This window comes from Streptomyces sp. NPDC030820, from assembly GCF_055572075.1.
On record NZ_JBVIEB010000008.1, the window covers coordinates 1 to 57671 of the forward strand.

Consider the following 57671-nt stretch of genomic DNA (forward strand, 5'->3'; position numbering starts at 1 on the left):
TGATTTTTGGCACGCTGTTGAGTTCTCAAGGAACGGCCGCTTCCTTTGTACTCACCCTCTCGGGCTTTCCTCCGGGCGCTTCCCTTCGGTGTTTCAAACTCTACCAGGGTTTTTCCGTCTCTCTGACCACCCCTCTGCGGACATGCAGAAGCGGATCCAGAGATAGGATCTGACGAGTTTGGGTTCTGCTGAGCGAAAGTACCTTCGCGGCGCTCCGCCCCAAGCAGGAGTACGACTGTACACGGAGCCTCGAAGGCCGTGCAAATCCACGGGCTGGTGGTCTAGACCACTAACTGGTAGCTTCTTATACGGAACCGCCAGTTCATCTGACATACGCTGCTGCAAGCGCCGTCCGGAACAGGCGGTGACGGCCCGTACGCAGCTCCACTCCTTGGGAGGCTTCCCATGACCACCGTGACGTCCCCGCTCGCTGGACGGGCCATCGGACTGGCCGAAGTGCCGGATCCGGTCTTCTCCGGGGCCATGGTCGGCCCGGGCACCGCGATCGACCCCGTGCGTGAGCCGTCCGAGGCCGTGGCGCCCGTGGACGGCGTCATCGTCTCCCTGCACCCGCACGCCTTCGTCGTGGTGGACGAGAGGGGGCACGGCGTGCTCACCCACCTCGGGATCGACACGGTGCAGCTCAACGGCGAGGGTTTCGAGGTGCTCGTCAACAAGGGCGACACCGTGACGCGCGGCCAGGCCATCGTGCGCTGGAACCCCTCCGCGGTCGAGGCCGCCGGCAAGTCCCCGGTGTGCCCCGTCGTCGCCCTCGAAGCCACGGCCGAGTCTCTCTCCGACGTCCGTGACAGCGGAGACGTGAAGGCCGGCGACAGTCTCTTCGCCTGGAACTGACGGCAGTGCCGTCCTCGGACGGCGATCAGGAAAACCACCGCGGCGGCGGGACCCGCCGCACTATCGGAGACGGGTGAGATGGAGACAACGCTGCGAGGCGTCGGCGTGAGCCATGGCGTGGCGATCGGCGAGGTTCGGCACATGGGTACGGCGGTGCTGGAGCCGCCGGCCAAGCAGATCCCGGCGGAAGAGGCCGAGCGTGAGCAGGGGCGCGCTCGCCAGGCCGTGGACGCCGTGGCCGCCGATCTGATGGCGCGCGGCAATCTGGCCGGGGGCGAGGCCCAGGCGGTGCTCGAGGCGCAGGCCATGATGGCGCAGGATCCTGAGCTGATGGCGGACGTGGACCGGCGGATCGCCGTCGGCAGCACGGCCGAGCGTGCGGTGTACGACGCGTTCGCCGCATACCGGGAGCTGCTGGCCGGTGCCGGTGAGTACCTCGCCGGCCGCGTGGCCGACCTCGATGATGTGCGGAATCGTATCGTCGCCCGGCTGCTGGGCGTTCCGATGCCGGGTGTCCCGGACAGCGACCAGCCCTATGTACTCGTGGCTCGGGATCTCGCTCCCGCCGACACCGCGCTGCTGGATCCCTCCCTGGTGCTCGGTTTCGTGACCGAGGAGGGCGGGCCGACCAGCCACAGCGCGATCCTGGCGCGGGCGCTGGGTGTACCGGCGGTCGTGGCGCTGCCCGGTGCCGGTGAGCTGACCGAGGGCACGGTGATCGCCGTGGACGGCAGCACCGGCGACATCTTCGTGAACCCGAGCGAGGCGAAGAAGGCGGAGCTGGCGGCCGCGGCCGCCGCGCGCAAGGCCGCGCTGGCCGCCTCGACCGGGCCGGGTGCGACCGCGGACGGGCACAAGGTGCCGCTGCTCGCCAATGTGGGTGGTCCGGCGGACGTACCTGCCGCCGTGGAGGCCGGGGCCGAGGGTGTCGGTCTGTTCCGTACCGAGTTCCTGTTCCTGGACGACAGCAAGAACGCTCCTTCCGAGGCGAAGCAGGTGGAGGCCTACCGGCAGGTGCTGGAGGCGTTCCCCGAGGGCCGTGTGGTCGTGCGGGTGCTGGACGCGGGTGCGGACAAACCGCTGGACTTCCTGACTCCGGCCGACGAGCCGAACCCCGCGCTGGGTGTGCGGGGTCTGCGGACCCTGCTGGACCACCCCGAGATCCTGCGCACGCAGCTGGCCGCGCTGGCCAAGGCCGCCGAGGGGCTGCCGGTCTACCTCGAGGTCATGGCGCCCATGGTGGCGGACCGCGCGGACGCGAAGGCGTTCGCGGACGCCTGCCGTGCGGCGGGGCTCCAGGCGAAGTTCGGCGCGATGGTGGAGATCCCGTCGGCCGCGCTGCGGGCGCGTTCGATTCTGCAGGAGGTCGAGTTCCTGTCGCTGGGGACCAACGACCTCGCGCAGTACACGTTCGCGGCCGACCGGCAGGTGGGCGCGGTGTCCCGGCTTCAGGACCCCTGGCAGCCGGCGCTGCTCGACCTGGTCGCACTGTCCGCGGAGGCGGCCAAGGCCGAGGGCAAGAGCTGTGGTGTGTGCGGTGAGGCCGCGTCCGACCCGCTGCTGGCCTGTGTGCTGACCGGTCTGGGTGTCACCTCCCTGTCCATGGGTGCGGCGTCGATTCCTTATGTCCGGGCGGCGCTGGCGAAGTACACGCTGGCGCAGTGCGAGCGGGCCGCGGCGGCCGCGCGTGCCGCGGACAGTGCCGAGGAGGCGCGCGGCGCGGCTCAGGCGGTGCTGTCCGGCGAGTAGCCGTACCGGCGGCGCGTCGCGTGTGCCGGGTGCAGGGGCGTCCCGCCTTCGGGTGGGGCGCCCCTGGTGCGTCCGGCGTGCTGTCGGCGCGGTCGGCGTGGACCGGCGCGCCGGTGCGGTCAGTGCCGGTGGCCGGGTGCCGTGTTCTCGTCCCCGAGGTCGGGGGGCTCGCAGTAGTCGACGCCGGATTCCGGGGAGATGAGGTCGCCGGACTCGATGTCGGTGCAGTAGGCGTCGAACACCTCGGAGGCGGTGAGTGGTTCGAGGCCGCCGGAGCGCAGTCGCCAGCCGTAGACGCGGTCGGGCGTGTCCGGGGCGCTGGTGCGCAGGACGAGTCCGCCGGGGCTTCGGGTGGCGAGGCCGAGGGCGAGGACGCTGGTGAATTCCAGGGCCTCGGCCTCGTCGAGGCGGATGCCGCCGTCACCGTCCTGGTCGCCGTGCAGGACGGCGACGAGGGTCTCCGGTGGTCCGGAGACGCTGCAGACGAGGTGCCGGTCGCGGGGTGGTGCGGTGTCGAGGATGCGGACCAGGAGGTCGGAGGCGCGGGTGAAGGCCGCCCTGCCGATGTCCTCGCCGCAGGTGGGGCAGGGTCCGAGGCGGGACAGCAGGGTGGTGGCGTACTCCCACGTCGCCTGTCGTACGGCTTCGTCGACGAGGGCGGGTACGAGTGTGGCGAGGGGCTGGCCGTCGTAGGGGATGGTGGGGCCCGTGGCCGCGAGTTCGGCGGTGAAGCGGGTCCGGGTGGTCGGGGCTTCCGGGTCGAGGCCGGTTTCCGCGCAGTAGACGGCGTAGTCCTCGGGGTCGAACAGGGCGAGTGTGGTGTGGGTGCCCTGGGCCGCGCGGGCCTTGAGGACGGCCTCGACCTGCTTCAGGTAGGTCGCGTGGTCGTCGAAGGTGAAGCTGCGGTAGCGCCGCATGGCGCGGAAGTCGTGTTCGTCGGTGAGCAGGCCGATGGTGCCGGCGATCTCTCGGCGCAGGATGCGTCGCATGGTCTGGTGGTCGGTGTGCGCCATGTTTCCCCCTAAGTGCACGGTCGATCAATGCTCACTCACCGTAACCGGCGGCACTGACAACGTGCCTTCTGGTCTGCCGTGGGAAGCGTCTCCGTGCTCAGCTCACGGGCGGGCGGCGATGGGTCCAGGGGTGTGCGAGTTCGAGGGTGCGCGACACCTGGAGCAGGAGGTCTTCCCGCCATGGTGCGGCGACGATCTGGACGCCGACGGGCAGGCCGGTGGCGTCGTCGTGGTGGATGGGGACCGAGATCGCCGGTTGGCCGGTCACATTGAACACCGACGTGAACACCCCCATCGGATAGCTGTTCAGCAGCGCCGTCAGGGGATCGTCGTCGGTGCCTGCCCGCCAGGCGCCGACGAGCGGCGGGAGGCACGCCATAGTGGGTGTGACCAGGAGGTCGAAGCGGGCGAGGAAGCCTTCGACGATGCGCCGCGACAACTGCTGGGTCTTCCTCACCCCTTCCGCGTAGGACCACGAGTCGATCGATCGTGCCGCGTCGCGCAGGGCACGATTGTGGGGCTCGACACGGTCCGGGTCCGCGAGCTCGATCCCGGCAGCGCCGACGTTCCAGATGGTCGTGAACGCCGCCACCAGCTCGTCGGTCGAGGGCAGCGGAAGGCGGGTGTCGACGATGTGGTGACCCGCCGATTCGAGCGTCCGAAGAGTGACGGTGACGGCTTCAGCACACGCCGGGTGCACCCGTATCCCGTCGATCGGAGAGTCGGTGAGCGCACCGATCCGCAGCCCGGTCGGCGGGTCCGTCTCCATCACGGTGGCAAAGGACCTGTGCGGGGTCGGGGGTGACCACCACGCGGCCGGGTCGTGGCGTGCAAGCACATCGAGGGCGGCCGCGGTGTCTGCGACCGTGCGGGTGAGCACGCCGCTGGTGCCGAGGCCTTCCACGCTGACGGTCGCGTTGGTGACCAGGCCGCGGGTGGGTTTGAGTCCGACGAGGCCGTTGCATGACGCGGGGATGCGGATCGACCCGCCGCCGTCTTCGGCGTGGGCGATGGGCGCCATCCCGGCGGCGACGGCAGCGCCCGCTCCGCTCGACGACCCGCCCGGTGTGCGATCCGGGTCCCACGGGCTGCGCGAGATGCCCAGGGCTTTGCTCTCGGTGAAGGGAAGGGCACCGAACTCGGAGGTGGTGGTCTTGCCGAGCAGGATGAAGCCCGCGTCCACGAACCGTTGCACGACCGGGTCCGATGCTGCGGCCGGCGCCTGCCTGGCGCCGGCTGACCCATGGGTGGTGGGCCATCCGGCCACGTCAAGCAGGTCCTTGATCGGCAGCGGGACGCCAAGGAACGGCGGGAGGTCCTCGGGTGACGGGGTCCGCGCTATCGCGTCAGCCGCGGCAGAAGCGGCTTTGCAGACGTCGTCGTCGGCCCGGTGGCAGAAGGCGTTCAGCCGAGGGTCGAGCTCGTCCATCCGCTCAAGACAGCAATCGGCCACCTCGACCGGGCTCACCTCCTTTCGGCGCATGGCTGCGGCGAGTTCGACGGCCGGCGTGAACGGGTCGATCGGCGAGGGCATCACGAGCGGTCCTTTCTGGTCCGCGGTGCTTGCAGGAGCCGTCAGTGTCGTCGCGTCTGCGGCATCGCGTCTTGGACGAATGTCGCGTAGCTTGCCGACATGCGATCAGCCGAGTCGGCTCATGACGCTGCGGCGGTGTGGGACATCGCCACCCCGTCGCGGCCCGGCCTGCTGCCAGGCGTCAGCATGGCCGGATTCCGCGCTCGCACCACGGACTTCGTCGACCTGGGCGTTGTCCCGTATCCGGCTGTCACGGTGGCCATCGACCTGGGCGAGGGACCACTCGCCGTCGATGACATCAGCGGCTGCCGGCAGAACGGCAGTGTCGTCGTCGGACTTGTGCCCAGCGGCGTTCGAGGGCGCGGCCGTGACATCGAGTGCCTGCAGGTGCGGCTGTCTCCGGTGGTCGCGCACACGGTGCTGGGCGTCTCTTCGGAGTTGGGCGGGATGGTGGCCTCCCTCGATGACCTGTGGGGCCGCGATGCCGCGCGAATCCAGGAGCAACTGCGCGCTGCCGGGTCATGGGACGAGCGGTTCGCGATCGCGGAGGCCGCGCTCGTTCGACGGCACGAGGCAGGCCGAGCGGTCGAGCCCGAGGTCGCCTTCGTGTGGGGGCAGATGGTGACGAACCTGGGAGGGGTTCGGGTCGAGCGGCTGGCAGCCGAGGTCGGCTGGAGCCGTAAGCGTCTGTGGTCCCGGTTCCGGGCCCAGATCGGTCTCAACCCCAAGCGCGCTGCGCAGCTTGTCCGTTTCGACCACGCGGTCCACCGTCTGGCCGCGGGCCACAGCGCCGCACGGGTGGCGGCGGAGATCGGCTACGTCGACCAGTCCCACCTCCATCGGGATGTCATGGCCTTCGCCGGTGTGACGCCCACGGCCGTTGCGGTCGCGCCATGGCTTGCGGTCGACGACGTCGCGTGGGGCGCCTCCGCATACCGGTCCATGGCTTGACACACGGTGTGCACCCGGCACGCGAGGCCGGTGGCTGGCGCTGGTCAGGGGGACATTTCTACAAGACGCCCGGCAGGTGGGCTCGTGACACTGCGAGTATGTCCAAGGATCAGAATGACTCCCCACTGCCGCGCCTTCACTGGCCGCGCTACGGCGTTGACGCTCCAGCGTTCCCGGCGGTGACCGGCGCCGCCGGCACGGCCTGCTGCCTGGCCGCCGGCCGGTGGCGGCCGGGACGAACCGCGATGGTGGCTGCGGGGACGGTACTGCTTGCCCACACCGGCATTTACCTGCACACCACACTGCACGGCAAGCTGCGCATCTGGAGGCGGGAGCTGGACCGGGCCGGCTTGAAGGGTGACGAGCAACTGCTGGACCTGGGCTGCGGTCGCGGCGCGGTGCTGATCGAGGCGGCCAGAAGGCTGCCGGCGGGCCGCGCCGTGGGGGTGGACCTGTGGTCCGGGCAGGACCAGAGCGGCAACCGGCCCGAAGTCACGCTCGCCAACGCCGCTGCGGCAGGGGTCGCCGACCGGGTGGAAGTACATACGGCCGACATGACCGCGTTGCCGTTCGCGGACGGCTCCTTCGACGTCGTGACGAGCGCGCTGGCGATCCACAACATCCCCTCGTTCGAGGGCCGATACCGTGCGGTGGACGAGGCCATGCGGGTACTGCGCTCGGGCGGGCGGTTGCTCGTCGCCGACTTCTGGAACATGGCCAGGAAGTACGCCGCGCACATCGGCCAGGGCACGCTGCGCGGACTCGGCCCCGGGTACTGGTACGGCGGCCCGTGGCTCGGCATCACACTGCTGCACGCCGTCAAGGAGCGCTGAGCATCCCCGGCGTGGCCGGGCTGCGGCGACTTCGCGATGCGCGGTCACCGAAGGGGACGCCGACGCGGTGCAAGTGCGTCCATCACCGCCGGCGCCGCGCGGTGGGCCTCGGACTTCGTCGCCGTGCCGGGCGAGTCCGAGGCCACCTGCGGGGGTCAGGCGCGCTTGCGGGCGAGATCCTCGTAGAAGCCGAGCAGGGAGAGGTTGTCGATGGAGCCCGGGTTGACCGCCTTCTCCAGGGGTGTGCCCTGCAGGAGGCGCTTGACGGGGACCTCGATGCGCTTGCCGGTGAGGGTGTGCGGGACGCCCGGTACCTCGATGATCTCGTCGGGTACGTGGCGCGGCGAGAGCTGTTCGCGGATGGTCTGCTTGATGCGGTTGAGCAGTGCCTCGTCGAGGCAGGCGCCGGGCGCGAGGTGCACGAACAGCGGCATCCAGTAGCCGCCGTCGGGCTGCTCGATGCCGATGACCAGGGACTCCCTGATCTCGGGCAGGCGCTCGACGACCTCGTAGATGTCGGCCGAGCCCATGCGTACGCCCTGCCGGTTGAGGGTGGAGTCGGAGCGGCCGTGGATGATCACGGTTCCGCGTGAGGTGACCGTGATCCAGTCGCCGTGCCGCCAGACGCCGGGATAGGTGTCGAAGTAGCTGTCGTGGTAGCGGGTGCCGTCGGGGTCGTTCCAGAAGCGGATCGGCATGGAGGGCATGGGGTTGGTGACGACCAGCTCGCCGACCTCGTCGATGACGGGCTTGCCGCTGGGGTCCCAGGCCTGCAGGTCGGTGCCGAGGCCGGGCGCCTGGAGTTCGCCGGTGTACACCGGGAGGGTCGGTACGCCGCCGGCGAAGCAGGAGCATACGTCGGTGCCGCCGCTGACGGAGGCGATCCACAGGTCGGCCCCGCTCTCTGCGAACTCGTCGTGCAGCCAGCGGAAGCCGTCGGGCGGCAGCGGGGAGCCGGTGGTGGCGACGCACTTCACCTTGGAGAGGTCGTGGTCGCGCGCGGGGTGGACGCCGGCCTTGCGGCAGGCCATGACGTAGGCGGCGGAGGTGCCGTAGAGGGTGGCGCCGGTGCGTTCGGCGACCCGCCACTGGGCGCCCGTGTCCGGGTAGCCGGGGCTGCCGTCGTACAGGACGATCGTCGTGCCCGTGAGCAGGCCGGAGACGAGGAAGTTCCACATCATCCAGCCGGTCGAGGTGTACCAGAAGAATCGATCCTCGGGGCCGAGGTCGCAGTGCAGGCCGAGCTGCTTGAGGTGCTCGACCAGGATGCCGCCCTGGGACTGGACGATGGCCTTGGGCAGGCCGGTGGTGCCGGAGGAGTACAGCACCCACAGCGGGTGGTCGAACGGGACCTGCTCGAAGACGGGCTCGGTGTCCCCCGCCGTCAGCGCCGACCACTCCAGGGCGCCCTCGGGGGCCTCGGTGCCGAGCAGCGGGATGTGGACGACGGCGCGCACGGTGGGCAGCTCGCGGCGCAGTTCGGCGACGATCTCGCGGCGGTCGTGCTCCTTGCCGCCGTAGCGGTAGCCGTCGACGGTGAAGAGCACGACGGGTTCGACCTGCTGGAAGCGGTCGAGCACGCTGCGGGCGCCGAAGTCGGGGGCGCAGGAGGTCCAGACGGCACCGACGGCGGCCGTGGCGAGCAGGGCGACGACGGCCTGCGGGATGTTGGGCAGGTAGCCGCTGACGCGGTCGCCGGGGCGGACCCCGAGGGCGCGGAGTTCCGCGGCGAGGGAGCCGACCTGGCGGCGCAGTTCGGACCAGGTCACCGGGCGCGGTTCGTGGATCTCGTCGACGTACAGGAGGGCGGGTTCGTCCGGGCGGTCGGCCGCGGCGCGCAGGGCGTGCTCGGCGTAGTTGAGGGTGGCTCCCGGGAACCACTGGGCGCCGGGCATGGCGCGGTCGCCGAGCACGCGCGCGTAGGGCGTCGAGAAGCGGACGTCGAACCACTCCGTGACGGCTTTCCAGAAGGTGTCCAGCTCGTCGACGGACCACTGGTGGAGGGCGGGATAGCCGCCTTCGGCGGGGGCGCCGTGGTGCTCGGCGGCCCAGGCCTGGAACTGGGTGATGCGTGCCTGGGCGATCCGCTCGGGATCGGGCTGCCAGAGCGGCTGGGGGTTCGCGGTCGTCATGGGGGCGGCTCCCGGGCTGTGCGCGTCGTGTGCGTCGGTCCGCGCACGGGCTGGGGTGTGCGCGTGACGCGGCTGACAGGGACGATGCCATGTGATCGACTTCTGCACCAGGGTGTACCCCACATAGTCGGTGTCGTGAAGATGTGGCCCCGGCACGGGTGAACGGCAGTTGAACGACACGCGCGCGTAGGGTGCTCAGTGGCAGGGTGAGCAGCATGGACGGTCGTGACCTGGTGCGTTCGGTGAGTGTCATGGGTTCGGGGAGGGCGGCTCGGGGGTTGCGTACCGTACGGGCGGCTTGGCGCAGGCGGCGGATCGACGCCGCCGGGTTGCCGCGGCGGGGTGCCGAGCGGGCGCGGGTTCCGGGGCAGGTGGAGAGCGTGGAGCCGGGGCCGGGTGGCGGGCTGATCCGGTTCGGCCGGTCCGAGCTGCGGATCACCGTGGCGGTGAACGGGGCGGTGTTCTGGGGGTGGGACGGGGCGGATCCGCAGCCGTCGTACGGGCTCGCGGGAGGCTGTCCGGATCCGGATCCGCGTGCGGTGCTGGAGCCGGACAAGGACGGTGGCTGGCGGGTCGTGGCCGAGCGGGTGACGGTCACCGTCTCGCGGCACGGCGCAGTGGCGGTGTGCACGCCGGGCGGCGTGACCCTGCGGCGGGATCTGCCGCCGCGCTGGTGGGAGCCGGTCGACGGGGGCACGGCGCGCTGGATGCAGCGGTCGGAGGTGGCGGCGGACGCGCGCTTCTTCGGTCTGGGCGGCCGGGCGTCCGGGCCCCGGCTGCGGGACGGCACGTACCGGCTGTGGAACACCGACCCCGGCCGGGCCTTCGGCCCCGGCGACGATCCACTGTACGTGACCATGCCGGTGCAGCTCGTGGTGGCCGACGCGGGCACGCATCTGGTGTTCCACGACACCACGTGGGACGGCACGGTCGTGCTGCGCGAGGGCGAGGAGGGCGCCGGTTCCGGGCACGACCGGGCGGGGCGCTGCGAGCTGCGGATGGACGGCGGTCCCCTGCGCTGCTGGGTGATGGTGGGCACCCCCGCGCGCGTGCTGCACACCTGGGCCTCGCTGACCGGGGCGCCCGCGCTGCCGCCGGCGTGGGCGCTCGGCCACCAGCACGCGCGGTGGGGCTTCGGCAGCGAGCAGGAGGTGCGCCGGCTCGTCGCCGGTTACCAGGAGCGCGGGCTGCCGCTGGACGCCGTGCACCTGGACATCGACCACTACGACGACCACCAGGTGTTCACCGTCGACCGGGAGCGGTTCCCGAAGCTGCCGCAGCTCGCCGAGGAGCTGCGCCGGGACGGGATCCGGCTGGTGTCGATCGTCGACCCGGCCGTGAAGGCGGCGCCGGGCAACGCGGTGTACGACAGCGGTTCGGCCGTGGACGCGTTCGTGCGGGACGCCTCCGGGCGGACGGTGCGCGGTGTGGTGTGGGCCGGGGAGTCGGTGTATCCGGACTTCACGCACGCGCGCGTGCGCAAGTGGTGGGGCGGACTCTACGAGGAGCGCCTCGGGCAGGGCTTCGCCGGGTTCTGGCACGACATGAACGAGCCGACGTCGTTCAACGCCTTCGGGGAGCTCACCCTGCCGCGGTCGGCCCGGCACGCACTGGAGGGGCGCGGGGGCGACCACCGGGAGGCGCACAATGTGTACGCGCTCTGCATGGCCCGGGCGGGCTACGAGGGGCTGCGCGAGCTGTCGCCCGGGGAGCGGCCCTTCCTGTTCTCCCGGTCGGGCTGGGCGGGGATGCAGCGGTACGGGGGCACCTGGTCCGGGGACGTGGCGACCGGCTGGCCCGGGCTGCGGGCCTCGCTGTCGCTGGTGCTGGGGCTCGGTCTGTGCGGGGTGCCGTACTCGGGCCCGGACGTGGGCGGTTTCGACGGCAGTCCGTCGCCGGAGCTGTATCTGAGGTGGTTCCAGCTAGGCGCATATCTGCCGCTGTTCCGCACCCACGCGAGTCTGCGGGCGGGGCGCCGGGAGCCCTGGGAGTTCGGTGCCGAGGTGCTGGAGTACGCGCGCGTGGCGCTGCTCGAACGGCGGCGGCTGCTGCCGTACTTCATGACGCTGGCGCATCTGGCCAGGCGCACCGGCGCGCCCTTTGTGCGGCCGCTGTGGTGGGGGGCGCCGGAGGACCGGGCGCTGCGCGACTGCGAGGACACGTTTCTGCTCGGGGATGCTCTGCTGGTGGCTCCGGTGCTGGATCCGGGTGCCGACCGGCGGGCGGTGCAGCTGCCGCGGGGCCGCTGGTACGACACGGCGACGGAGGAGGCGTACGAGGGGCCGGCGCAGGTGCTCGTCGACGCGCCGCTGTCTCGGATACCGGTGTTCGCGCGCGCGGGTGCGGTCATCCCCGTGCGCGGCGCGGACGGCGGCGTCGAGCTGGAGGTGTGGGCACCCGCGCGTGGCCGTACGGGCGGGGGCCTGGTCGTGCCGGACGCGGGCGGCGCGTGGGACGAGCCGGAGATCGAACGATACGTCGCCCGGCGGCAGGGCCCTCGGGTGGTGGTCACCCGCGAGCGGGAGCGCGGTTCCGCCGAGCCCCCCTACCCGGTGCGGGTGCGGGGGCTCGGCTGAGCCACGTCGCTCAGTACCGGCCCTCGAACCAGGCCCGTACGGCCACGGTGTGCAGTGGGAAGGCGAGTTCCTCGGGCCTGCGCAGCAGCTGCCAGCCCTCGGTCTCGTCCGTGGGGTCGGCGGGCGGGAGCCCTTCCACCGGGCGCTCCGGGAGGAGTCCGAACAGCAGCAGGTGACCGTCGGGTGAGCTCATGGCGTCCACGAGCCGCACGTCCCGGGCAGCCGCGTCGATGCCGGTCTCCTCCTTGAGTTCGCGTACGACGGCCTGCCTCCAGTCCTCCCGGTCGTCGATGTAGCCGCCGGGCAGTGCCGTGCCCCCGCGCGCGGGGGCGACGGTCCGGGTGATGACGACCAGGGCCGTGCCCTTGGTGTCGTACACGGGCTGGAGCGCGATCGCCACCGGCAGCGGATTGCGGTAGGCGACGGTCCCGCAGGACGGGCAGGTGCGCGGCCAGCCGGAAACGCCCTCTCCAAAGGGCGCTCCGCAACTCGAACAGTGCGAGTCCGGTGCGAAGTTGTCAGTTGAGTGCTGAGTTTCGGACACGCGCGGACTGTATCCGATCAGAGGAGGGACATCTTCCGGAGGTTGCTCACTGGCCGCCGACGAGCGACTTCGAGGACACGGGGAAGTCGAAATAGGTGTCCGGGTAGGGCTCGGGCTTGTACGTGTAGTGCCACCACTCCTCGGCGAGGTTCACGAATCCGAGGCTCTCCAGGGTGTTCTTGAGCAGCAGGCGGTTGGCCCGCTGTGCGCCCTGGATGCGCGGGTCGAGCGTGTGCGCGAGGGTGTCGAAGCAGTCGAATCCGGTCCCCATGTCGACGGAGTTGTCGGGGAAACGCTCGTCCTTGGGCGCGAAGCACGGCACCAGCGGCTGCCCGGGGTGGTAGGGCCGGGTCGGCCTCGCGGGGAGCTTCACGATCGTGAGGTCCATGGTCGAGCCGCGGCTGTGGCCGGATTTCTCGGCGATGTAGCCGTCCGCGAACAGCCGGGTCTTGTCGACGTTCGGGTAGAACTCTCCCTTCATCGCCTGGTCGTCGAGGTCCTTGGCCCAGCGCACGAAGTGGTTCACGGCCCGCTGCGGCCGGTAGCAGTCGTAGACCTTGAGGGTGTAGCCCTTGCGCAGCAGGGTGAGCTGCGCCTTGTGGAGGGCTTCGGCGGCGGGGCGGGTGAGGATGCACATCGGCTGCTCGTAGCCGTCGATGCGCTCGCCGACGAAGTTGTGCGGGGTGAAGTAGCGCATCTCCTGGATGATCGTCGGATCCACGGTTCTCAGGGCCACGAAGTCCTTCGGCGCCTTGGGCTCGGTCGCCGCCTGGGCGGTGGCCGAGGCGGCGGTCATGACCAGCAGGGCGGCGAAGGCGGTGATCAGCCCCCGTACTGCACTGGTGAGTCGTGTCATGTCTCCTGCACTGCCCAATTCCGGATGTCCGTGACACACTTCTGACGCTCCGTCAGATATCGCGACAGGGAGGGCCATGTCTCACACGCGCGCGCCTGTGGTCGACGGATGGTTCGCCGGCGCAGGAGACGATTTCAGACTCCTCGGCACCCGGTGCGGGGCATGCGCCTCGGTGTTCTTCCCCCGCGAGGACACCCACTGCCGAAATCCCGGGTGTTCCGGCGGAGATCTCGAGGAGGTGCCGCTGTCGCGACGAGGGCGGGTCTGGTCGTACACGGACAGCCGGTACCGTCCACCGTCACCCTATGTGAGCAATGCGGAACTTCCGTGGGAGCCGTACGCGTTGATCGCGGTGGAGCTGGTAGCCGAGCGGATCGTGGTGCTGGGACAGGCGGCTCCCGGGGTCACCGTCGCCGATCTGGCGGTGGGCATGGAGGTGGAGGTCGTCCCCGGAGTGCTCCACGAGGACGCGGAGACGACCTGGACGACCTGGCACTGGCGGCCGACGGGGGTGAGGGCGTGACGATGGACGTGGCGGTGCTCGGTGCGGGCATGCACCCATGGGGCAAGTGGGGCCGCTCCTTCGTGGAGTACGGGACGGCGGCGGCCCGGGCGGCGCTCGCGGACGCCGGTGTCGACTGGCGCGAGGTCGGCTCGGTCGTAGGCGCCGACACGGTGCGGGGCGGGTATCCCGGGTATGTGGCGGGAGCGACCTTCGCCAGGGCCCTGGGCTGGCAGGGGGCCAGGGTCGCCAGTGTGTACGCGGCGTGCGCCTCCGGGGCGCAGGCGATCGCCACGGCCCGGGCACAGATACTCGCCGGGCTCGCGGACGTCGTCCTCGTGGTGGGGGCGGACGCGGCACCCAAGGGATTCTTCCGGCCGGCGGGCGGCGACCGGCCGGACGATCCGGACTGGCTGCGCTTCCGGGTCCTGGGAGCGACCAATCCGGCGTACTTCGGGCTGTACGCGCGGCGGCGGATGGCGGTGCACGGGGACACACCGGAGGACTTCGCCCTGGTCAAGGTGAAGAACGCCGCCATGGGCGCGCTCAACCCGTACGCCCGCTACCGCAAGCGGGTCACCGCCGAGGAGGTCGCCGCGTCCGCGGTGGTCGCCGATCCGTTGCGTCTGCTCGACATCTGCGCCACCTCCGACGGCGGGGCCGCCCTGGTGCTCTCCAGCATGGAGTTCGCGCACCGGCACGGGGTGACCCGGCCGGTGCGGATCCGGGCGGTGTCGACGGTGACCCCGCGCTTTCCGAACACGGTGCTGGACCTGCCGGACATCGCCACGGACTCCACCGTGGCGGTGGGCGCCCCCGAGGAGACCTTCCGGGCCTCCATCGCCCGGGCCGCCTACGAGGAGGCCGGCCTCGGCCCCGGCGACCTGTCCCTGGCCGAGGTCTACGACCTGTCCACCTCGCTGGAGCTGCAGTGGTACGAGGACCTGGGGCTGTGCGGCGCGGGCGAGGGCGCGAAGCTTCTGCGGGAGGGCGCGACGGCCCCGGACGGCCGCATACCCGTCAACGCCAGTGGCGGCCTTGCCTCCTTCGGGGAGGCGGTGCCCGCCCAGGCCATCGCCCAGGTCTGCGAGCTGACCTGGCAGTTGAGAGGCACGGCGGGCGACCGGCAGATCGCCGGGGCGCGCGTGGGGATCTCCGCCAACCAGGGGCTCTTCGGGCACGGATCGTCGGTGGTCGCGGTGAGGTGACGGGTTGATCAGGCGGCGTACGACACCAGAGGCCACAGTGGTTTTCCACGCTGTGTGATCACCCCGGAATCCTGCGTGAACGTCTCATGAACTGCGCCTGGGCGCACGCGGGCAGCGCAATCATGCTCCCGTGCACTCCTGGACGGATACTCTCCGCTTCGCCTTCCAGCCGGTGGTCAACCTGAGGACGGGCGCGGTCACCGCACTGGAGACACTCGCCCGCCCGGAGACCGGTGACATCCTGGCCGAGGCCCGCCGAGACCCCGAACTCGACGGCAGACTCACGGTGTTGGCGCTCCGTGCCGCCACGCGCAAGGAAACCCTGCTGCCGCTGCACCTCAACGTGTTCGCGGCCACCCTCGCCGACCTCGGCGGCCTCGCCCCGCTGCACGACGCCGTGCGCGCGGCCGGGCGCCTGCCCTGGGAGGTGACGCTGGACGTGGTCCCGCCCTACACGCACGTGCCGCAACGGGCCCTGCTGGAGGCGGTGGCCGCGCTGCGCGAGCAGGGCTTCCGGATCAGCGCGGACGGCATCGGGGACGGCGACGTACCGCTCCGGCTGCTCACCGACCTCTCCCCCGACCTGGTCAAACTCGACTCCTCGCTGCTGTCCCGGCCGGCCGCGGTGCGGGCCATGCGGACGCTGTGCGAGGAGCTGGGTGCCCTGGTCGCGGTGGAGGGCGTGGAGACCGAGCTGCAGTATGCGGCGGCGCTGTCGGCCGGGGCGCAGCTGGGCCAGGGCGAGCTGTTCGCGCCGCCGGCCCGGATCCCCGCCGCGGACGTATACGTTCCGCCCCGCTCCCCCGGCACCGTCGGTGTGCCCCGGTCCGGGCCGTCGGTGCGGGAGTTCCTGCGCCCGGCCGCCGTACTGCCGGTGACCGCATCGGCGGGGCAGGTGCGGGCGCTGCTGACCGGATCGCCGGACGTCTCCGGTGTGCTGCTGGTGGACCAGGCCGGCCGGCCCGTGCGCTCGGTGCACCGCTCGCGCTTCCTGCTGTCGATGTCCGCCCGCTACGGGCACGCGCTGTACGCCGACCGGCCGGCCTTCAAGCTGGGGGACGCGCCCCGCACCGTCGGGGTCGACGCCACCGCCTGGGAGGTACTGGACGTCGTCGCGATCGGCGGCCGGGACCGGACCTCCGACGATGTCGGGGTGGTCGACCGGCACGGCCGGTGCGTGGGCGTCGTGCGGCTCGCGGACCTGGTGCGGGCGCTGGCCGAGAGCCGGGTCGAGGAGGCCGCCGGGCTCAATCCGCTGACCCGGCTGCCCGGTTCGGACGCGATCACCAGCGAGGTGGACCGGTGGATCGCGGCCGGCCGGACGTTCGCGCTCAGCTGGCTGGACATCGACCATTTCAAGCAGGTCAACGACGGTGCCGGGTTCGCCATGGGCGACGAGCTGATCCGGTCGGTGGGGCGCGCGCTGCAGCAGGCGGCCTCGGGGCACGCGCGCGTGGGGCACATCGGCGGGGACGACTTCCTGGTGCTGGCCGACGAGGCGGGGCTCGACCCGCTGGTCACGGCCGTGCTCGACGCGCCCTGGTCGGCGGGAGGCCGGCCGGTCACGCTCTCCCTCGCGACCGTGGTGTGCGCGCCGGGAAGCGTGGTCGACCACCGGCAGGCCGCCGCCCAGCTCGCCCCGCTGAAGCAGGCGGCCAAGGCCCTGCGCGGCGCGAGCTGGGTGCTCGGACGGGCCGGGCTGCCCGGTCACGAGGTCCGGCGCGGCTCCGGGGCGGCGCCGGCGCCGGCCGGGTACGCAACCGTCGAGCCGGGCCGGTGAACATCCGTCCCGACGGGGTCCGTTGCGCCCCGGTGGCGGTGACCTGGGCATCGAGTGCATCACCGGCACCGTCGCCGCCGGGCCGCAGTGCGAGTCGCCGTCACCGTCGCCGTCGGCAACCTTGACGCCCCCGGGGCGCCGGTGAACACTTCCCGGTGTCAGCCGACATCGCCGTACATTCTCGGCGTTATCTGGCGCACTGCGCCACGGGTCCGTCCTGCTCCACGGACCGTCCCTGCCCGGCGATACGGCTACGACGGCACGCTCGTCACGGACGCCGGGCGGGGCGCGGGGCTCCCTGCCTACGGCTGAGACGCCAACCGAACGTTCCTGCACGGAGGGCCGGGGGCCGACCGCCCCCAACCGGCGCCAAGGGAGCCGCCATGAGCAACGGAGACATCTTCGTCGGCGAAGTGATCGGCACAGCGATCCTGATCCTCTTCGGTGCCGGAGTCTGCGCCGCCGTCACTCTCAGATACTCCAAGGCGCGGGCCTCGGGCTGGGTCGTCATCGCGTTCGGCTGGGGCTTCGGCGTCCTAGCGGGCGCGTACACCGCCGCCCCCCTCTCCGGCGGCCAGCTCAATCCCGCGGTCACCCTCGGCATCGCCATCGACACCGGCAAGTGGGGCAAGGTCTGGGTGTATCTGCTGGGCCAGTTCGTCGGCGCGATGCTCGGGGCCGTACTGGCCTATCTGGTCTACCTCGCCCAGTTCCAGGCCAACGTCCGCAAGGAGGGCACGACGGAGGGGACGGCGGACGAACCGGTGCCCACGCTCGGCATCTTCTCGACCATCCCGGAGATCCGGAACCCGGTCGCCAACCTCATCACCGAGATCATCGCGACCATCGCGCTGGTGCTGCCGATCCTCGCGTTCGGACTGACCAAGGGGCTCGGCGAGTCCGGCACCACCGTGCTGGTCGTCTCCCTGCTCGTCGTCGGCATCGGGCTCTCCCTCGGCGGGCCCACCGGCTACGCCATCAACCCGACCCGCGACCTCGGGCCGCGGATCGTGCACACCTTCCTGCCGATCCCCAACAAGGGCACGTCCGACTGGGGTTACGCCTGGATACCGGTCGTCGGGCCCCTGATCGGCGGGGCACTCGCCGGCGTCATCTATAACGCGGCGTTCTGATCACCCGTACGTCACTTCCGCGAGCCGTACGCCAGGTTCCGTACACCCAGCGACCCAGGGGACTGCCATGACGGACACCGCCGACACCTACGTCGCCGCCATCGACCAGGGCACCACGTCCAGCCGCTGCATCGTCTTCGACCACAGCGGCGCCATTGTCGCCGTCGACCAGCGCGAGCACCGCCAGATCTTCCCCAAGCCGGGCTGGGTGGAGCACGACGCGACCGAGATCTGGTCCAAGGTGCAGGCCGTGGTGGCCGGAGCGCTCGCCAAGGCCGGGCTGCGCGCCGACCAGCTGAGTGCGCTCGGCATCACCAACCAGCGGGAGACGACCGTCCTGTGGGACCGCGCCACGGGCAAGCCCGTGCACAACGCGATCGTCTGGCAGGACACCCGTACCGCCGCCCTGTGCAACGAACTGGGCGGCACGGACGGCCAGGACCGCTTCCGTGAGCAGACCGGGCTGCCCCTGGCGAGCTACTTCTCCGGGCCCAAGGCGGCCTGGCTGCTGGACCATGTGCCCGGCCTGAGGGAGCGGGCCGAACGCGGCGAGATCGCCTTCGGGACGATCGACTCCTGGCTGATCTGGAACCTCACCGGCGGCACCGAGGGCGGCCGGCACGTCACCGACGTCACCAACGCCGGCCGCACCATGCTGATGAACCTGGAGACGCTCCAGTGGGATCCCGCCATCCTGTCGGCCATGAACGTGCCCCAGGCGGTACTGCCCGAGATCAGGTCCTCCGCCGAGGTGTACGGCACGGCTGTCGGGCAGCTCGCCGGGGTGCCGGTGGCCTCCGCGCTGGGCGACCAGCAGGCCGCCGTCTTCGGGCAGGCCTGCTACGACGTGGGCACCGCCAAGAACACCTACGGCACCGGCAGCTTCCTGCTGCTGAACACCGGCACCCGGCCGGTGCCGTCCAAGAGCGGGCTGCTGACGACGATGGGCTACAAGATCGGCGGGGAGGCGCCGGTGTACTGCCTGGAAGGGTCCATCGCGATAACGGGCGCGCTGGTCCAGTGGTTCCGCGACCAGCTCGGGATCATCAGCAGCGCCGACGAGATCGAGAGGCTGGCGGGGAGCGTCGAGGACAACGGCGGCGCCTACATCGTGCCCGCGTTCTCGGGCCTGTTCGCGCCCTACTGGCGCTCCGACGCGCGCGGCGTCGTCACCGGCCTCACCCGGTACGTCACGAAGGCCCATCTCGCACGCGCGGTGCTGGAGGCGACGAGCTGGCAGACCCGGGAGGTCGTGGACGCCATGTACCAGGACTCGGGGGTGCGGATCACCACCCTGAAGGTCGACGGCGGCATGACGAAGAACAACCTGCTCATGCAGCACCAGGCGGACGTCCTCGGCGTCCCGGTCAGCCGGCCCCGGGTGTCCGAGACCACCTGCCTGGGCGCCGCCTACGCGGCCGGACTGGCGACGGGCGTGTGGAACGACCTGGACGAGCTGAAGTCCCACTGGCAGCAGGACGCGGAGTGGACACCGGCCATGGAGCCGTCGGTACGCGACCGTGAGTACCGCAACTGGCGCAAGGCCGTGGAGAAGAGCTTCGGCTGGCTGGAGGAGGAGGACGGCGCGTGACGGTGCGCGGCACGCGCGCGTGAGGGTTCATCCCGTGGCACGCGCGCGTGAAGGCTCCCGCGGCACGCGCGCGTGAGGGCTCTTCACCGGACCACGGCCCGTACCCCGGTCGGCGGGGGTACGGGCCGTGCCCGTGGGTCAGCCGAGGACGGCCTGGCGGCGGTCGGCCGCGTACTCCATCGCATGCCGGACGACTCCGACGAGCACCTCCTTGACCGATTCCCGCTCCCGCGCGTCACAGTGCAGGACGGGTACGCCGGCGTCCAGGTCGAGGGCCTGCCGGACCGCCTCGGCCGGGTAACGGGCCGCTCCCTCGAAGCAGTTGACGCCCACGAGGAAGGGAATGCCACGCCGCTCGAAGTAGTCGACGGCGGCGAAGCAGTCCTCAAGGCGCCGTGTGTCGGCGAGGACGACGGCGCCGAGCGCGCCTTCGGACAGCTCGTCCCACATGAACCAGAACCGTTCCTGTCCGGGTGTGCCGAAGAGGTACAGCACCAGGTCCTCGCGCAGGGTGATCCGGCCGAAGTCCATGGCCACGGTGGTGGTGTGCTTGCCCTCCACACCGCTGGTGTCGTCGACCGGGCGGCCGGCCTCGGTGAGCAGTTCCTCGGTGCGCAGCGGCCTGATCTCGCTGACCGCGCCGACGAGGGTCGTCTTGCCCACGCCGAAGCCGCCGGCCACCAGGATCTTGAGCGTGACGGGCTCGACCGGGGGCTTGCCGCGCTCAGAACGCCCGAGGATCATCGGTTTCTTCTCCTGCTCGGGGGGTCTTTCCGGATTGGGGTCACAGCGCGCGGAGGCCGTTGATCACGTCGCGCAGAATGCTCTCGTCCGGCAGCTCGGCCGGTGGCACCGGGCGCGTGACATGGACGAGTTCCGCGTGCACCAGGTCGCCGATGAGCACCCGTACCACGCCGATCGGCAGGTCGAGTCCGGCGGCGAGTTCGGCGACGGACTGCGGTTCGCCGCGGCAGAGCCCGACGATCTCCACGTGCTCGGGTGACAGCGCCGGATCCGTTTCCGGGTCGCCCCCGTCGGGTTCCGTGACGACCACCGCGATCAGATCGAGCCGGTGCTGGGCCGGACTCGTGGTTCGGCCGCGTGTCATGGCGTAGGGACGGACGACCGGTCCGGCCTCGTCGTCGAACCAGTGGTTTCTTCCCTGACCGTCTGCGCTCATGTCATCCCACTACCCGCCTGCGGGCAGATCGGTGCGCGGGGCGCTGCCCAGATGCACGCCGACCCGCTTGACCAGGAGCGTCATCTCGTAGGCGACCTGTCCGACGTCGGAGTCGGCGTCGGACAGGACGGCGAGGCAGCTGCCGTCCCCAGCGGCGGTGACGAACAGGAAGGCGTCGTCCAGCTCCACCACCGTCTGCCGGACTCCGCCCGCGTCGAAGTGGCGGCCCACGCCCTTGGCGAGGCTGTGGAAGCCGGACGCGACGGCGGCCAGATGCTCGCCGTCCTCCCGGGTCAGATCCTTGGACACCCCCGTCGCGAGCCCGTCGCCGGACAGGACGACGGCCTTGCGGATGCTGGCGACCCGGTCGACCAGGTCGTCCAGAAGCCAGTTCAGCCCCCCGTTGTCGGTCGCCGTGTGGCCGGTCGCCTTCGGTGCGGTCATCGACCGTCCCCCTTAGTCGTTCCTTGTGCTGTGCCGTTGTGGTCTGCGTCGCCCTCGGCGTTCTCCTCCCGGCCGCGCTGCCAGCCGCGCTGCAGCGAGGCCATCCGGCTGCGGACCTCCTCGGCGTCGCGGTCGGCGGGCTGCGCCGCACGCTCGGCGCGCCGGGCGGTGTCCTGCTTGAGCTGCGGGGCGAGGCTGGCCTGACGTACGCGCCGGGGCAGGGGCCCGGTGGCCGACTCGTCGCCCGACGCTTCGGCGGGCTGGCTGGGCGTGTGGCCGCTGGTGTCACCGGGCCGTGACTCCTCGCCTGCGCACTCGACCCGGCCGGCGCCGGACCGACCCGGGGCACCCGGACCATCGCCGGCCGGGGGCTCGGGCGGCCGGGCACGCCGGGGCAGGGGCGGGACGTCAGGCGTCGTAGCGGTGTCGTCGGCAGGGGTCGCACCGTGTTGCCGGACTCGGCCGGAGAGTTCGGCGGTGGCCGCATCGCGCTCCTGGACCTCATCCGTCACTTCGGCGGAAGCCGCATCGCGTTCCCGGACCCCATCCGTCACTTCGGCGGAAGCCGCATCGCGTTCCCGGACCCCATCCGTCACTTCGGCGGGGCGGCGGGAGGTGGTGGTGCGTCGGCGGGAGGGCAGCGGGGCCGGGCCGCCCCTCTCGGGGCGACGGGAGGCGGCGGGGGACTGCTGGTCCGGTTCGTCGCGGCGCGGGCGCTGGTCGGTGACGGGCTTGCCGTGCGAGCTGACCAGTTTGGGTGTCTGCCGGCGCGGCAGCGGTATGGGGCCGCGGTCGCCGGCCTCGTCGCGTGACGCGCGGCCGGCGGACGGGGACGCCTGGTCGTCGGCGCCGGTGCGGGAGCGGCGGGGCCGGAACAGCCCCCCGCGCTCGCTGTCCTCGTCCCCCAGGACGCCGGGGAAGTCGTCGATGGCGTCGAGATCCACCGGCGCCTCCAGCTCGACCGGGCCGTCCAGCAGTGAGGTGGGCAGGCCGGGCAGCTGCGCCGGTGCCACCGACCGTCCGGCGCCACGGCCCGCCTGCCCGATCCCCCTCGCGGGGCGGTCCCGGTCGAGGCGGAAGCCGAGGCCGTTGGTGTCCGGTACGTCGTCGCTCAGCAGCGCGTCGGGGATGAAGACGACCGCGGTGGTGCCGCCGTAGGGCGACGGCTGGAGCGAGACCCGTACGTTCTGGCGCTGAGCGAGGCGGCTGACCACGAACAGGCCGAGCCGGTCGGTGTCGGACAGTTCGAACTCGGGGGTCTCGGCGAGACGCAGGTTGGCGTCCAGCAGCGCCTCGGCCGTCATACCGAGACCCCGGTCGTGGATCTCCAGCGTGAAGCCGTTGGCCACCCGCTCGCCGAGGACCTGGACGGCGGTGTGCGGGGGCGAGAAGACCGTGGCGTTCTCCAGGAGTTCGGCCGCGAGGTGGGTGAGGTCGGCGACGGCCGGACCGGTGACGGCGACCCGGGGCAGCCGCCGTACCTCGATGCGTTCGTAGTCCTCGACCTCGGCGACGGCGGCGCGTACGACGTCCATCAGCTGCACCGGGCGGCGCCACTGCCGGGAGGGGGCGGCGCCGGAGAGGATCACCAGGCCCTCGGCGTGCCGGCGCATACGGGTGGTGAGGTGGTCCAGGCGGAAGAGGTCGGCGAGTTCGTCGGTGTCCTCGGTGCGGCGTTCCATGGTGTCGAGGAGCGTGAGCTGCTTGTGCAGCAACACCTGGCTTCGGCGGGCGAGGTTGACGAAGACCTCGGAGACACCGGAGCGCAGTTCGGCCTGTTTGACGGCGGCCTCGACGGCGGCCCGCTGGAGGGTGTTGAGGGCCTGGCCGACCTCGCCCATCTCGTTCTTGTCGTATTCCAGGCGCGGCACCTCCGTCTCGACGTCGACCTGCTCGCCCGCGGACAGCCGGCGCATCACGCTGGGCAGCCGGACACCGGAGGCCTCGTGCGCCTCCAGCCGCAGCTGGCGCAGGTCGCGGATGAGGCCGCGGCCGATCCGTACCGACAGGAAGACGGAGAACACGAGCGCGACCAGGCCGAGCAGGCCCGCGACGGCCGCCTGCACGATGACGCCCATGGCCACCGGGTGGGTACGGCCCTGGAGGCGGTCGCCGACCTGGTCGTCGAGCTTGCCGAGTTCGTCCAGGACGCCGGCGGCCGCGGAGTCCCAGCTCTGCGCCGTGACGCCGTGAGGCGTGCCGGAGTCCGTGCCGATGACGGTCCGTTCGGCCGTGCGCAGCGGCGCGGTGGTGGCGTCCTTCCAGAAGCGTTCGTAGCGTTCGCGGTCGGCGGCCGGCAGCAGGGGCAGGCTGACGTCGTACAGGACGCTGCGCTGGGCGGCGAGGTCGGAGATGTCACGGGTCTCGTCGCGGGTGAGCCGCCCGACGACGAGGGAGGAGCCGAGCAGGGCGTCCTCGCGGGAGAGCAGCTCACGGGCGCGGCTGACGTTGACCAGCGCGCGCTCCTGCGCGTCCAGTTCGACGTTGTCGATGCCTTCGAGGGCGGCGAACAGCGTGAAGCATGGGTCGACCAGGCGGTTGTAGAGGCCGAAGGCCTGAGCGCGGGTGACCGTGCGCTGCTCGACGTCACGGCGCAGGGAGCCGAGGCCGTCGAAGGCGTCGAGGACGGCGGTGAGGCGTTCGCTGTCGTCCGCGTCCATGTTGTCGACGACGTCGTGATCGCGGGCGTTCTTGCGGATCGTGGCGATCGCCCGGTCGGTGGCGGCACGAGTACGCTGCAGCGCGGACAGGCTGTCGGCGGCTCTCGGGTCGGCGAGGTAGACGAGGGTCTGGCGGCGCTCCTGCTGCAGTACGCGGACGGTGTCCTCGGCGGGATAGCCGATGTCCTGCTTGACGTCCGTCACCTGGAACAGGCGGGCGACCTCGCGCCCGGTGAGTACCGTGGCGAAGCCCCAGATGGCGGTCAGGGACACCAGCGGCACGAGAAGCAGCGCCACGATCTTCCGGCGGATCGACTTCCCGCGAAAGCGCATGGCCTCCCCCAGCTCGACCCCCGCCGGCCGGGGGTGCACATGTCCGTCAACAAACGGCGCGAGCCTACTACCGCCTGACAGGTAACTCGAAGACATGTCCGGAGGGTGAACTTCCGCTCGGGCGGCGAGAGATGGCGAGTTGTCCGGGCATTGCGGGAGATTGCCACCGCGTTCCGGCGGCCGCGCCCGGCCGGACGGAGATGCCCCGACCGGGCGGTTGGCTGGAATTTTTCCCCGGTCGGGAATCATCGGGCGGGGTCGTTCGTCCTTCTGTACGGGAAATGGGGGCGGAATGGGCCACAGGTGTCGCATCCCGCATCCCGGCGGCGTAAAACAGCGCAAGCCGGGCAGCCACTGGGGAGCCGGAGTCTTGTGACACCGGGGCGAGCGGTCTGCTGGCGGTGGGGAGTGATGCGGGTGATGGGCACGGCGGAGTGGCGCGAAGCGCCCGAGGAGAGCGTGGCGGGGCGCTCGGCGGCCCGGCGGGGCCTGGAGGCACCGGATCGCGACATTCCGGCGCAGAGGCGCGCCAGGGAGTCCACCGGCGCACAGCAGCCGGACCACCGGCCGTTGTGGGTCGAGGAACCTGCCAGACGCCATCCGATGCCGGATCCGGTGCGTACGGCGGCGGTGCGGGCGCTGCTGATCATCGCGGTGACGCTGATCCAGGCGATGGTGGCGTTCCTGTGCACGCTGGCCGATTCCTGGCTGGCCTTCCCCATGGTGATCAGCAGCGTGGCGAGCACGGTGGTGGCGACCTGGGCCGTGGTCGACGTGTGGGTGACCCGCCAGGTGTGGAACCAGCGGTACGGCGTGGTCTCCGAGCCGAGCAGCACGGCCCGCGCACTGCGCCGAGAGCGGCGCGCCCGCCGGCGCGAGGAGCGCGCGGCCCTGCGCGAGCAGGAACGCATACGCCGCCGGGGCGGCACCGGGCAGCTGTCCCACCTCTGATGTCCCGCCCGTGAGCTCCCAGCGGCTCGCTGCTACGGCGTGTTCGGCGCCGGCTTCTTGAACATCCGCGTCGCCGTGATCTCGCTGTGCACCGCCTCTCCGGCCTGCGGCTGCTGGGGCAGTCCGGGCCGGAGGTGTTCCTCCACGCTGATGTACTTCAGGCCGGCCCTGAGGTCGGCGTCATTGCGCAGGCGGATGACCAGCGGGAACTCGGCCAGGGCGGTCGTGTCGAACAGACCGGTGGTGTACAGCAGCTGCACACCGAGCGCGTCCGACACGGCCCGCTGCAGCTCCAGCAGGTAGGTGGCGTTGGCACGGCCGATCGGGTTGTCCAGGAACAGCGTGCCGGCGTGCCGGTGCTTGTCCCGGCCCCGGTCGTTCGAGCGGAGGGCGGCCATGGTGCAGTACAGGGCGATCGCCGCGGTGAGCAGCTGGCCGCCGGAGAAGACGTCGCCCATCTGACCCACGGGCACGCGCTCGGCGCGCAGTACGGCGTCGGGCTTGAGGATCTCGACGGCCACGCCCTTCGGCTGAAGTGCGGCCGCGACTCCGCGCAGCAGCAGCGACATGCCGTCCCGGCGCAGGTCGGAGTTCTTCTTCACGGCCGCGCGTGTGGCGTCGTCGATGACCTCGCCGAGCCGTTCGGTGAGGGTGGCCTGGTCGGGCTCCTCGAAGCGGATGCGCAGGAACTCCTGGCCGGACCACTCGCCGAGGCCCTCGGGCAGCCGGGACAGCCGCTGGGCGGACCGCAGGGTGGCGAGAGCCGACTCCACCAGGCCCCTGAGGCGGTCCACGATCGAGTCGCGGTTGCGCTCCAGCTGGGCCAGCTCGTCGGTCAGGACACGCAGCCGGGGCGCGAACGCGTCCGCCCACTTCTGCGCGTGCTCGGGCAGCGCGGACGCGGGCAGTTCGCGGATCTGCTGCCGGGCGGGGGTGCGGACCTGCTCGTAGCGCGTGGAGTTGGCGTGCCGGACGAGGACGTCGCTCGCCTCGCGCACGGCCGCCTCGGCGGTGGACAGGTCGGCTGCGCAGCCCCGCAGCGAGCGGCGGGCCTCGGCGGCGGAGTGCCGGGCCTCCTCCAGGCTGCCGGGGTACGGCTCCGGCTCCTCCTGCTCCTCCTCGGGGGCGTGCTCGCGCAGCAGGTCGCGGAGCATCGCGGCGATCTCGTCGAAGCCGCCGGCCGCGTCCTCGGCGGCCCGGTGGGCCTCCAGCAGCTCCGCGTGTGCCTCGCGGGCCCCGGCCAGCGCCTCGGTGCGGGCGGCGAGCTCGCCCGTCGCGGTGCGCAGCAGCGCCTGGGCGTGCTCGGCGTCACGCGGGACGAGTTCCTCGGGCAGCTCCGTGTGCGCCTCACCGTCCTCGGGGGCGTGCCGTTCGGCCTCGCCGCGCAGCCTGCCGAGCTGCTCGCTCGCGCTGGACATGCGGGTCTCCAGGAGCTGCACCAGCTCCTCCGCGCGGGCGGCGGCGGCCTGCCGGGAGGGTCCGTCGGAGCCGTCGGGCGACTGAAGCAGTTGCTCGGCGCGGGTGCGGACCTTGTTGCTGAGCCGGTCCAGCTCGGCAAGGGCGGCGCTCTCGTCGCTCTCCGCGCGGGCCTGCTCGGCGCGCAGGTCGGCGCCGACGCCGACCTTCTCGTACACCTGCGAGGCAGCCCGGTAGGCCTCGCGGAGGGCGGGCAGGGACGCCTTGGGGGCGTCCGCGTCCTCGACCGGTACGTCGTCGGGGGCTCCGGCGATCTCGGAGCGCTCGGCGCGCAGGGCTCGTGCGGTGCGGCGGGCGTCGTCGGCGGCGCGCTGGGCGGCGCGGCGGTCCTCGTCGGCGGCGCGGGCGCGCTCCAGGCAGGCCTGGGCGCGGGCCTCGGACTCGGCGGCCTCGTCGGCGAGTTCGCGGAGTTTCACCTGCCAGCCGGCGCGCTCGCGGAGCCGGTAGGCCAGTCCGGCGAGGGCGTCGGCGGCGCGGCGGGCCCTCTGCGCGGCCTCCTGCCGCTCGTCGCGGACCTGCGCGGCCTCGGCGGCGGCCTCGTCGGCCTCCGCGCGCACCGTACGGGCCTCGGCCAGCTCGGCCTCGGCCTCCTCGGCGAACTCGCGGGCCTCCTGAGCGGTCTGAGCCAGTTCGAAGAGGCGGCCGACGGGGCAGCCGGTGCGCCAGGAGGCGAGCCGGGCGGCCAGTTCGCGGTCCTTGCCGAGGCGCGCGGCGAGCGTGCGGATCTCCTCGTCCCGTTCGGTGGCCCGCGCGCGCAGCGCCTGCCGTTCCTCGTCGGCGGCGTGCTCGTCGTGCATGGCCGGGTTCGGCGGCACGAGGAAGACGTCCCCGGAGGCGGCGCTGTCGGCGGGCGGCGGGGCGAGCAGGGCGGCGGCCGTACCGACGGCGACGGCGGAGCGGGGCAGCAAGGCGGCGTCGCCGAGCGCCTCGCGGGCACGCGCGTGCGTGTCGGGGTCGGTGATGATCACACCGTCGACCAGTTCCGGGCGGGCGGCGAGCACGCGCGCGTGGTCGGCGGGGTCGACGGCCTGGGCGAGATAGCGCCAGCCGGGCAGTGCCGGGATGCCGTGCTCGCCGAGGAACTCCACCGTGGCCAGGACGTCCGGGCCGGGCGGCAGCAGTCCGCCGTCACCGAGCGCGCCGAGGATCCGGGAGTCGTCGGCGGCGGCGGTGCGCAGCTCGAAGAGGTGCCGTTCGGCGGTCGAGACGGCGTCGTCGAGGAGTTCGCGCAGTTCGTCGGCGAAGCGGTCGAGTTCCTCGGGGGTGAGGGGGCCTTCGGCCGGGGGCCGGCCGTGCGGGGCCGTCCCCGCCTCGGAACGCGCACCGGACGCGCCCGCGCCGGAGGTTGCCGTGCCGGCCCGGCCGCCGGGGTTGTCGTCGGCTCCGGTCCGGGGGCCGGGCACGTCGGCCCGGCCCGTCCCGGACGCACCCGGCAGGCTGAGCAGTTCCGCCAGCCGTTCCTCGGCGGCCAGGGACTCGGCGAGGCGCCGTTCGGCCTCGTAGGACCGCTCGGCCGCCGTCGCGGCGTCCGCCGCGCGGGCGGCGGTCAGTTCCGCGCGGGACTCGGCGGCGGCCGCCTCGCGCGCGTGCTCGGTGGCCTTGCGGGCGGCCTCGCGGGCCGCGTCCCAGGCGGCGACGGCGCTCTTCTCGGCGTCGCTGGCGGCGAGGGCGGCCCGCGCCGGGTCCGCGTCCGGGGCGCTGTCGTCGAGCCAGCCGGCGCGGACGGCCTCGGCCGTCTCCTGCTCGACCTCGGTGAGGCGCTGGCGCAGATGCCCGGCCTCGCTGCGGGCGCGCTGTGCCTCGGTCGCGGCGGTGGTGGAGTCGCGGTAGGCGGAGTCGCCGGTCTCCTGGAGGGCGGCGGAGCGCTCCTCCTCCTCGTTGGCGAGGGACTCGGCGCTCTCGGCGGCCGCGTGCAGGGCCCGTACGAGGTCCACGGCGGCCTTGGCACGTGCGGCGAGGGCGGGCGCGGCGTCCCGCTCGGCCTCCTGGATGGCGGCGGACACGCGCGCGACACGGTCGGCGGCGGCGCGGTGGCGCAGCACGGCCTCGGCGGCCTGCCAGGCGGAGTGCAGGGTGCGGGCGTCGGCCAGCTCGCGCTTCTGGGCGGCGGCGGACTTCTCGGCGGCGGCGAGGGCCAGGGAGGCGTGCCGGTAGGCGAGTTCGGCCGCGATCAGCGCGCTGCGCTCGCGGGCGCCCTCGGAGTGGGTGACGGCGTAGGCGGCGGCCGTGACCCGCTGGGCGAGGTCGGCGGCGCGCACCCGCTCCTGCACCGCCCGCGCGGACAGCCGCCGGGCGAGGGTGCGGGTGCGGCGTTCGGCGCCGGCGTGGACGTCACGCGCGCGTGAGCGTGCCTCGGCGGCCTCGACGATCCGCCCGAGCAGGTCGACGGACCCGGCGGTGAAGTCCCGTTCGGCGATCAGTTCGGCGCGCCGGCCCAGCTTGTTGCCGAAGCCGCTGACGAGGTCGGCGAGGCCGTCGGTGTCACGGGTGTCGGTGACGGCGCGCAGCAGCAGGTCGGTGAAGTCGGAGTCCTTCTTGACCGCGAAGAGACCGGCGGCCTCGCCCTCGTCGGCGTTCATCTCCCGCTGGTAGCGGAAGAGTTCGGGGTCGAGGCCGAGGTCGCCGAGGTGCTCGATCCAGCGGTCGTGGATCTCCTCCCAGTGCACCTCCAGGTGCGGGTAGGCCTTGCCGGCCTCGGTGAGGGCGTCGCGGAAGCCCTTCATGGTGCGGCGCCGGCCCCGGGCGCCCGAGGTGCCCTCGACGGGCGGCCGTACGGCGGTGGACTCGGCGACGGGCAGGTTGTCCAGGCTCAGTCCGGGGCCGGGCCGGAAGGAGTACCAGGCCTCGGCGAACTTGCGCGGGTCGTTGGACACCTGCCGTCCGCGCCACTCGCTCACCTTGCCGACGACGACGCACTCGCCGGTCTGCACATGCTGCCACTCCAGCGCCACGTGCCCGCAGTCGTCGGCGAGGAGGAACTTGCGCAGCACACCGGAGCTGGCGCCGCCGAGGGTGTTGCGGTGGCCCGGCAGCATCACCGAGAAGATCAGCTTGAGCAGGACGGACTTGCCGCCGCCGTTCTCCAGGAAGAGCACGCCCGCGGGGGCGGGGCGGCGCGGCGGGCCGGACGGCTCCTCCTCGAAGAACTCCGCCTGCGTGGGCGCCGGGTCGGGCACGGGCTCGCCGACGCCCCGCAGGTCAAGCACGGTGTCGGCGTAGCGTGCACCGGCGGGACCGATGGAGTAGAGGCGGACCCGGGACAGCTCGTACATGGCGGACTCTCGTAAGTCTGGTGAAACGTGCGGTGGTTCAGGAAAGGTGCGGGGCTCGGCGGCCGGCCCTCAGGAGTGGAAGGGCAGCCCGGCGTCGGCCACCAGCTCCAGGTCCTCGGTGTCCTCGGCGGGCAGCAGGCTGGCCGTGCCGTCGGTCACCGGTACGACGCCCAGCTCGAGCAGTTCGGCCATGGCGGCGCTGCCGGCCATGTCGCGGACCTGGAGCTGGTAGCGGGCCGTGGTGCGGTAGGTGCCGCCGCCGTCGTCACCGGTGCGCTGCAGGAAGCCCGAGTCGGTGAGGAAGGCGAGGGCCTTGGCCACGATTCCGGTGGTGGAGGCGGCCGGGCGGCGGGCGTCCTTGGTGGCGCCGGTGGCGCTGCGTCTGGCCCAGATGCGCCAGGCGGCCTCGAGGCCGGGCGCGTCGGTCGCCGGGTCGGTGTTCTCGCCCAGTTCCTCGGCACGCTCCTCCAGGCGTCGGCAGGCCTGCCGTACGAAGGCGTCGACGCCGTTGACGGTGACGCGGCCGATGTAGGTGTCGTCGGCCAGGTCCTCCGGGCGCGGGAAGGCCAGTGCGGCGACGGCGAGATGGGCGAGCCCGTGCAGGAAGCGGTCGCCGGAGTCGGCTGCGGTGCGACGCGCGTAGTCGCCCATGCGGACGGCGAACACCGAGTCCTCGGCGGCCGTCACGGCCATCCCCGCGCGCGGGGACACCTCGAGTACGACGAGACCCAGGCCGGCGGCGACGGCGTCGGCGAGCCGCGCGAATGCCGGGTCGTCGCGGTACCGGCGCAGCAGCTCCGTGTACTCCTGGTCCCGCGCGGGCTGCAGCTTGGGCTGCAGCCCGAAGGCGACGAGCCGCGCCGCGTCGGCGGCGTCGGCGGGGGTGACGGCGGCGGGCGCCGACGGTGCCGACGACTCCGCCTCACTCCACTCGACGTGCTCGCTCACGGTTGGGGCTCCTTGTCACGCTGTTGTCGACTCATGCTGCTTCCGTCCGGTCCGCCGCCATCCCGGCCGCGTCCAGCAGGGCGGTCCCCACGATCAGATCCGCCCCACCGAACTCGGGATCGTCCAGCTCCGTCCCGTCGTCCACGGCGAACAGCAGCTTCTCCTCACCCTGCCGGTACGCGGTACCGACAGCCGGACTGGCCGCGTGCACCGCCAACAGGGCCACCAGATAGGCCAGATCGGGGTCCCCGGTGCGCCGGGCCTCGGACAGCAGCCCGGACAGCCTGCGCGGCGCGTCGGCCGGCAGGTCCAGCAGGTCCATCGCCGCGGCCAGCTGCTCCTCGCTGAACCGGCTGTCGTCCGGCGTGGCGATCAGGTCGGGCTCCGGCATCTCCGCGCCCAGGTGCTCCCGCTCGACGGGGGGCGTCAGCAGTATGTCGACGAGGTCCGCCACCCGGACGGACACCGGCGTGCGCAGGCCCGTGCCGTGGGCGAAGAACGCGTCCGTGACCCGGATCGCCTGTTCCAGGGGCAGTGGGAGGACGGGGGCGACGAGATGGCCGTACAGGTCGATCCCGGACGTCGTCGCCGGTGTGGCGAAGGCCTGCCGGTCCTGCTCGGCGCGGAACAGCGGGCCTGCCTCCAGCAGCCGTGACTGGAGCTGGGTGTGCCGCCGGATGCAGTCCTTGACGATGTCGACCAGCTCGGCCGCGCGGCGCTTGTGCTCGGGCTCCTCGGTCTCGTCGCGGGCCTTGCGGATGTTGGTGAGGATCGCGTTCTCGTGGCGGTAGCGGTCGGCCACGTGGTCCAGGGCCTCCGCGATCATGTCGGGCACGGCGCTGAGCCAGTCGACCGCGCGGACGTTGCGCCGGGTGGCCTCCAGGGCGCGGCGCAGGCTCTCCGAGTACTGCACGGTGCGGTAGCGGGCCTGTTCGGCGGCGAGCTGCGCGTCGGCGAGCCGGCCGCGGCTGATCAGCACCTCCAGCTTGACCTCGGCGGCGATCTGGGCGCTGGTGACGTCGGTGTCGAGGGCGCCGACCAGGACGTTGACCGCCTCGTCCGTCGTGCGCAGGTACACCGTGCCGCCGGGGCCGGGGACCTCCTCGATCAGCTTGAAGTCGTAGTCCCGGCGGACGTATGTGCCGTCCGGCGCGAAGGTGCCGTAGACGGCGCGGAAGCCGCGGTCGACGCTGCCGACGTTGATCAGGTTCTCCAGGACCCAGCGGGCCACGCGCTCGTGCTCGGCGGTCGGCCGGTGCGGGGCCTGGGCGGCGATGCGCGGGACGAGCCGGGCCACGATCTGCTCGTGGTCGGCGCCGGTGTCGAAGTCCATGTTGAGCGTGACCAGGTCGATGGCGGCGAGGGCCACCTCGGCCATGCCGTACACCGAGTACTCACCGGCCAGGTTGGCCTTGCGCGCGTCGAGGTCGTGCAGCGGCGCGGTGCAGGCGAGCGCGCGCAGCCGCCGCGCCAGTCCCTCGTCGGCGGCCGGGCCCAATGCGGGGCGCGGCCCCGCGCTGAGCTGGGGTGGAACGCTGTCCGTCGATGCAGGCGAAGTCACGGTGCACAGACTAGGTCCTGGGTCTGACATCGACCCAAACGAGAGGCTCAGCCGGTTTGTCGACACGGCCGTGTGTCGCTACGGGGCGACCCGTCGCCGGTACACCTCCACCATCCGCTCCAGTGAGTCCGCGAGGTACGTCTCCAGCAGCCGCTCGGCCTCGCTCTTCGCACCGGCCTGCAGTGCCTGCAGGATCTCGCGGTTGCGGGCGAGGTACGGCTCGTGCAGCCGGCGCGGCTCGTCGACCACGTGGAAGGCGAGCCGCAGCTCGGCGAAGACGCTGCGCATCAGTTCGTCGGTGCGTTCGCTGCCCGCGAGGGCGACCAGTTCCCGATGGAAGTGGATGTTGGCGGTGCCCAGCGCCTTCCAGTCGTTCTCCGCGGCCGCCAGCTCTCCCTCGGCGACCGCCGCGGCGACGCCCTCCAGCCGGTACGGCGGCTCGCCGAGCCCGCGCACGACGGCGCACTCGACCAGGGAGCGTGTCCGGTGGATGTCCTCGACGTCCTCGACGGTCAGGACCCGCACGAACACCCCGCGGTTGAGCTCGTGGACCAGCAGGCGTTCGTGTGTGAGCAGCCGGAACGCCTCACGCAGGGTGTTGCGGGAGACCCCGAGCGCCCCGCCGATGCCGTCCTCCGACAGCCGGGTGCCGGGCGGGAAGTACCCGTCGGCGATGCGGCTCCGGAGGATGTCCGAGACCCGCTCCGCCGTGCTGGTACGCCCCAGGAGCGCACGGTCGTCGGCCAGTGCCGTCAGCTGCTCTGTCATGCCGGGAATTCAATCGCACAGTCCAGGACGAGACAACATGGGTATTGAAGGATCGTTGAACGATCCTCTACCTTTCGGGAAGGCGGCATTGCTCACATTCCGAGGAGCCGGCATGACGCAGACACCGCGTACCGAGGACCTCCCCGTCACAGCGGTCGACCAGCGCGCGCACACGTGGAGTCCGGAAAGCGCCCGGGCTCGGTTCCGGGAGGGCCTCGCGGGTCCGACGGCCGGGGTCGCGGCGGGCCACACACAGGCCAACCTGATCTCGGTGCCGGTCGACTGGGCGTACGACATGCTGTTGTTCTGCCAGCGCAATCCCAAGCCGTGCCCGGTGCTGGACGTCACGGACGCGGGCTCCACGTCGACCGTTCTCGCCGAGGGCGCCGACCTGTGCACGGACCTGCCCCGCTACCGGGTGTGGGAGGACGGCGAGTTGGTCGAGGAGCCCACCGATGTACGTGCGCACTGGCGGGACGACCTGGTGTCGTTCCTGATCGGCTGCAGCTTCACCTTCGAGTGGGCGCTCGCCCGGGCGGGCGTGCCGATCCGGCATGTCGAGCAGGGCCGCAACGTGCCGATGTACCTCACCACGCGCGCGTGCCGGGCGGCGGGCCGACTGCGCGGGCCCATGGTGGTGTCCATGCGGCCGGTGCCACCGGAGCACATCGGCGCCGCGATCCGGGAGAGCAGCCTGTTGCCGGCCGTGCACGGCGGTCCGGTGCACTGCGGTGACCCCGCAGCCCTCGGTATCGAGGATCTGGCCCGCCCCGACTTCGGCGATCCGGTGACCGGCGCGCCCGATGACATCCCGGTGTTCTGGGCCTGCGGAGTGACCGCGCAGGCGGCGGTGATGGCCTCCCGGCCGCCGTTCGCCATCACCCACGCCCCGGGCCAGATGTTCCTGACCGACGCCCGCGACGAGCAGTACCGGCTGGCCGGCATCGTCTGAAGCCGGCCCCGGCCCGGTCCCCGCGGGAGCACGCACGCGAGGTGGGCGAGACGAGGCGAGTAGGTGTGGTGTATCGGAGTGGGGGCGGGTCCGGCCTGGTGAGCCTGCGACGGGGCCCGGCCCTCGGCACGGACCAGGCCCCTCGGACAGACGTCCGGTCACTTTCCCGCAGTGCCCACCGACCGCCGGGAGTCACCCGGTGACGGCAGTCGTCCACGCCGCTTGCGCCCTGGCGGCCGCGTGGGCGTTTCCGGCACCGTGGCCCCCGGACGCGCGCAAGGTCGCCTTCCCGGCCGGCCCTCCGCCCCGTCGGGCACTACCCGGTGACCACGGTGGTCCGCCCCGGCTGCGCCCCGGGCGCCGGGGCCTCGCAGCCCGAATCCGCCACCGCGGCCGAGCGGACCGGCAGCGCCGGCCTCGCCTCAACGGCCACACCCACCGCCGAGACCGCACGCACCGCACCGGCACCAGGCTCTCCGGCCCCGCGGTCCGTCACCGCCCGCCTCGCCCCGCCAGCCACACCCAGCGCCGAGACGGCGCGCTCACCCGCACCCGCCGCTCCAGCCTCGGCGCCCGCACGGACCGTCGCCCCCGGCCTCGCCTCACCGGCCACGCGCCCCGACGAGACCGCATCCACCGCACTGGCACCGGCACCCGCACCCGCACCCGCCGCTCCGGCCTCGGCGGCTGCACGGACCGTCGACGGATTCGCCTCGCCGACTCCACTGGTGAGCGTCACGACAAGGGCCGTACCGGTGCCGGCGGCCGTCCGCGCCGGGCTCGGTGCCCCCGGTGTCGCGTTGGTGCCCGCAGGGCGCCGCTGAGCCTCGGCGTCCTGGCCGGGGCCCAGGGCGGCCAGGGCCGCGGACACCGCCGCCGAGGCGCTCAGGTCGAGTCGGGCGCTGGTGCCCCGGGCCCGGTGGTGCAGTTCGTCCGCGGCAAGGCGCAGCAGCTGGGGCAGCAGGTCCTTGCAGCGCCGGGCCACCCAGGCGGTGCCGGCCGTGGCCAGCCACAGCAGGCTCGCCGCCCGGGTCGGGGCGGGGAACTCCGGTTCGGGGGACGGCGGCCGTCCCGTCGCACGGCCCGCCTCGGTGAGCAGGGCGTGGAAGCGGACGGCGAGCTGCCGGTGCCCGCGCTCGCCCGGGTGCAGCCGGTCGGCGCTCCACAGGGACCGGTCGGTGATCCAGGCACCGTCCGCGGCATGCAGGTGGACGGCGCCGTAGCGCTCGGACAGCGCGTGGACGATCGTGTTGACGGCCCGTTGCCGGCGGGCCAGCGGACGGGCCAGGGCGCTCGGCAGGCCCAGCATCGCGCCGGGATCGGGCAGGCAGGCGGTGAGTACGGTGGCGCCCTCGCGGGTGAACGCCGAGTAGACCGCGTCGAGGTGGCCGGCCACCGCCTGGATGTCGAAGGTATGGCGCAGCGTGTCGTTGACGCCGATCACCACCGACACCAGGTCGGGACGGAGTTCGAGGGCGGCCGGCGTCTGCCGCTCCAGCACGTCGCGGGTCTGCGCGCCGCTGACCGCGAGGTTGGTGAACTCCACGGCGTCGGCGGTCTCGGCGAGGGCGGGCGCCAGCAGCGCGGCCCAGCCCCGCCAGCCGTCCCCGGCGGGGTCGCCCACGCCCTCGGTGAGCGAGTCCCCGAGGGCGACGAAGCGGACGGAGCTCATGCCACGCCCTCCGGCACGGTGCGACGGACGCCGGTCGGGCGGAGCACCTCCGCGTCGTGGGCCGCCAGGAACGCCTCCACGGCCGTGCCCCAGCCGAAGCACTCCGCACGCGCGCGTGCCGCGTCCCGCCGTGCGCGCTCGCCGCGGTCCAGCAGCAGCTCCACGGCGTCCGCGAACGCCTCGCCGCGGTCGGCCGCGGTCGCCCCGGCGGAGCCGATGACCTCGGGCAGCGCGGAGGACGCGCTCGCCACTACGGGGGTGCCGCACGCCATGGCCTCCAGGGCGGCCAGCCCGAAGGTCTCGGCGGGGCCGGGCGCGAGGGCGATGTCGGCGGAGGCCTGGAGCGCACCGAGTGCCGCCCGGTCGGAGACGTGCCCGAGGAAGGTCACGGGCAGCCCGTGCTCCCGCGCGCGCTGCTCCAGCCGGGCCCTGAGCGGCCCGTCCCCTGCCACCACGAGCACCGCCCGGCGCCCGCGTCGTATCAGCGCCTCCAGGGCGTCCAGCGCGGTGCCGGGGCGCTTCTCCACGGACAGCCGGGAGCACATCACGAGCAGCGCCTCGTCCCCGCGCGCGTGCAGGGTGCGCAGGCCCGGGTCGCGCAGGGCGGGGTGGCGTTCCGTCAGGTCGACGCCGAGGGGGGCGCGTACGACGTTGCGCGCGCCGATGCGTACGAACTCGCGCTCGGCGAACTCCGTGGTGCACACCACCCGCGAGTAGACGTGCGCGGTACGGGTGTTGAGGGCGTCGGCGGCGCGGCGGGAGAGGTGCTCGGGCAGGCCCCAGGTGCGCAGCACGCCGTCGGCGGTCTCGTGGGAGACCATCACGGCGGGCACGCGCGTGCGGCGGGCCCAGCGGCCGGTCCAGCGCAGGGTCGTGCGGTCGGAGACCTCCAGGCGGTCCGGGGCCAGTTCCTCCAGGAGGGCGGCCACGCGCCGCTTGTCGGTGAGGACGCGATAGCCGCCGGTGCCGGGCAGCAACGGGCCGGGCAGGGTGATGACCCGGCCCTGCTCGGTGTCGCGGTCGGTGTGCCGTTCGCCGGGCACGACCAGGACGGGTTCGTGGCCCGCCGCCCGGAAGCCCTTGCCCAGTTCGCGCAGCGCGGTGCGCAGGCCGCCGGAGGCCGGGGCGACGAAGTTGGCGAGCCGGACGATGCGCAGGGACTGGCCGGTCATGCCGCCACCGCCGTCTTCCGTGCCGCGAGCACGTCGTCGTAGTGGGCGATCAGCTGGTCGCCGACGGCGGCCCAGGTGCGGCCCTCGACCATGGTGCGGGCGGCGGCGCCGAACGCGGTCCGCCGCGCCGGGTTGGCGGCCAGTTCCCGGACCGCCTCCTGTACGGCGTCGGCGTCACGCGGCGGGACCAGGTATCCGGTGCGGCCGTGGGCGACCAGGTCGAGCGGGCCGCCGGCGGCGGGTGCGACGACCGGGACCCCGCTGGCCATGGCCTCCTGGACGGTCTGGCAGAACGTCTCGAAGGGGCCGGTGTGCGCGAAGACGTCCAGCGAGGCGAAGATCCGCGCGAGGTCGTCGCCGGTGCGGCGGCCGAGGAAGACGGCGCCGGGCAGGGCCTCGGTGAGGTGGGCGTGGCTGGGCCCGTCGCCGACGACCACGACCTTGACGCCGTCCAGACGGCAGGCGCCGACGAGGAGTTCGACGTGCTTCTCGGGCGCGAGTCTGCCGACGTAGCCGACGATCAGCTCGCCGTTCGGGGCGAGTTCGCGGCGCACCGCCTCGTCTCGCAGATCTGGCCGGAAACGTACGGTGTCCACACCGCGCGGCCACAGCCGGACCCGGGGTACCCCGTGCGCCTCCAGGTCGCCGAGCGCGGCGCTGGAGGGGGCGAGGGTGCGGTCGGCGGCGGCGTGCACGGAGCGGATCCGCCGCCATGCGGCCGCCTCGCCGGCCCCCATGTAGGTGCGGGCGTATCCGGCGAGGTCGGTCTGGTAGACGGCGAGGGCGGGGATGCCGAGCTTGGCGGCGGCGGCCATGCCGCGCACGCCGAGGACGAAGGGGCTGGCGAGATGTACGACGTCAGGCCGGTGTTCGAGCAGCGCAGCGGCGAGCCGCCGACTGGGGAGGGCGACGCGGACCTGGGGGTAGCCGGGGAGCGGGAGGGAGGGGATCCGGACGACCGGGCACGGGGCGTCCGTGTCCGGTCCGCTGCCCGGAGCGGGGGCGGGGGCGACGACGAGCGGATGGTGACCGCGATCTACGAGGTGCCGGGCGGTCTGGAGCGCGCAGTGGGCCACGCCGTTCACATCGGGGGGAAAGGATTCGGTCACGATGACGACACGCATACGGGTGTTGTCGCCGCGCCGGACGTGGCCGGGTCAACTTCGATCTTTCCGCCCGGGGAACGTCCTGTGAGCGTTGGGCTGCGCACCCGCGCAGGTCAGACGGCCGTCATGACCGCCTGACCTGCGGGACACCCGGTGTTCACTCGGCGGGCGGCCGTCCGCCCGGGCCGTGGGTGTGCGTGGGGTCAGCCGAGGGCGGCGTCGGGTCCGAAGCGGCTGCGTACGGCCGTCTGCACTTCCGCCTCCTCGGCCGGATCAGCGGCCAGGCGGCGCAGGCGCTCGACGACCCGGGCGTCACCGGTCTCGGCGTGCCGGGCGGCGAGTTCGCGGGTGGTCTCCTCGCAGTCCCACAGGCATTCGACGGCGAAGCCGGTGGCGAAGGAGGGGTCGGTGGCGGCCAGGGCGCGGGCGGCACGGCCGCGCAGATGGGAGGAGGCCGTCTCACGGTAGATATGGCGCAGTACGGGGGCGGCGCAGGCGATGCCGAGGCGTCCGGTGCCGTCGACGAGGGTCCAGAGCGTGGGCGCGTCGGGGCCCTCGCCGCGCACGGCCTCCCGGAGGGCGCCGAGGACGAGATCGCGGTCCTGGACGCCGCCGCGGCAGGCGAGCATGCGTCCGGCGGCGGCGCCGAGCACGTCGGGGCGCTGGGCCCAGCGGCGGGCGCGGTCGACGGCGGCGACGCTGCGCATCCGTTCGAAGGCGTCGGCGGCGGCCTCCACGACGACGGTCGTGCCGTCGGCGACGGCGGCCTCGATCAGATCGAGTGCCTCGGGGTCGTTGCTGTCGGCGAGATAGCGCAGCGCGGTGCAGCGGGCCCCGTCGATGCCGGTCCTGGCGGCCTGGACGATCTCCGGCCGGTCCTCGGGGCCGGCCACGGCGACCAGACAGCGGGCGGCCGGCACATGGAGGGCGGCGCCGCGGTCCATGCCCTGCTGGGCCCATTCGAAGACGGCGCGCACGCTCCATCCGGGCCGGGGGCCGGTGGGCCGCATCTGCCGTTGCCAGCGGTCGAAACAGCCGGTCTCCTGGGCGGCACGCACGCGTGCGGCGATCGATTCGCGCGGATCCTCGGCCCACAACCGCCAGGGCCGCGGCTCGAAGGCGTCGCGTACGGCGGCGGCCAGCTCGGCCTCGCCCTCGGGGTCGGTGCCGAAGCGGGCCAGGACGGGTGCGGCGAGGGCGCGCAGGCCCGCGTCGTCGTCCCTGAGGGCCAGCTCGTCCAGGGCCCAGGCCCAGTTGGAGCCGTGGGCGGCGTACCTGCGCAGCAGCCCGAGGGCGTCCCGCCTGCCGTAGGAGGCGAGGTGCCCGAGCACGGCCAGGGCGAGACCGGTGCGGGACTCATCGGTGTCGAGGACGTCCTCGGAGTCGAAGAGGTGCGCCTCGACCGCGTCCAGCTCGCCGTTCAGGTCGAGGTAGAGCCGGGCGTAGTAGAGGGAGCGGTTCTCCACCTGCCAGTCGTGGCGGGGATCGCGCAGCACACAGTGGTTCAGGGCCGCAAGCGCTTCCGCGCGGGGGGCGGTGAGCGCGTGCAGCGTGCCGTCGCCGCGGCCCCGCTGGAGCAGGCCGAGCAGCGTACCGCTGGGCGCTATGACCGGATCGAACATGGGAAACAGCCTCACATCAAGCGTCGACGCAACCGGAGAACACGCACTACCTGGCCGCGTGACACAACGTCGGAGCGCCCGCCGTCTCTTGCTTGCTGAAGACCATCTCTCTCTGCCTCTCGTCGGTGGCCCATGCGGACCGCATCACGGCCCGCGCGGTGCGGCATCACCTGCCCAGCCATCGCGTCCGTGAATCACGTCGTCATGATGACCCGGCGGTTTGTGCTGCCGCGACCGTATTTCCGGCGGCCTCTTACCGCCTCCCCCGTTTTTCGTGTCGTACCTGGTCAGGACATGCGCGTCAGTGCGCGCCGAACAGCTCCAGGAGTTCCGTCTTGCCGAACATCCGGGCGGTGTCGACGGCCGACGGGGTCCCCGCGGCCGGGTCGGCTCCGCCCGCCAGGAGCGCCTTGATCACTTCCGTCTCACCCTTGAAGACGGCGCCCGCGAGCGGGGTCTGACCCCGGTCGTTGACCTGGTCCGCCGCGCCGCCCCGGGCGAGCAGCGCGCGTACCGCGTCGGCGTGCCCGTGGTAGGCGGCGAGCATCACCAGGGAGTCGCCGCGGTCGTTGGTGAGGTTGGCCGGAACGCCGGCGTCGACATAGGCCACGAGCGCCTCGGTCTGCCCCTGCCGGGCCAGATCGAAGATCTTGGTCGCCAGCTCCACGACCTCGGGGTCGGGGGCTTCACTCATCGGCCGGACCGCCTCTCCTGCGAACTTCGGGGACTTCAGGGAGCGTACGGCAGCGAGAGCGGAACGCGGCCGTACGAGTGAATCGCCAGCGTACTGGCTCGCGCGGCACATGACCCGTTGTGCCCGAGGTAAAGATCAGCACCAGCCCCCACCGACGGCACAACCCGGCTCGACCAGCCTGGAACCGCTCCGCCAACCGGGCGAAATCTACCAGATTTCACCCAGTTGCACCTTTAATCATATGGATACATCCTGTGATCCTGGAAGAACTCACGGTGACTGTCCCCCACCCAATGACACCAGGAGGCCCGAAATGATCCTCTCCATCTCAGGCGTCATGCTGCTCGGCGTCGTCGTCTTCCTCTTCTTCCGCAAGGACGGCCTCAAGGGCTCGCACGCATGCACATCGGCGCTGTTCGGCTTCTACCTCGCCAACACGGGCATCGCCCCGAGCATCAAGGCCGGCGGAGAGAGCCTGGCGAGCCTCCTAGGCGGCATCAAGTTCTGACCCGCCCGTCCCGCCCGCACGCACCGTCAGGAGACAGCAGTGGCCCGGCGCCCTCTCCCCCGCATTCTGAGCAAGGACAGCGCCCAGATCGCCCGGACGCAGCTCACCCGGAGCCGGGAGCTGGCCCGGACGGCGGCCGACAGCGCCACCGACGTCCTCCACCCGCTGATCACCGTCACGCGCGGGCTGCGCCGACTGGCCTCGGCCGGGCGGCGCAGATGGGCGGACACACCCCAGGACAAGCGTGGGCCGCTGCTGTTCCTCACGGCCTGCGTGATCCTGGCCGTGGCGCTGATGCCGTACGGGCCGCTGCTCGCCGTCATCACCCTGATGGCGGCGGCAGCCTGGCAGGGCCGCGACCACACTGGTCCGGCCCCCGAGGGGCCCGACGAGTCCCAGACCGAACGGCTCCAGTCCCTCTACGAGGCCCTGGTGCCGTACTTCTCCACCCCTGAGGACCCGGCGCCGCTGTACACGCACGGCGGGGAGTGGGAGAAGGCCTTCACCGCCCACGAGTTCGACGAGGCGGGGCGCGTCGGCCATCTCGAGATCCGTTACCCCGCGTACTTCCCGGACGGCGAGCCCGAGGCCCGCATGCGCATCGAGCAGCTGCTCACCGCCAAGGCCGGCCGGGGCCGCGAATACCGCTTCACCTGGGACGAGGAGGGCAACCAGCTCACCGTCACCGTTCTGCCTCCACTGCCCGCCGACATCCCCGCCCAGCACTTCGTCACCGCGCCCGGCGAGACCGTCCTCGGCTTCACCGACCCCAGCGAGGTCCAGCGCACACTCCCCCTCTCCTACGGAGAGGAAGAGATCGACGTGCCGCCGGTCGTCTGGCGCACCGGCATCCGCTCCACCGAGCCGCACCTGCTGGCCATGGGCCACCCCGGCAGCGGCACCTCGACCCTGCTGCGCTCCGTCGCGCTGCAGGCCCTCCGGTCCGGCGACGTCCTGATCGTCGATGGCGGCGGCACCGGCGAGTACGCGTGCCTGACCGGCCGGGACGGCGTCCTGTCCGTGGAGTGCGCATTGCCCGGTGCGCTGGCGAGCCTGGAGTGGGCGGCGCAGGAGACCGAGCGGCGGCTCATCGCCATCAACCTGGCCCGGCAGGCGGGCGACCCGCCACCGGCCGACGCCCGCCGCCCGCTGTGGATCATGCTGGACCGCCCCTCCGTCTTCGCCCACCTCGCCGCGGCGGACGGCCGCAAGGACCCGCAGGTGCTGCTCCAGGTGCCGCTGCGGCACGGCCGTGCGGCGAACGTGACCGTCGTGGTGGCCGAGCAGTTCGACAGCGCGGAGGCCTTGAGCGACGCGGTACGGCAGCACACGCGCGCGCGTGTCGTGCTCGGGCCCGCGGCGCCTCGGCAGGTGGAGGCGGTACTGGGCGCTCGACCGCACACGACACCGCTCGGGCACGTACCGCCGGGGCGGGGGTATGCGCGGTTGGGGTCGGGTCCGGTGCACCGGCTCCAGGTGCCGCGTACGCCGGATCCGTACGACGACGCGACCAGTGACGCCGACCGGCAGGCGGTGCTGGAGTTGCTGCCGGCGCGGGCCACTGCCGTGGGGGCGCAGCCGACGGAGGCTCCGGAGACGACGGATCTGACGAAGCCGGGGGTGCCTGCGGAGGCTGCCGGGTAGCGCCGTCGGGTTCGGACCGGCTGCCGGGTGCGGGTCCGCCGTGGCCGTTCGCGCAGTTCCCCGCGCCCCTGGGGAGCTGCGGCTGGAGCGCGCTGAAGGGCGCGGGGACCTGCGCGACAAGCCACAACGAGCCCGCGGTCGCCGAAGAACCCGGCGCTCCGAGCGAGTGGGCGCGGCCTAAGCCACAAATGTGCCCGGCGCCTCCACACCCCCCGTGGCGCCCGTCTCCACCAGTCGGACCGCCGCGGCCAGCCGTACCGCCGCCTCCTCCGCCACCGCTCCCCCGACGGTGAACGGCAGCCGGAGATAGCCCTCGAACGCTCCGTCCACGCCGAAGCGGGGACCGGAGGGGACGCGGACGCCGGTCCGCTCGCCCGCCTCGGCGAGCCGGGAGCCGGACAGGCCGCCGGCACGGACCCACAGGGTCAGGCCGCCCTTGGGAAGGTGGAACTCCCAGGTCGGCAGCTCACGCCGGATCGCCGCCACCAGCGCGTCCCGGTTCTCGCGGGCCTGGGCCCGGCGCAGCTCCACCGCCTGTTCCCAACCTCCCGTGCTGAAGAGCCAGTTGACGGCGAGCTGTTCCAGCACCGGCGTACCGAGATCGGCGTACGCCCGCGCGGCGACCAGGCTGCGGATGACGTCCGGAGCCGCCCGCACCCAGCCGATCCGCATGCCCGCCCAGAAGGCCTTGCTCGCCGAGCCGACCGTGATGACGGTCGAGCCGGCCGGGTCGAAGGCGCAGACCCGGCGCGGCATCCCGCCGTCCGCGAACTCCTCGTCCAGCCACAGCTCGGTCATCGTCTCGTCGGCGACGAGCACCGTGCCGGCCGAACGCGCCGCGTCCACCAGCCGGCGCCGCTGGTCCTCGTCGGCGAGCGCGCCGGTGGGGTTGTGGAAGTCGGCGACGACGTACGCGAGCCGGGGCGCGGCCTCGCGCAGGACCTGACGCCAGCGGTCCACGTCCCAGCCGGACAGCCCCTCGGCCATCGCGACGGGAACCAGGCGGGCGCCGGCCTCCCGCATCAACTGGAGGATGTTGGCGTAGGACGGCGACTCGACGGCGATCCGCTCGCCACGGCCGGCGAAGAGATGGCAGATCGCGTCGATGGCGCCCATCGCACCGGTCGTCACCATGATCTGCTCGGGCATGGTGGGGATCCCGCACGCGGTGTAGCGCTCGGCGATCATCGAGCGCAGCGCGGGCAGCCCGGCCGGGTAGTCGCCGTGCGTGTGGGCGTACGGCGGCAGTTCCTCCAGGGCGCCCTGCACGGCGCGGGTCAGCCATGGCTCGGGGGCCGGGAGCGAGGCGCAGCCGAGGTCGATCATCGAGCCCAGGGCCTCGGGGGGCAGGGGCTCCAGGCCCCGGGCGGGCAGCGGGTTTCCGGCCGGTACGGCGGTCCAGCTGCCGGCGCCGCGCCGGGACTCCAGGAAGCCCTCGGTGCGCAGCGCCTCGTAGGCGGCCGCCACGGTCGTACGGCTCACGGACAGGGCGAGGGCGAGTTCGCGTTCGGCGGGGAGGCGGGCGGCCACCGGGACGCGCCCTTCGAGCACCAGCAGCCGGATGCCGTCGGCGAGGGCGCGGTAGGCGGGCGGGCGGCGGGTGCCGGGGCCGGCCGGGCGGTCCTGCTGGGACTTGAGGAGCCGGGCGAGCTGCGCGGCCCCCATGGCAGAGGTCCACTGCGCCATGACGATCAGTCCACCTTCCCCGAATTGGCCATGGATGGAGATTCTTCCCAAGCCACAGAGTGACATGCGTCAGGCCACCGCCACCACCCAGGGGGGTATTTCGTGTCCACTCGGCGCCGTCTCGGACGGCGGTTGATCCAGCTGTACGCCGGGCTCGTGCTCTACGGCGTGAGTTCCGCCCTGCTCGTCGAGGCGGGCCTGGGCCTGGAGCCCTGGAACGTGCTGCACCAGGGCCTCGCCGAACTCACCGGGCTGACCATCGGCGTGGTGTCGATCCTCGTGGGGGCCGCGGTGCTGCTGCTGTGGATCCCGCTGCGCCAGCGCCCCGGCCTCGGCACGGTCTCGAACGTCTTCGTCATCGGCCTCGCCATGGACGGCACACTCGCCCTCGTCCCGGACGGGCACTCCCTCGCCGTACGCGTCCCGCTCCTGCTTGCGGGGATCGTGCTGAACGGTACGGCGACCGGCCTCTACATCGCGGCGCGCTTCGGTCCGGGCCCGCGCGACGGGCTGATGACCGGGCTGCACCGGCGCACCGGCCGCTCGGTGCGGCTGATGCGCACCGGGATCGAGGTCGCGGTGGTGGTCACCGGGTTCCTGCTGGGCGGCACCATCGGCATCGGCACCGTGCTGTACGCGGTGTCCATCGGACCGCTGGCCCAGTTGTTCCTGCGTGTGTTCGCCGTCCCTCCGGCATCGACCGGAAGCACGGTCGTTGCCGCAGCGACACCGGAACGGGTGATACTGCGTTCGTGAGCCTCACGACACCGCCCAAGCGCCATCCGTACCTCGACCACCCGGGGCCCATAGCCTTCGCCCACCGGGGCGGGGCCGCCGACGGGCTGGAGAACACCGTGGCGCAGTTCCGGCGCGCGGTCGAGATGGGCTACCGCTACATCGAGACCGACGTGCACGCCACGGCCGACGGCCGGCTCGTCGCCTTCCACGACTCGACGCTGGACCGGGTCACCGACGGTGCGGGCCGCATCGCCGATCTGCCGTGGGAGGACGTACGGCACGCGCGCGTGGGCGGCCGTGAACCGGTGCCGCTGTTCGAGGAGCTGCTGGAGACCTTCCCCGAGGTCCGCTGGAACGTCGACATCAAGGCGGAGCCCGCGCTGCGCCCCTTCCTGGAGCTGATCGAGCGCACGGATGCCTGGGACCGGGTCTGCGTCGGCTCGTTCTCCGAGGCGCGCGTGCTGCGCGCCCAGCGGCTGGCCGGACCGAAGCTGGCCACCTCCTTCGGCACCCGGGGGGTGCTGAGCCTGCGGCTGCGCTCCTGGGGGCTGCCGGCCGCCGTGCGCCGGTCCGCCGTCGCCGCGCAGGTGCCCGAGGCCCAGTCGGGGGTCCCGGTGGTCGACCATCGCTTCGTCCGCGCCGCCCACGCGCTCGGGTTGCAGGTGCACGTGTGGACGATCAACGAACCCGAGCGTATGCACCGGCTGCTGGATCTGGGAGTCGATGGCATCATGACCGATCACATCGACACGTTGCGCAAGGTCATGGAGGAGCGCGGCGTCTGGGTCTGACCGCCCGGCCGCCCGGCCCGAGCCTTCGCACTTGAGCACTTGAGCGGGGAAGCGAGGGCACGGGTGAGCACGGACACCGTGCGGACGGACGCGGCGGACGACGCCGCCGGCCTCCGGCGCGAGCAGCGCGGCTGGTACTTCTACGACTGGGCCTGCTCGGTCTATTCGACGAGCGTGGTCACGGTCTTCCTCGGGCCGTACCTCACCGCGGTCGCCGAGCGGGCCGCGGACGCCGACGGCTATGTGCACCCGCTGGGCGTCCCGGTCCGGGCGGGCTCCTTCTTCGCCTACTCGGTGTCCCTGTCGGTGATCCTGGCGGTCGTGGTGATGCCGATCGTGGGCAGTGCGGCCGACCGCACCGGCCGCAAGAAGCCGCTGCTCGCGGCGGCGGCGTACACCGGGGCCGCCGCGACCACGGGCATGTTCTTCCTGGACGGGAACCGGTATCTGCTCGGCGGGGCGCTGCTGGTGGTGGCCAACGCGGCGCAGTCCGTCGGAATGATGCTCTACAACTCCTATCTGCCGCAGATCGCCCCGCCCGAGGAGCGCGACGCGGTCTCCTCCCGGGGCTGGGCCTTCGGTTACGGGGCCGGTTCCACGGTCCTCGTCGCCAACCTGGTGCTGTACTCGGCGCACGACTCCTTCGGCCTGACCGAGACGGCCGCGGTCCGGGTCTGCCTGGCCTCGGCGGGCCTGTGGTGGGGCGCCTTCACGCTCGTACCGCTGCGCAGGCTGCGTGATCGGCACGCGCGCGTGGAACGCGCCTCGGCACCCGGGCTCAGTCAGCTGGCCGCGACGGTCCGGGACATGCGCCGGCACCCGCTGACGCTGTCCTTCCTGCTGGCGTACCTCATCTACAACGACGGCATCCAGACGGTGATCACCCAGGCCTCCGTCTACGGCTCGCAGGAACTGGGCCTCGGTCAGTCGACGCTCATCATGGCCGTGCTGCTGGTGCAGGTGCTGGCCGTGGCGGGGGCGCTGGCGATGGGGCGGCTGGCGCGGACGTACGGCGCACAGCGGACGATCCTCGGCTCACTGGTGGCGTGGACGGTGACCCTGGCGGCCGGCTACTTCCTGCCCGCGAAGGCACCGGTGTTCTTCTTCGTGCTGGCCGCCGGGATCGGCCTGGTCCTCGGCGGCAGCCAGGCGCTGTCCCGGTCGCTCTTCTCCCATCTCGTGCCGCCCGGCAAGGAGGCCGAGTACTTCTCGGCGTACGAGCTGAGCGACCGCGGGATGAGCTGGCTCGGGCCGCTGCTGTTCGGCATGACCTACCAGCTGACCGGAAGCTATCGGTCCGCGATCATCTCGTTGGTGGCCTTCTTCGTCATCGGCTTCGCGCTGCTGGCGCGCGTGCCGGTGCGAAGGGCGATCGGCGAGGCGGGCAATCCCGTTCCGGAGAAGATTTAGCGCCGGTTTAGCGCTGAAGACGAAAGGGCGGTAGTGTACGCCTTTGGCCTGCCAGGCGTACCGTTACTGCGCGTCAAAGATGCCGAAACGCTGGGTGACATCTGCTAGCAGATGTGACAAACCGGGCGCCGGTGGGTAGAACAAGGGGCGGCTACGACGGCGACGCATGACCCGGAACGGGACACGGAACGGGAATCTTTACCGCCGACCGGACGTTGACCGGATGACGACGACAGCGACACCTGTCCTGTGGGCGACAAGCCCGGGAGGCACGATTCATGAGTGAGCGAGCTCTTCGCGGTACGCGCCTCGTAGTGACCAGCTACGAGACGGACCGCGGTATCGACCTGGCCCCGCGCCAGGCCGTGGAGTACGCATGCGAGAAGGGGCACCGCTTCGAGATGCCCTTCTCGGTCGAGGCGGAGATCCCGCCGGAGTGGGAGTGCAAGGTCTGCGGAGCCCAGGCACTCCTCGTCGACGGCGACGGCCCTGAGGAGAAGAAGGCCAAGCCCGCGCGTACCCACTGGGACATGCTGATGGAGCGGCGCACCCGTGAGGAACTCGAAGAGGTCCTCGAGGAGCGCCTGGCCGTTCTGCGCTCGGGGGCGATGAACATCGCGGTTCACCCTCGGGACAGCCGTAAGTCGGCCTAGTCCCTGCGGGGCCGGGCGGAGACACAGCGCATACGAAACGCGGGCGCCGTACGTGGTTCACGTACGGCGCCCGCGTTTCGGTATGTCCGGGGGCGTGCTCAGCGGGTCAGCGGCGGATGCTGCTCTTCCCCGGGCTCGGGCCGGTCCTCGCGGATGACCTCGCCCTGCACCACCTTCCCGTCGGGACGGTGGATGCGGGCCTGCTGGAAGGCATCGCCGAAGCTGCCCGGGGCCGCCGTGCGCAGCCTCTTGTCCAGGGCGTTCTCCGCGTACCGGCTCACGGCCTTCTGCACCGGCGGCACAAGCAGGAGCAGGCCGGCCGCATCGGAGACCAGACCCGGGATCATCAGCAGCAGGCCGCCGAGCATCATCAGGCCGTTGCCGCCGCCGCGCTCCGGCGAACCGCCCCGCTGCAGTGCCTCGTTCAGGCTCTGGAACGCGCGGCGGCCGGCCCGCTTGATGACCACGGAGCCGGCCACGAAGCCCGCCACGAGCAGCAGGAACACGGCAAACCCCCCGGCCGCCCCCGCGACCAGGGTCAGCAGCCAGATCTCCAGCACCAGCCAGGCGGCGATGCCCAGCGGCAGATACCTGCGCAGCCGGGAGCGCCGGGGCCGGGCGGTGTACGGAGAGGTCGGAGCGCCAGTCGTCATGCCCCCAGTGTGCCTGGCGGCGGCTCAGCGCGGGATAAGCGGATGTTCGCCCAGGGCCGACGCGAGACTACTTGGCCCGCTTGTTCCTGCCCGTCAGCTTGGCGACCCGCTCCCCCGCGCCCCAGGCGGTGACCCGCCACAGCGCCTCGATGAGGATGTCCTTGCTCATCTTGGAGTCGCCGAGTTCGCGCTCGACGAAGGTGATCGGCACCTCGACCACGTGGAAGCCGGCCTTGACCGCGCGGCGGGCCAGGTCGACCTGGAAGCAGTAGCCCTGCGAGGCGACCTCGTCAAGACCCAGACCCTCAAGGGTCTCGCGGCGGAACGCGCGGTAGCCACCGGTGATGTCACGCAGCGGCAGACCGAGGGCGAGCCGGGAGTAGAGGCTGCCGCCACGGGAGATGAACTCACGCGACTTGGGCCAGTTCACCACGCGGCCGCCCGGCACCCAGCGGGAGCCGAGCACCAGGTCGGCGCTCTTGAGGGCGGTGAGCAGCCGGGGCAGCTCCTCGGGCTGGTGGGAGCCGTCGGCGTCCATCTCGACCAGCACGCCGTAGTCGCGCTCCATGCCCCAGCGGAAGCCCGCGAGATAGGCGGCGCCCAGGCCCTCCTTGCCCTTGCGGTGCATCACCTGGACGTTCTCGTCCTCGGCGGCCAGCTCGTCGGCGAGCTTGCCGGTGCCGTCCGGGCTGTTGTCGTCCGCGATCAGCACGTGCGCCTCGGGAACGGCCTTGCGTACCCGGCCGACGATGGTCTTGATGTTCTCCGCCTCGTTGTAGGTCGGAATGATCACCAAGGCCGTGCCGAGCGGACCGAACTGCCTCCCCTGGGCCTTGGCCGCGAGGGTCCCGTCGCCGTCGTTCACTACTGCCCCTTCTGGTCGTACGCAGGCGTCCACCATAGTGGCCACCGCCTGGTATGACGCGCCGACTTGTTCGTATGGCGGTGTCGATTCCACAAGAGTGGGGTAAGAATGCGTTTTTCGGCACCTTCTCGGCGCGCCGGGGCCGCTTTCCCGCCACGGCGGATGGGGGCCCGGCGCCCTTCGGGCCGACCTGGGACCCGCTGGCTGCGGATCGACCGAAAGCCGTTGTCTACTGAGCGCACGGGCCCCACCCGGGTCACACCTTGCCGACCGGCCGGAACGTTCCCTCGGCGGCACGGGCGCTGAGCCTGGCTCCCAAGCGACGGTGCCCCGGTGCGGCACACCATCCCTGACCCAGCAGCGCTGCGACGAGTCGGGCGAAGTTCCCCGGTCGGGCGTCCGGTGGTGGACTCGGACGAACCTACCGGCCCTCGGCCGTCGACTGTCAACAGCCCTCTGGCCTGCGACAACGGCCCGGACGGCGCAACCTTTGCGGAGGATGCGCAGGTCGGGCGGCGGGCCGGCGGCGAGCGACCGCCGCCGCGCCACCCCCGTAGATCACTCGCCCGGCCGTACGAACACCGCCCGCCCGCCCACCACCGTGCGCAGGCAGACCGGCAGGTCACGGCCCGGGGTGAGGTCGGGCAGGCCGGGCGTGCCGGAGCGCGGGTCGGTCGACCAGCGGGCCACCCGGTCGTCGGGGGCCTGGACGACCAGCTCGTCGGTGCGCCAGACCGCGTAGTCGGCGGGCGCGCCTGGCACCAGGACGCCGGCGTCGTCCCGGCCCACGGCCCGCCAGCCGCCGCGCGTGTGCGCCGTGAACGCGGCCCGGACGGAGACCCGGTGCTCGGGCGTGTGATGGAACGCGGCGGCACGGACGGTGCCCCACGGGTCGAGCGGAGTGACCGGGCTGTCGGAGCCGAAGGCGAGCGGCACGCCGGCGCGCAGCAGGGCCGCGAAGGGGTTGAGGGTGCGGGCCCGTTCCGCGCCCAGCCGCCGGGCGTACATGCCGTCCTCGCCGCCCCACAGCGCGTCGAAGGCGGGCTGCACGGAGGCGATCAGGCCCAGCTCGGCGAAGCCGGCGACGGTCTCGGGGGTGAGCATCTCGGCGTGCTCGACGCGATGCCGGGCGGCCCGGATCCGGGCGAGGCCGAGCTTCTCCGCCGCAGCGCGCACACCCTCCACGACGGCGGTCACGGCGGCGTCGCCGATCGCGTGGAAGCCCGCCTGCAGGCCCGCCTCGGTGCAGGCGACGACATGGGCGGCGACGGCCTCGGCGTCCAGATGGGCGGTGCCGGTGTGGTCGGCGTCGGCGTACGGCTCGTGCAGACAGGCGGTGTGCGAGCCGATCGAGCCGTCGGCGAAGAGATCGCCTGCGGCGCCCACCGCACCCAGGTCCCGGGCGCGATCGACGTTCTGCTCGGCCCAGTAGCCGACGACCCGGGGTCCCGGCACCTCGGCGGCGAGCTTCAGCAGGCCGGTGAAGTCGTCCTCGGAGGAGATCCGGGGGCCGCCGCACTCGTGCACCGAGCCGATGCCGAGGGAGGCCGCGTGGGCGAGTGCGGCGCGCTGGGCCTCGGCACGCTGGGCCGGGGTGACGGCGGCGAGTGCGGCCTCGCGGACGGCGTGGTGGGCGTCGGCGGTGAGCGGGACGTCCGCGCGGGGGACGTCTGCGGGGATCAGGTCCAGCAGGGCGGTGGTGACCACCGCCGAGTGCACGTCGATGCGGGAGAGGTACAGCGGGCGGCCGCCGGTGGCCTCGTCGAGTTCGGCGCGGGTCGGCGGGCGGCCGCCGGGCCAGCGGGCGGCGTCCCAGCCGTGGCCCAGCAGCACGCGGTCGTCCGGGCGGGCGGCGGCGAAGTCACGGACCAGGGCGAGGGCCGCCGCCAGGGAGGGCGCACCGGACAGGTCCAGGCCGGTCAGCGCGAGGCCGGTGGCGGTGGTGTGCACATGGGCGTCGGTGAAGGCCGGGGTCACCAGGGCGCCGTCGAGGTCGACCACCTCGTCCACGCCGTCGGCGAAGGCGTCGGCGGCGCCCTCGGAGCCGACCCAGGCGACTTGGCCGCGCTCCACCACCATCGCCGTGGCGAAGGGGTCCGCGGGGCTGTGCACCTCTCCTCGGCGCAGGAGGACGGTCTTGGGGGGCTGGGGGTCGGCGGTGCGGTCGCTCATAGCGGACAGTTTCTCCTGCCGCCGGGGAGGCGCTGCACCTGGGGCGTGCCGAGAGGCAGTGCTCAGATCCGGGGCGGCCGTGCCTCGTACGGCGTCGACAGGACGACCGTCGTCCGCGTCGAGACGCCCGCCAGGCTCCGCAGCCTGGCCAGCAGCTCTTCCAGTTCGTGCGGGGTCGCCACCCGCACCTTGAGGATGTAGTTCTCGTCGCCCGCGACGCTGTGGCAGGCCTCGATCTCGGGAACGCCGGCGAGGCGGTCCGAGATGTCGTCGGGGGCGCTGGGGTCGAACGGTTTGACCGAGATGAACGCGGTGAGCGGCAGCCCCACGGCCTCGGGGTCGACCACCGCGGCATAGCCGCGGATGACGCCACGCTGTTCCAGCCGCCGCACCCGCTGGTGCACGGCGGACGTGGACAGGCCCGTGGCCTTGCCCAGGTCTGTGTAGCTCATCCGCCCGTCCTTGACGAGCAGCTGCACGATCTGTCGGTCCAGCTCCTCCATGGCGCCAAAACCTACAGTGCGCTTGATCTCCGGGGATAGCCGAGAGCGCAGGTCATAGCCGGTTCGATACAAAAAGCGGCGCATAAGGCCCGCACCGCGCACCTGCACGCGGCATGTGACGAACGCCACACAGCTCGAACGGCCTCCGTGATGTTCTCGTGATTACCGCCGAGGGCGGGCGGGAAGTGCTTGCTGTGGTCGAGGCCGCAGCGCCGTCACGGCCCAGCCTTAGGGGGAGAATCCCATGCAGAGTGTCCATCGCCCTGGTCGATCCGCGTCCAAGCGGCAGCAGCCGGTCGTCGAGCCCGAGCCGGAGGGCGTCGAACCCGACGCCTTCGACGACGAACTGGACGCCTACGACACCTTCGAGATGTACCGGGTGATCTGCCCGGACTGCGCCCAGCCGATCGCGCTGCTGGCGGACGAGCAGGTGTTGCCCGAGCACGCGCTGTGCGCCTCGCCGTGGAACCCGTTCGGTCTCACGGTCTGTGCGGGCACGGGCCGTTCGGCTTCCGACGCCCACCCCGCGGACGAGTCCTTCGAGCCGCAGGAGCAGGACACGGCCCTGCTGCTGACGCTCCCCCAGGGTCTGGACTGGCGTACGCAGCCCTTCTCGCACGTCGGCGGCCCGGGCTCGCGCCCGATGCGCGTGCCGGCGCTGCGCCGCCAGGCCGCCTGAGCCGCCTCACCGCATCCAGTACCTGCCCTGCACCATGGCACGCAGGCTGTCGTGGTGCAGGATCAGTGTGTCCGGGTCCGCCGGGACGGCGACCTCGCCGAAGTACGCCTGCCGGTAGGCGATGCGGAGCATGACGATCGCGTGCCGCAGGGCGGCGTAGAGGGTGTGGAAGTCCATGTCGCGCGGGGTGTGGCCGGTCAGGCGCGCATAGCGGGCCTCGACGCGGTCGCGGCGCAGGAAGTCCGGCAGTCCGCGCTGTCCGGAGGCGACCGTGAGGTCGTGGAAGAAGCGGTGCAGATAGACGGTCCAGCCGAGGTCGACCTCGCGCGGGGCGAGTGCCGCCATCTCCCAGTCCAGCACGGCGACGGGGTCGAAACGGTCGTAGACGATGTTCCCGATGCGCGCGTCACCCCAGCTGAGGACGGGCTCGCCCACCTCGCGCGGCCACAGCTCCTCCAGCCGGTCGAATGCGGCCTCGATCAGGGGTGAGCGGGGCAGGCCGTCGATCACCCAGGCGTAGTAGGCCCGTTGGGCCGTCACATGGCGGCGCAGCGCGTCCTCCGGGCCGGGCGTGCCGAGGAACTGGGCCTCGGCAAGGGGTACTTGGTCGTGCAGGCGGGCCAGCAGTCCGACGGTCTCCGCCTCCAGATGCTCGCGCTCGGCGTCGCTCGCCCCGTGCAGCCAACTGCCCTCGTAGGTGTACGGCATGACGTCCGGCGGCACGCGGCCGGCGACCCGCTCCATGACGAAGAACGGCGCCCCGAGCGGACCCGGGTCCTCCTCCAGCCACAGCACACGGGGCACGGGCACGTCCGTGCGTTCGGCCACCAGGCGCAGGGTGCGGTACTGGCGGGCCATGTCGTACTCGGGGAAGACGGCGTACGCCGCCGGGTCCGCCGCGAGCCGCAACGCACAGGCCCCGAAAGGCGCTTCGGGGTGTTCGAGGTCGAACAGCAGGGTCTCGCTGGACATGCCGTTGGAGGCGGGGACGGTGACGCCGGTCGCCTTGGCGCCGGGCAGCCGGGTGCCGAGCCAGGCGGTCAGGCGCCGGGTCAGCTCCTCGGGGTCGCGGGTGGTGGTACGGGGACGCGGTGCCGTGGCCATGCGGGCTCCCCCCTCAGGTGCAATCGATGTCTCAGGGCGCGACCGAATCGAAGCCGGTGAAGCCGCTCGGGTCGTGCCGGCCGAACGAGCCGTGCTCGAAGATGCCGTAACCGGTCTGCCCGTCGAGCCGGAAGCGGGCGGAGTGGTCGGTGACGCCGTATCCGGCCAGTGGGTGGGGCAGGGTCATGTCGTAGGTGCGCCGGTCGGTCCAGCCGGGCCCCCGCCAGGTGCCGTGCTGCCAGTCGTCCGCCGGCGGATAGCCCGCGCCGAGGGCGAGCGGCGAGGAGGCCAGGATCTCGACGTCGAGCTTCCGCGATTCCCGTGCGTCCCCCAGATGGATGACGGCCCGCTCCGGGTGGCGGGTGCCGGAGCGGTAGCCGATCTCGGCCTGCGGCCAGCCCAGCTGGCGGTCGCGCCGGCCGGGGTGGACCAGGGTCGCGTCGTTCAGGGAGCGGTGGCCGTCGGCGTCCTCCTGGGTGATGACCATCAGGAAGCGGTCGCCGAAGCGGACCGGGCACCAGATCCAGTGGAACCCCTCGGTGAGGTGGTCCGCGGCGAGCCGCCCGCCGTCCTCGCCCGGGACGGGCCGCACGCCCCAGCTGCGGTCCCGGGTGCCGGTCCAGCTGTCCGCGGTGACCCGGAACTCCTCTCCCCCGGCCCGGATCACGCCCTCCGCGGTGCCCGCCTGGACGAAGCGGCGGCCCTCCAGGGTGAGCCGGTCGCCGCGGCGCTGGAGGTGGTGCGGCTCCCAGAGGGCGGGGAAGGCGGCCGTCCAGGTGAGGTCGTACGACAGTTGCTCGTCCGCGCAGATCAGACGCAGCTCCCGGAGCGGTTGCGGGACCTCGATGCGCAGCGGCCCCACGGCGAGCCGCATCCGGTCCTCCCCCAGCGCGTCCGAGGCGCGGACGGCGTGCAGGGTGTCCCCGGTGCGCAGGGTGGCGTAGGCGTCGATCACGCCGAGGTTGGGGTAGACGCCGAGACCGAGGATGAGCAGGGCGCGGCCGGTGTGGTCGAAGACGTGGAAGATGCAGCGGTCGTAGGCGTTCCGGTCGCCGGTCGCCACGTGCTTCATGGACAGCGGTACCTGGTGCACCGGGTACTCGTCGAGCGGTACGGGACGGTCGTCGGCCACGGGCACCCCCTGAGCGTCGGTCGGCTGACGGTACGTCAGCCGACCGGAGGAGGCCAGAGCGGGGATGGGATGTGCCTGAACTGACGCCCTATTCCGGCGAACGGTGACCTGTCCGGGTGCTGCCGCGTTGTTCGGGTATGACCCCCATGCACTCGGCCACCGGGCGTCAGCGCCGTGTCTTCGTCCCTCGCCCCGCAGAATCGGTTCCGCCGCCGCCTGCCCCGCAGGACCCGCCCATCTACCGCGATCTCATGCGGACCTGGGCCGACCGGGGCCGGACCCTGCCGGGCCGCCACGATCCGGAGTGGATCAGGCTGGCGGCCCCGACGGTCCTCACGGGGCAGTTCAGCGGCCTTCGGGTCCCGCCACGTGACGGGCGATGACCATCCGCTGGATCTGGTTGGTGCCCTCGACGATCTGCAGGACCTTGGCCTCGCGCATATAGCGCTCGGCGGGGAAGTCGGCGGTGTAGCCGTAGCCGCCGAGTATCTGCACGGCGTCCGTGGTGACCTTCATGGCCGTGTCGGTGCAGTGCAGCTTGGCCATGGCGGCCTGCTTGGCGAACGGCTTGCCGGCGTCGCGCAGCCGGGCCGCCGCGAGGTAGAGGGCACGGCCGGCCTCGATCTGGGTGGCCATGTCGGCGATCATGAAGCGCAGGCCCTGGAAGTCGGCGATGGGGCGGCCGAACTGCCGGCGCTGGGTGGCGTAGGCGACCGCCTCGTCCAGCGCGGCCTGGGCGAGTCCGATCGCGCAGGCGGCGATGCCGAGCCGCCCGGAGTCCAGGGCGGACAGGGCGATGAAGAAGCCCTGGCCCTCCTCGCCGATCCGCCGGTCGTCGCCGACGCGGACGCCGTCGAAGTGGACCTGCGCGGTGGGCGAGCCCTTCATGCCCATCTTCTTCTCGGGCACCGCGCCGCTCAGGCCAGGCGCGTCCCCGGGGACCAGGAAGGCGGTGATCCCGCGCGGGCCCTCCTCGCCGGTGCGGGCCATCACGGTGTAGAAGTCGGCGATGCCTCCGTGCGTGATCCAGGCCTTGCTGCCGTTGATCACCCACTCGTCCCCGTCGCGCACGGCCTTGGTGCGCAGCGAGGCCGCGTCGGAGCCGGAGGACGGCTCGGAGAGACAGTACGCGCCCAGCAGACCGCCGCCGAGCATGGCGGGCAGGTGCTCGACCTGCTGCTGCTTGGTGCCGTAGGTGGCGAGCGCATAGGAGGCGAGCGTGTGCACGCTGACGCCGAGACCCACGGTGAGCCGGGCCGCGGCCAGCTCCTCCAGGACCTGGAGGTAGACCTCGTAGGGCTGGTCGCCGCCGCCGTACTCGGAGTCGTACGGCAGGCCGAGCAGGCCCGATTCGGACAGCAGGGTGAAGACCTCGCGCGGGAAGCGTCCCGCGTCCTCCTCCTCGGCCGCCCTCGGCGCTATCTCGCGCTGGGCGATGTCCCGGACGAGGGCGAGCAGATCCCGCGCCTCCTCCGTCGGCAGCTGACGCTCCACCGGCTGCGGGTCGCGGTCGGACATGGCGTCGGTCTCCTCCCTGGTCGGGCACCGGCGGTCTGGCCCGTGGGTGGGGGCGGCTCCGCCTGGTCTTTCCGGATGGCCGAAGGCGCCCTCTCCCGGGTCTCGGAAGCGGCTGACCAGCGGCTGTGCGCTGTGAGTATGCCCGATCAGCGACCTCCAGTCACCAGTTAACGACCGCTCACTTCAAGAATCCAGTCGGACCCTCCCATGGACCCGAAATTGGTACGAACCATTGACGCAGTGGTCTAGTCCTCCCTACTGTGCATGGTCAACGCTTTACCGCGTTCATGCCAATCGGCGCGCGTTCCCCTCTCCCCACGAGGAGACACCCGATGCACACTCCCCACCGCTCGCGGCTGCGGGCGTTCGTCGCGACCGCGTGTACCGCCGCCCTCGGCGCAGGACTGCTCGCCGGCGCGGGCACCGCCACCGCGGCTGCCCCGGCCGCACCGCAGGTCAAGGCCGGCTCGAAGGTCGTCGGCTACTTCACCGAATGGGGCACCTACGACCGCAAGTACTACGTCAAGAACGTCGAGACCTCGGGGTCGGCGGCCAGACTGACCCACCTCAACTACGCCTTCGGCAACGTCACCGGCGGCAAGTGCGCCATGGGCGACTCCTACGCGGCCACCGACCGCGCCTACACCGCCGCCGAGTCGGTGGACGGCGTCGCCGACACCTGGGACCAGCCGCTGCGCGGCAACTTCAACCAGCTGCTGAAGCTGAAGAAGAGGCACCCGGGCCTGAAGATCCTGTGGTCCTTCGGCGGCTGGACCTGGTCGAGCGGCTTCGGCGAGGCCGCGAAGAACCCCGCCGCCTTCGCCCAGTCCTGCTACGACCTGGTGAAGAGCTCCAGGTGGGCGAAGCTGTTCGACGGCATCGACATCGACTGGGAGTACCCGAACGCCTGCGGCAACACCTGCGACACCAGCGGCCGGGAGGCGTTCAGGAACGTCATGGCCGCGCTGCGGTCGAAGTTCGGCAGCAGTGCACTGGTCACGGCGGCGATCACCGCGGACGCCTCCGGCGGCGGCAAGATCGACGCGGCGGACTACGCGGGCGCCGCGCAGTACGTGAACTGGTACAACCCGATGACGTACGACTACTTCGGCGCCTGGGACGCGAGCGGCCCCACCGCCCCGCACTCCCCGCTCACCTCCTACCCGGGCATCCCGAAGGCGGGCTACAACACCTCCGCGACCATCGCCAAGCTCAAGGGCCTCGGCATCCCGGCGTCCAAGCTGCTGCTCGGCATCGGCTTCTACGGGCGCGGCTGGACCGGGGTCACCCAGGCGGCGCCGGGCGGGACGGCCACCGGACCGGCGGCGGGGACGTACGAGCAGGGCATCGACGACTACAAGGTGCTCAAGGCCAAGTGCCCGGCGACCGGCACCGTGGGCGGCACGGCCTACGCCAAGTGCGGCCGTGACTGGTGGAGTTACGACACCCCGGCCACCATCGCCACGAAGATGACGTACAAGAACCGGCAGGGCCTCGGCGGCACCTTCTTCTGGGAACTCAGCGGCGACACCGCGAACGGTGAGCTG

Annotated in this window: 45 protein-coding genes and 1 pseudogene (1 of these 46 running past the window's edge); 20 read left to right on the top strand and 26 right to left on the bottom strand. The window is 72.5% G+C overall.

Features of this window, described 5'->3' with window-relative positions; translation table 11 throughout:
• Nucleotides 1-405 precede the first annotated feature (405 nt).
• The gene (locus ACZ418_RS22360) at nt 406-855 is read left to right on the top strand and encodes a PTS sugar transporter subunit IIA (RefSeq protein ID WP_468365531.1); all 450 of its coding nucleotides are present in this window, start codon (nt 406-408) and stop codon (nt 853-855) included.
• A 78-nt stretch (nt 856-933) separates the two neighbouring features.
• Nucleotides 934-2604, top strand: coding sequence for a phosphoenolpyruvate--protein phosphotransferase (gene ptsP / locus ACZ418_RS22365; RefSeq protein ID WP_468365534.1), 1671 nt, complete (start codon nt 934-936; stop codon nt 2602-2604).
• 119 nt (nt 2605-2723) lie between these two features.
• Here ptsP and ACZ418_RS22370 read toward each other — a convergent pair whose 3' ends face one another.
• Together ACZ418_RS22370 and ACZ418_RS22375 are read right to left on the bottom strand one after the other, a co-directional pair.
• Nucleotides 2724-3617, bottom strand: coding sequence for a hypothetical protein (locus tag ACZ418_RS22370; protein WP_468365537.1), 894 nt, complete (start codon nt 3615-3617; stop codon nt 2724-2726).
• Between the two features lie 97 nt (nt 3618-3714).
• Nucleotides 3715-5151: an amidase gene (locus tag ACZ418_RS22375; protein ID WP_468365540.1), complete on the bottom strand. Its 1437-nt coding sequence runs from the start codon at nt 5149-5151 to the stop codon at nt 3715-3717.
• A gap of 99 nt (nt 5152-5250) precedes the next feature.
• On the opposite strand from ACZ418_RS22375, the gene ACZ418_RS22380 reads away from it, so the two are divergent.
• Nucleotides 5251-6102: a helix-turn-helix domain-containing protein gene (locus ACZ418_RS22380; RefSeq protein ID WP_468365543.1), complete on the top strand. Its 852-nt coding sequence runs from the start codon at nt 5251-5253 to the stop codon at nt 6100-6102.
• 179 nt (nt 6103-6281) lie between these two features.
• Nucleotides 6282-6935, top strand: coding sequence for a class I SAM-dependent methyltransferase (locus ACZ418_RS22385; protein WP_468365546.1), 654 nt, complete (start codon nt 6282-6284; stop codon nt 6933-6935).
• 155 nt (nt 6936-7090) lie between these two features.
• Here ACZ418_RS22385 and ACZ418_RS22390 read toward each other — a convergent pair whose 3' ends face one another.
• The gene (locus ACZ418_RS22390) at nt 7091-9067 is read right to left on the bottom strand and encodes an acetoacetate--CoA ligase (RefSeq protein WP_468365549.1); all 1977 of its coding nucleotides are present in this window, start codon (nt 9065-9067) and stop codon (nt 7091-7093) included.
• A gap of 215 nt (nt 9068-9282) precedes the next feature.
• Between ACZ418_RS22390 and ACZ418_RS22395 the strand changes: the two genes are divergently transcribed.
• Nucleotides 9283-11643, top strand: a complete 2361-nt coding sequence (locus ACZ418_RS22395; protein ID WP_468365552.1) for a glycoside hydrolase family 31 protein — start codon at nt 9283-9285, stop codon at nt 11641-11643.
• 10 nt (nt 11644-11653) lie between these two features.
• Here the strand turns inward: ACZ418_RS22395 and ACZ418_RS22400 are convergent, their stop codons facing one another.
• On the bottom strand, nt 11654-12187 hold the full coding sequence (locus ACZ418_RS22400) for an NUDIX domain-containing protein (protein ID WP_468365555.1): 534 nt from the start codon (nt 12185-12187) through the stop codon (nt 11654-11656).
• 46 nt (nt 12188-12233) lie between these two features.
• Complete coding sequence (locus tag ACZ418_RS22405) at nt 12234-13043, bottom strand: M15 family metallopeptidase (RefSeq protein ID WP_468365558.1); 810 nt, start codon at nt 13041-13043, stop codon at nt 12234-12236.
• A gap of 97 nt (nt 13044-13140) precedes the next feature.
• Between ACZ418_RS22405 and ACZ418_RS22410 the strand changes: the two genes are divergently transcribed.
• From ACZ418_RS22410 to glpK, 5 genes are all read left to right on the top strand, one after another.
• A complete protein-coding gene (locus tag ACZ418_RS22410; protein ID WP_468366530.1) occupies nt 13141-13566 on the top strand; it encodes a Zn-ribbon domain-containing OB-fold protein in 426 nt (141 codons plus the stop codon).
• A complete protein-coding gene (locus ACZ418_RS22415; protein WP_468365561.1) occupies nt 13563-14753 on the top strand; it encodes a lipid-transfer protein in 1191 nt (396 codons plus the stop codon). Before ACZ418_RS22410 ends, ACZ418_RS22415 begins: the two co-directional genes overlap by 4 nt.
• Nucleotides 14754-14883: 130 nt before the next feature.
• Nucleotides 14884-16533 carry an EAL domain-containing protein gene (locus tag ACZ418_RS22420; RefSeq protein WP_468365564.1) on the top strand — a complete coding sequence of 550 codons (1650 nt, stop codon included), beginning with the start codon at nt 14884-14886 and terminating at the stop codon, nt 16531-16533.
• 383 nt (nt 16534-16916) lie between these two features.
• Nucleotides 16917-17666 carry an MIP/aquaporin family protein gene (locus ACZ418_RS22425; RefSeq protein WP_468365567.1) on the top strand — a complete coding sequence of 250 codons (750 nt, stop codon included), beginning with the start codon at nt 16917-16919 and terminating at the stop codon, nt 17664-17666.
• A 67-nt stretch (nt 17667-17733) separates the two neighbouring features.
• On the top strand, nt 17734-19257 hold the full coding sequence (gene glpK / locus ACZ418_RS22430) for a glycerol kinase GlpK (protein ID WP_468365569.1): 1524 nt from the start codon (nt 17734-17736) through the stop codon (nt 19255-19257).
• A gap of 138 nt (nt 19258-19395) precedes the next feature.
• On the opposite strand, the gene ACZ418_RS22435 is transcribed toward glpK, so the two are convergent.
• Genes ACZ418_RS22435 through ACZ418_RS22450 form a run of 4 tightly spaced genes read right to left on the bottom strand, consistent with a single transcriptional unit; the run spans nt 19396 to nt 23874 of the window.
• Nucleotides 19396-20001, bottom strand: a complete 606-nt coding sequence (locus tag ACZ418_RS22435; protein ID WP_468365571.1) for a GTP-binding protein — start codon at nt 19999-20001, stop codon at nt 19396-19398.
• A gap of 40 nt (nt 20002-20041) precedes the next feature.
• Nucleotides 20042-20437, bottom strand: coding sequence for a DUF742 domain-containing protein (locus ACZ418_RS22440; RefSeq protein WP_468365573.1), 396 nt, complete (start codon nt 20435-20437; stop codon nt 20042-20044).
• A 9-nt stretch (nt 20438-20446) separates the two neighbouring features.
• On the bottom strand, nt 20447-20881 hold the full coding sequence (locus ACZ418_RS22445) for a roadblock/LC7 domain-containing protein (protein ID WP_468365576.1): 435 nt from the start codon (nt 20879-20881) through the stop codon (nt 20447-20449).
• Nucleotides 20878-23874, bottom strand: a complete 2997-nt coding sequence (locus ACZ418_RS22450; RefSeq protein WP_468365579.1) for a sensor histidine kinase — start codon at nt 23872-23874, stop codon at nt 20878-20880. The genes ACZ418_RS22445 and ACZ418_RS22450 overlap by 4 nt, the downstream gene beginning before the upstream one ends.
• Before the next feature lie 420 nt (nt 23875-24294).
• Here ACZ418_RS22450 and ACZ418_RS22455 point away from each other — a divergent pair, with 420 nt between their 5' ends.
• Nucleotides 24295-24825, top strand: coding sequence for a hypothetical protein (locus ACZ418_RS22455; protein ID WP_468365581.1), 531 nt, complete (start codon nt 24295-24297; stop codon nt 24823-24825).
• 32 nt (nt 24826-24857) lie between these two features.
• On the opposite strand, the gene ACZ418_RS22460 is transcribed toward ACZ418_RS22455, so the two are convergent.
• The 4 genes from ACZ418_RS22460 to ACZ418_RS22475 all read right to left on the bottom strand — a co-directional run bounded on the left by ACZ418_RS22460 (nt 24858) and on the right by ACZ418_RS22475 (nt 32850).
• Nucleotides 24858-29573 carry a hypothetical protein gene (locus ACZ418_RS22460; protein WP_468365584.1) on the bottom strand — a complete coding sequence of 1572 codons (4716 nt, stop codon included), beginning with the start codon at nt 29571-29573 and terminating at the stop codon, nt 24858-24860.
• A gap of 69 nt (nt 29574-29642) precedes the next feature.
• Entirely contained in the window at nt 29643-30521 is an 879-nt protein-coding gene (locus ACZ418_RS22465) for a hypothetical protein (RefSeq protein WP_468365587.1), read from the bottom strand.
• A 31-nt stretch (nt 30522-30552) separates the two neighbouring features.
• A complete protein-coding gene (locus tag ACZ418_RS22470; RefSeq protein WP_468365590.1) occupies nt 30553-32082 on the bottom strand; it encodes a hypothetical protein in 1530 nt (509 codons plus the stop codon).
• Between the two features lie 78 nt (nt 32083-32160).
• Entirely contained in the window at nt 32161-32850 is a 690-nt protein-coding gene (locus ACZ418_RS22475) for a GntR family transcriptional regulator (protein WP_468365593.1), read from the bottom strand.
• 112 nt (nt 32851-32962) lie between these two features.
• On the opposite strand from ACZ418_RS22475, the gene ACZ418_RS22480 reads away from it, so the two are divergent.
• On the top strand, nt 32963-33802 hold the full coding sequence (locus tag ACZ418_RS22480; RefSeq protein ID WP_468365595.1) for a putative hydro-lyase: 840 nt from the start codon (nt 32963-32965) through the stop codon (nt 33800-33802).
• 832 nt (nt 33803-34634) lie between these two features.
• Here ACZ418_RS22480 and ACZ418_RS22485 read toward each other — a convergent pair.
• The 5 genes and pseudogenes from ACZ418_RS22485 to ACZ418_RS22505 form a co-directional block, all read right to left on the bottom strand.
• A pseudogene (locus tag ACZ418_RS22485) lies at nt 34635-35474 on the bottom strand (SGNH/GDSL hydrolase family protein); the annotation flags it as partial.
• Entirely contained in the window at nt 35471-36646 is a 1176-nt protein-coding gene (locus tag ACZ418_RS22490) for a glycosyltransferase (RefSeq protein WP_468365597.1), read from the bottom strand. The pseudogene ACZ418_RS22485 and the gene ACZ418_RS22490, both read right to left, overlap by 4 nt.
• The gene (locus ACZ418_RS22495) at nt 36643-37770 is read right to left on the bottom strand and encodes a glycosyltransferase family 4 protein (protein ID WP_468365600.1); all 1128 of its coding nucleotides are present in this window, start codon (nt 37768-37770) and stop codon (nt 36643-36645) included. Before ACZ418_RS22495 ends, ACZ418_RS22490 begins: the two co-directional genes overlap by 4 nt.
• A 185-nt stretch (nt 37771-37955) precedes the next feature.
• On the bottom strand, nt 37956-39374 hold the full coding sequence (locus ACZ418_RS22500) for a HEAT repeat domain-containing protein (RefSeq protein WP_468365603.1): 1419 nt from the start codon (nt 39372-39374) through the stop codon (nt 37956-37958).
• Nucleotides 39375-39675: 301 nt separating this feature from the next.
• Complete coding sequence (locus ACZ418_RS22505) at nt 39676-40068, bottom strand: ankyrin repeat domain-containing protein (RefSeq protein WP_468365606.1); 393 nt, start codon at nt 40066-40068, stop codon at nt 39676-39678.
• A gap of 313 nt (nt 40069-40381) precedes the next feature.
• On the opposite strand from ACZ418_RS22505, the gene ACZ418_RS22510 reads away from it, so the two are divergent.
• Both ACZ418_RS22510 and ACZ418_RS22515 read left to right on the top strand, forming a co-directional pair.
• Nucleotides 40382-40576 carry a hypothetical protein gene (locus ACZ418_RS22510; protein ID WP_055706964.1) on the top strand — a complete coding sequence of 65 codons (195 nt, stop codon included), beginning with the start codon at nt 40382-40384 and terminating at the stop codon, nt 40574-40576.
• Nucleotides 40577-40615: 39 nt separating this feature from the next.
• Nucleotides 40616-42220 (top strand): hypothetical protein, encoded by a 1605-nt coding sequence (locus tag ACZ418_RS22515; RefSeq protein WP_468365609.1) that lies wholly within the window; start codon nt 40616-40618, stop codon nt 42218-42220.
• 177 nt (nt 42221-42397) lie between these two features.
• On the opposite strand, the gene ACZ418_RS22520 is transcribed toward ACZ418_RS22515, so the two are convergent.
• Entirely contained in the window at nt 42398-43906 is a 1509-nt protein-coding gene (locus ACZ418_RS22520; protein ID WP_468365612.1) for an SCO1417 family PLP biosynthesis transcription factor, read from the bottom strand.
• Nucleotides 43907-44008: 102 nt separating this feature from the next.
• Here ACZ418_RS22520 and yczE point away from each other — a divergent pair, with 102 nt between their 5' ends.
• The 4 genes from yczE (at nt 44009) to ACZ418_RS22540 (ending at nt 47498) form a co-directional block, all read left to right on the top strand.
• Nucleotides 44009-44662 carry a membrane protein YczE gene (gene yczE, locus ACZ418_RS22525; protein ID WP_468365614.1) on the top strand — a complete coding sequence of 218 codons (654 nt, stop codon included), beginning with the start codon at nt 44009-44011 and terminating at the stop codon, nt 44660-44662.
• The gene (locus ACZ418_RS22530) at nt 44659-45435 is read left to right on the top strand and encodes a glycerophosphodiester phosphodiesterase (RefSeq protein WP_468365616.1); all 777 of its coding nucleotides are present in this window, start codon (nt 44659-44661) and stop codon (nt 45433-45435) included. The genes yczE and ACZ418_RS22530 overlap by 4 nt, the downstream gene beginning before the upstream one ends.
• Before the next feature lie 63 nt (nt 45436-45498).
• A complete protein-coding gene (locus ACZ418_RS22535; protein WP_468365618.1) occupies nt 45499-46845 on the top strand; it encodes an MFS transporter in 1347 nt (448 codons plus the stop codon).
• Between the two features lie 278 nt (nt 46846-47123).
• Nucleotides 47124-47498 (top strand): RNA polymerase-binding protein RbpA, encoded by a 375-nt coding sequence (locus ACZ418_RS22540; protein WP_003977404.1) that lies wholly within the window; start codon nt 47124-47126, stop codon nt 47496-47498.
• 98 nt (nt 47499-47596) lie between these two features.
• On the opposite strand, the gene fxsA is transcribed toward ACZ418_RS22540, so the two are convergent.
• The 4 genes from fxsA to ACZ418_RS22560 form a co-directional block, all read right to left on the bottom strand.
• On the bottom strand, nt 47597-48151 hold the full coding sequence (fxsA, locus tag ACZ418_RS22545; RefSeq protein ID WP_468365620.1) for an FxsA family membrane protein: 555 nt from the start codon (nt 48149-48151) through the stop codon (nt 47597-47599).
• A 67-nt stretch (nt 48152-48218) separates the two neighbouring features.
• Nucleotides 48219-49016 carry a polyprenol monophosphomannose synthase gene (locus tag ACZ418_RS22550; RefSeq protein WP_468365622.1) on the bottom strand — a complete coding sequence of 266 codons (798 nt, stop codon included), beginning with the start codon at nt 49014-49016 and terminating at the stop codon, nt 48219-48221.
• Nucleotides 49017-49574: 558 nt separating this feature from the next.
• Complete coding sequence (locus ACZ418_RS22555; RefSeq protein ID WP_468365624.1) at nt 49575-51188, bottom strand: amidohydrolase; 1614 nt, start codon at nt 51186-51188, stop codon at nt 49575-49577.
• A gap of 62 nt (nt 51189-51250) precedes the next feature.
• Entirely contained in the window at nt 51251-51691 is a 441-nt protein-coding gene (locus ACZ418_RS22560) for an Lrp/AsnC family transcriptional regulator (RefSeq protein ID WP_069782031.1), read from the bottom strand.
• A 244-nt stretch (nt 51692-51935) separates the two neighbouring features.
• Here ACZ418_RS22560 and ACZ418_RS22565 point away from each other — a divergent pair, with 244 nt between their 5' ends.
• The gene (locus tag ACZ418_RS22565) at nt 51936-52370 is read left to right on the top strand and encodes a hypothetical protein (protein WP_468365627.1); all 435 of its coding nucleotides are present in this window, start codon (nt 51936-51938) and stop codon (nt 52368-52370) included.
• A gap of 6 nt (nt 52371-52376) precedes the next feature.
• Here ACZ418_RS22565 and ACZ418_RS22570 read toward each other — a convergent pair whose 3' ends face one another.
• The 3 genes from ACZ418_RS22570 to ACZ418_RS22580 form a co-directional block, all read right to left on the bottom strand.
• Nucleotides 52377-53474, bottom strand: a complete 1098-nt coding sequence (locus ACZ418_RS22570; RefSeq protein ID WP_468365629.1) for a phosphotransferase family protein — start codon at nt 53472-53474, stop codon at nt 52377-52379.
• A gap of 31 nt (nt 53475-53505) precedes the next feature.
• A complete protein-coding gene (locus tag ACZ418_RS22575; RefSeq protein WP_468365632.1) occupies nt 53506-54606 on the bottom strand; it encodes an Rv3169 family protein in 1101 nt (366 codons plus the stop codon).
• Between the two features lie 345 nt (nt 54607-54951).
• The gene (locus ACZ418_RS22580; protein ID WP_468365635.1) at nt 54952-56124 is read right to left on the bottom strand and encodes an acyl-CoA dehydrogenase; all 1173 of its coding nucleotides are present in this window, start codon (nt 56122-56124) and stop codon (nt 54952-54954) included.
• A 332-nt stretch (nt 56125-56456) separates the two neighbouring features.
• Between ACZ418_RS22580 and ACZ418_RS22585 the strand changes: the two genes are divergently transcribed.
• A protein-coding gene (locus tag ACZ418_RS22585; protein ID WP_468365637.1) for a glycoside hydrolase family 18 protein crosses the window boundary here: on the top strand, nt 56457-57671 show its 5' portion. Its footprint extends 18 nt past the window's final position; 1215 of the gene's 1233 nt are visible here — the first part of the coding sequence; its start codon is at nt 56457-56459; its stop codon lies off the right edge, out of view.

Excerpts from the sequence above, each read along its gene's own strand:
- ACZ418_RS22360 (WP_468365531.1), top strand. The coding sequence starts at position 406 with ATGACCACCGTGACGTCCCCGCTCGCTGGACGGGCCATCGGACTGGCC.
- ptsP (WP_468365534.1), top strand. The coding sequence starts at position 934 with ATGGAGACAACGCTGCGAGGCGTCGGCGTGAGCCATGGCGTGGCGATC.
- ACZ418_RS22370 (WP_468365537.1), bottom strand. The coding sequence starts at position 3,617 with ATGGCGCACACCGACCACCAGACCATGCGACGCATCCTGCGCCGAGAG.
- ACZ418_RS22375 (WP_468365540.1), bottom strand. The coding sequence starts at position 5,151 with ATGCCCTCGCCGATCGACCCGTTCACGCCGGCCGTCGAACTCGCCGCA.
- ACZ418_RS22380 (WP_468365543.1), top strand. The coding sequence starts at position 5,251 with ATGCGATCAGCCGAGTCGGCTCATGACGCTGCGGCGGTGTGGGACATC.
- ACZ418_RS22390 (WP_468365549.1), bottom strand. The coding sequence starts at position 9,067 with ATGACGACCGCGAACCCCCAGCCGCTCTGGCAGCCCGATCCCGAGCGG.
- ACZ418_RS22395 (WP_468365552.1), top strand. The coding sequence starts at position 9,283 with ATGGACGGTCGTGACCTGGTGCGTTCGGTGAGTGTCATGGGTTCGGGG.
- ACZ418_RS22405 (WP_468365558.1), bottom strand. The coding sequence starts at position 13,043 with ATGACACGACTCACCAGTGCAGTACGGGGGCTGATCACCGCCTTCGCC.
- ACZ418_RS22425 (WP_468365567.1), top strand. The coding sequence starts at position 16,917 with ATGAGCAACGGAGACATCTTCGTCGGCGAAGTGATCGGCACAGCGATC.
- glpK (WP_468365569.1), top strand. The coding sequence starts at position 17,734 with ATGACGGACACCGCCGACACCTACGTCGCCGCCATCGACCAGGGCACC.
- ACZ418_RS22435 (WP_468365571.1), bottom strand. The coding sequence starts at position 20,001 with ATGATCCTCGGGCGTTCTGAGCGCGGCAAGCCCCCGGTCGAGCCCGTC.
- ACZ418_RS22440 (WP_468365573.1), bottom strand. The coding sequence starts at position 20,437 with ATGAGCGCAGACGGTCAGGGAAGAAACCACTGGTTCGACGACGAGGCC.
- ACZ418_RS22445 (WP_468365576.1), bottom strand. The coding sequence starts at position 20,881 with ATGACCGCACCGAAGGCGACCGGCCACACGGCGACCGACAACGGGGGG.
- ACZ418_RS22450 (WP_468365579.1), bottom strand. The coding sequence starts at position 23,874 with ATGCGCTTTCGCGGGAAGTCGATCCGCCGGAAGATCGTGGCGCTGCTT.
- ACZ418_RS22455 (WP_468365581.1), top strand. The coding sequence starts at position 24,295 with ATGGGCACGGCGGAGTGGCGCGAAGCGCCCGAGGAGAGCGTGGCGGGG.
- ACZ418_RS22460 (WP_468365584.1), bottom strand. The coding sequence starts at position 29,573 with ATGTACGAGCTGTCCCGGGTCCGCCTCTACTCCATCGGTCCCGCCGGT.
- ACZ418_RS22475 (WP_468365593.1), bottom strand. The coding sequence starts at position 32,850 with ATGACAGAGCAGCTGACGGCACTGGCCGACGACCGTGCGCTCCTGGGG.
- ACZ418_RS22480 (WP_468365595.1), top strand. The coding sequence starts at position 32,963 with ATGACGCAGACACCGCGTACCGAGGACCTCCCCGTCACAGCGGTCGAC.
- ACZ418_RS22490 (WP_468365597.1), bottom strand. The coding sequence starts at position 36,646 with ATGACCGGCCAGTCCCTGCGCATCGTCCGGCTCGCCAACTTCGTCGCC.
- ACZ418_RS22495 (WP_468365600.1), bottom strand. The coding sequence starts at position 37,770 with ATGCGTGTCGTCATCGTGACCGAATCCTTTCCCCCCGATGTGAACGGC.
- ACZ418_RS22500 (WP_468365603.1), bottom strand. The coding sequence starts at position 39,374 with ATGTTCGATCCGGTCATAGCGCCCAGCGGTACGCTGCTCGGCCTGCTC.
- ACZ418_RS22505 (WP_468365606.1), bottom strand. The coding sequence starts at position 40,068 with ATGAGTGAAGCCCCCGACCCCGAGGTCGTGGAGCTGGCGACCAAGATC.
- ACZ418_RS22510 (WP_055706964.1), top strand. The coding sequence starts at position 40,382 with ATGATCCTCTCCATCTCAGGCGTCATGCTGCTCGGCGTCGTCGTCTTC.
- ACZ418_RS22520 (WP_468365612.1), bottom strand. The coding sequence starts at position 43,906 with ATGGCGCAGTGGACCTCTGCCATGGGGGCCGCGCAGCTCGCCCGGCTC.
- ACZ418_RS22540 (WP_003977404.1), top strand. The coding sequence starts at position 47,124 with ATGAGTGAGCGAGCTCTTCGCGGTACGCGCCTCGTAGTGACCAGCTAC.
- fxsA (WP_468365620.1), bottom strand. The coding sequence starts at position 48,151 with ATGACGACTGGCGCTCCGACCTCTCCGTACACCGCCCGGCCCCGGCGC.
- ACZ418_RS22555 (WP_468365624.1), bottom strand. The coding sequence starts at position 51,188 with ATGAGCGACCGCACCGCCGACCCCCAGCCCCCCAAGACCGTCCTCCTG.
- ACZ418_RS22560 (WP_069782031.1), bottom strand. The coding sequence starts at position 51,691 with ATGGAGGAGCTGGACCGACAGATCGTGCAGCTGCTCGTCAAGGACGGG.
- ACZ418_RS22565 (WP_468365627.1), top strand. The coding sequence starts at position 51,936 with ATGCAGAGTGTCCATCGCCCTGGTCGATCCGCGTCCAAGCGGCAGCAG.
- ACZ418_RS22570 (WP_468365629.1), bottom strand. The coding sequence starts at position 53,474 with ATGGCCACGGCACCGCGTCCCCGTACCACCACCCGCGACCCCGAGGAG.
- ACZ418_RS22580 (WP_468365635.1), bottom strand. The coding sequence starts at position 56,124 with ATGTCCGACCGCGACCCGCAGCCGGTGGAGCGTCAGCTGCCGACGGAG.